This is a genomic window from Nocardia alni, assembly GCF_019038435.1.
GTDB lineage: Bacteria > Actinomycetota > Actinomycetes > Mycobacteriales > Mycobacteriaceae > Nocardia > Nocardia alni.
In genome coordinates this window covers 1-56,558 of sequence record NZ_JAGPOX010000014.1, presented here as the reverse complement: position 1 = coordinate 56,558, position 56,558 = coordinate 1, and the positions used below count along the sequence as shown (strand labels likewise).

Annotated in this window: 54 protein-coding genes and 1 pseudogene (1 of these 55 running past the window's edge); 35 read left to right on the top strand and 20 right to left on the bottom strand. The window is 67.8% G+C overall.

Going from position 1 to position 56,558, the window contains the following annotated elements:
- The 3 genes from JZ791_RS08250 to JZ791_RS08240 all read left to right on the top strand — a co-directional run.
- Positions 1–1,480, top strand: the 3' portion of a protein-coding gene (locus JZ791_RS08250) for an MFS transporter (protein ID WP_254205365.1). The gene continues 995 nt to the left of window position 1, outside the view; the window shows 1,480 of its 2,475 coding nt (coding positions 996–2,475); its start codon lies beyond the left edge, outside the window; its stop codon occupies positions 1,478–1,480.
- Positions 1,481–1,498: 18 nt separating this feature from the next.
- On the top strand, positions 1,499–2,380 hold the full coding sequence (locus tag JZ791_RS08245; protein ID WP_216893597.1) for an alpha/beta fold hydrolase: 882 nt from the start codon (positions 1,499–1,501) through the stop codon (positions 2,378–2,380).
- Between the two features lie 158 nt (positions 2,381–2,538).
- Positions 2,539–3,000 carry a VOC family protein gene (locus tag JZ791_RS08240; protein WP_216893596.1) on the top strand — a complete coding sequence of 154 codons (462 nt, stop codon included), beginning with the start codon at positions 2,539–2,541 and terminating at the stop codon, positions 2,998–3,000.
- 56 nt (positions 3,001–3,056) lie between these two features.
- Here JZ791_RS08240 and JZ791_RS08235 read toward each other — a convergent pair whose 3' ends face one another.
- Both JZ791_RS08235 and JZ791_RS08230 read right to left on the bottom strand, forming a co-directional pair.
- Positions 3,057–4,241, bottom strand: a complete 1,185-nt coding sequence (locus JZ791_RS08235) for a YbfB/YjiJ family MFS transporter (RefSeq protein WP_216893595.1) — start codon at positions 4,239–4,241, stop codon at positions 3,057–3,059.
- 29 nt (positions 4,242–4,270) lie between these two features.
- On the bottom strand, positions 4,271–4,576 hold the full coding sequence (locus JZ791_RS08230) for a muconolactone Delta-isomerase family protein (protein WP_216893594.1): 306 nt from the start codon (positions 4,574–4,576) through the stop codon (positions 4,271–4,273).
- Between the two features lie 124 nt (positions 4,577–4,700).
- Between JZ791_RS08230 and JZ791_RS08225 the strand changes: the two genes are divergently transcribed.
- From JZ791_RS08225 to JZ791_RS08215, 3 genes are all read left to right on the top strand, one after another.
- On the top strand, positions 4,701–5,615 hold the full coding sequence (locus JZ791_RS08225) for a LysR family transcriptional regulator (RefSeq protein WP_216893593.1): 915 nt from the start codon (positions 4,701–4,703) through the stop codon (positions 5,613–5,615).
- A 150-nt stretch (positions 5,616–5,765) separates the two neighbouring features.
- On the top strand, positions 5,766–5,936 hold the full coding sequence (locus tag JZ791_RS08220) for a hypothetical protein (RefSeq protein ID WP_216893592.1): 171 nt from the start codon (positions 5,766–5,768) through the stop codon (positions 5,934–5,936).
- A gap of 86 nt (positions 5,937–6,022) precedes the next feature.
- Entirely contained in the window at positions 6,023–6,733 is a 711-nt protein-coding gene (locus tag JZ791_RS08215; RefSeq protein WP_216893591.1) for a PIG-L deacetylase family protein, read from the top strand.
- 18 nt (positions 6,734–6,751) lie between these two features.
- On the opposite strand, the gene JZ791_RS08210 is transcribed toward JZ791_RS08215, so the two are convergent.
- From JZ791_RS08210 to JZ791_RS08200, 3 genes are read right to left on the bottom strand one after another with little or no spacing between them, the layout of a single operon-like run.
- Positions 6,752–7,315, bottom strand: a complete 564-nt coding sequence (locus tag JZ791_RS08210) for an HD domain-containing protein (RefSeq protein ID WP_216893590.1) — start codon at positions 7,313–7,315, stop codon at positions 6,752–6,754.
- Positions 7,312–7,797 (bottom strand): cupin domain-containing protein, encoded by a 486-nt coding sequence (locus JZ791_RS08205; RefSeq protein ID WP_216893589.1) that lies wholly within the window; start codon positions 7,795–7,797, stop codon positions 7,312–7,314. Before JZ791_RS08205 ends, JZ791_RS08210 begins: the two co-directional genes overlap by 4 nt.
- A gap of 21 nt (positions 7,798–7,818) precedes the next feature.
- Positions 7,819–8,115, bottom strand: coding sequence for a DUF6881 domain-containing protein (locus JZ791_RS08200; RefSeq protein WP_216893588.1), 297 nt, complete (start codon positions 8,113–8,115; stop codon positions 7,819–7,821).
- A 301-nt stretch (positions 8,116–8,416) separates the two neighbouring features.
- Here JZ791_RS08200 and JZ791_RS08195 point away from each other — a divergent pair, with 301 nt between their 5' ends.
- The 7 genes and pseudogenes from JZ791_RS08195 (at position 8,417) to JZ791_RS47155 (ending at position 15,207) form a co-directional block, all read left to right on the top strand.
- Positions 8,417–9,580 (top strand): glycosyltransferase, encoded by a 1,164-nt coding sequence (locus tag JZ791_RS08195; protein WP_216893587.1) that lies wholly within the window; start codon positions 8,417–8,419, stop codon positions 9,578–9,580.
- A 30-nt stretch (positions 9,581–9,610) separates the two neighbouring features.
- Positions 9,611–9,805, top strand: coding sequence for a DUF3046 domain-containing protein (locus tag JZ791_RS08190; protein ID WP_216893586.1), 195 nt, complete (start codon positions 9,611–9,613; stop codon positions 9,803–9,805).
- Between the two features lie 121 nt (positions 9,806–9,926).
- Positions 9,927–10,844 carry an SAM-dependent methyltransferase gene (locus tag JZ791_RS08185; RefSeq protein ID WP_216893585.1) on the top strand — a complete coding sequence of 306 codons (918 nt, stop codon included), beginning with the start codon at positions 9,927–9,929 and terminating at the stop codon, positions 10,842–10,844.
- 81 nt (positions 10,845–10,925) lie between these two features.
- Positions 10,926–11,954, top strand: coding sequence for an Lrp/AsnC family transcriptional regulator (locus tag JZ791_RS08180; protein ID WP_308162835.1), 1,029 nt, complete (start codon positions 10,926–10,928; stop codon positions 11,952–11,954).
- 177 nt (positions 11,955–12,131) lie between these two features.
- Complete coding sequence (gene recA / locus JZ791_RS08175) at positions 12,132–13,175, top strand: recombinase RecA (RefSeq protein WP_216893584.1); 1,044 nt, start codon at positions 12,132–12,134, stop codon at positions 13,173–13,175.
- An 832-nt stretch (positions 13,176–14,007) separates the two neighbouring features.
- Positions 14,008–14,574 (top strand): annotated as a pseudogene (gene recX / locus JZ791_RS44815) (recombination regulator RecX); the annotation flags it as partial.
- 234 nt (positions 14,575–14,808) lie between these two features.
- Complete coding sequence (locus JZ791_RS47155) at positions 14,809–15,207, top strand: hypothetical protein (RefSeq protein WP_438804491.1); 399 nt, start codon at positions 14,809–14,811, stop codon at positions 15,205–15,207.
- Positions 15,208–15,655: 448 nt separating this feature from the next.
- Here the strand turns inward: JZ791_RS47155 and JZ791_RS44810 are convergent, their stop codons facing one another.
- Positions 15,656–16,060 (bottom strand): hypothetical protein, encoded by a 405-nt coding sequence (locus JZ791_RS44810; protein ID WP_254205363.1) that lies wholly within the window; start codon positions 16,058–16,060, stop codon positions 15,656–15,658.
- Between the two features lie 31 nt (positions 16,061–16,091).
- Positions 16,092–16,979, bottom strand: coding sequence for an oxidoreductase (locus tag JZ791_RS08160; protein ID WP_216893583.1), 888 nt, complete (start codon positions 16,977–16,979; stop codon positions 16,092–16,094).
- Between the two features lie 63 nt (positions 16,980–17,042).
- On the opposite strand from JZ791_RS08160, the gene JZ791_RS08155 reads away from it, so the two are divergent.
- The 3 genes from JZ791_RS08155 to JZ791_RS08145 all read left to right on the top strand — a co-directional run bounded on the left by JZ791_RS08155 (position 17,043) and on the right by JZ791_RS08145 (position 18,947).
- Positions 17,043–17,624: a TetR/AcrR family transcriptional regulator gene (locus JZ791_RS08155; protein WP_216893582.1), complete on the top strand. Its 582-nt coding sequence runs from the start codon at positions 17,043–17,045 to the stop codon at positions 17,622–17,624.
- 76 nt (positions 17,625–17,700) lie between these two features.
- Positions 17,701–18,132: an Rrf2 family transcriptional regulator gene (locus tag JZ791_RS08150; RefSeq protein WP_216893581.1), complete on the top strand. Its 432-nt coding sequence runs from the start codon at positions 17,701–17,703 to the stop codon at positions 18,130–18,132.
- Between the two features lie 77 nt (positions 18,133–18,209).
- A complete protein-coding gene (locus JZ791_RS08145) occupies positions 18,210–18,947 on the top strand; it encodes an SDR family NAD(P)-dependent oxidoreductase (RefSeq protein ID WP_216893580.1) in 738 nt (245 codons plus the stop codon).
- A gap of 5 nt (positions 18,948–18,952) precedes the next feature.
- Here JZ791_RS08145 and JZ791_RS08140 read toward each other — a convergent pair whose 3' ends face one another.
- The gene (locus tag JZ791_RS08140) at positions 18,953–19,264 is read right to left on the bottom strand and encodes a hypothetical protein (RefSeq protein ID WP_216893579.1); all 312 of its coding nucleotides are present in this window, start codon (positions 19,262–19,264) and stop codon (positions 18,953–18,955) included.
- A gap of 122 nt (positions 19,265–19,386) precedes the next feature.
- Positions 19,387–20,331 (bottom strand): class A beta-lactamase, encoded by a 945-nt coding sequence (bla, locus tag JZ791_RS08135; protein ID WP_216893578.1) that lies wholly within the window; start codon positions 20,329–20,331, stop codon positions 19,387–19,389.
- A gap of 150 nt (positions 20,332–20,481) precedes the next feature.
- Between bla and JZ791_RS08130 the strand changes: the two genes are divergently transcribed.
- A complete protein-coding gene (locus JZ791_RS08130) occupies positions 20,482–21,390 on the top strand; it encodes a LysR family transcriptional regulator (RefSeq protein ID WP_216893577.1) in 909 nt (302 codons plus the stop codon).
- Between the two features lie 103 nt (positions 21,391–21,493).
- Entirely contained in the window at positions 21,494–22,393 is a 900-nt protein-coding gene (locus JZ791_RS08125; protein ID WP_216893576.1) for a serine hydrolase, read from the top strand.
- 2 nt (positions 22,394–22,395) lie between these two features.
- On the opposite strand, the gene JZ791_RS08120 is transcribed toward JZ791_RS08125, so the two are convergent.
- The 4 genes from JZ791_RS08120 to JZ791_RS08105 all read right to left on the bottom strand — a co-directional run bounded on the left by JZ791_RS08120 (position 22,396) and on the right by JZ791_RS08105 (position 26,069).
- Positions 22,396–23,631, bottom strand: coding sequence for a serine hydrolase (locus JZ791_RS08120; protein WP_216893575.1), 1,236 nt, complete (start codon positions 23,629–23,631; stop codon positions 22,396–22,398).
- A 70-nt stretch (positions 23,632–23,701) separates the two neighbouring features.
- Entirely contained in the window at positions 23,702–24,262 is a 561-nt protein-coding gene (locus tag JZ791_RS08115; RefSeq protein WP_216893574.1) for a GNAT family N-acetyltransferase, read from the bottom strand.
- 182 nt (positions 24,263–24,444) lie between these two features.
- Positions 24,445–25,281 carry a glutamate ABC transporter substrate-binding protein gene (locus tag JZ791_RS08110; protein ID WP_216893573.1) on the bottom strand — a complete coding sequence of 279 codons (837 nt, stop codon included), beginning with the start codon at positions 25,279–25,281 and terminating at the stop codon, positions 24,445–24,447.
- Positions 25,282–25,340: 59 nt separating this feature from the next.
- Positions 25,341–26,069, bottom strand: coding sequence for an amino acid ABC transporter ATP-binding protein (locus JZ791_RS08105; RefSeq protein WP_216893632.1), 729 nt, complete (start codon positions 26,067–26,069; stop codon positions 25,341–25,343).
- Between the two features lie 343 nt (positions 26,070–26,412).
- Here JZ791_RS08105 and miaB point away from each other — a divergent pair, with 343 nt between their 5' ends.
- The gene (gene miaB / locus JZ791_RS08100) at positions 26,413–27,939 is read left to right on the top strand and encodes a tRNA (N6-isopentenyl adenosine(37)-C2)-methylthiotransferase MiaB (RefSeq protein ID WP_216893631.1); all 1,527 of its coding nucleotides are present in this window, start codon (positions 26,413–26,415) and stop codon (positions 27,937–27,939) included.
- Positions 27,940–28,491: 552 nt separating this feature from the next.
- Entirely contained in the window at positions 28,492–29,076 is a 585-nt protein-coding gene (locus tag JZ791_RS08095) for an Rv2732c family membrane protein (RefSeq protein ID WP_216893630.1), read from the top strand.
- 18 nt (positions 29,077–29,094) lie between these two features.
- On the opposite strand, the gene JZ791_RS08090 is transcribed toward JZ791_RS08095, so the two are convergent.
- Both JZ791_RS08090 and JZ791_RS08085 read right to left on the bottom strand, forming a co-directional pair.
- Positions 29,095–29,718: a flavin reductase family protein gene (locus JZ791_RS08090; protein WP_216893572.1), complete on the bottom strand. Its 624-nt coding sequence runs from the start codon at positions 29,716–29,718 to the stop codon at positions 29,095–29,097.
- A 300-nt stretch (positions 29,719–30,018) separates the two neighbouring features.
- Positions 30,019–31,494: a DUF349 domain-containing protein gene (locus JZ791_RS08085; RefSeq protein WP_216893571.1), complete on the bottom strand. Its 1,476-nt coding sequence runs from the start codon at positions 31,492–31,494 to the stop codon at positions 30,019–30,021.
- A gap of 263 nt (positions 31,495–31,757) precedes the next feature.
- Here JZ791_RS08085 and JZ791_RS08080 point away from each other — a divergent pair, with 263 nt between their 5' ends.
- The 11 genes from JZ791_RS08080 to JZ791_RS08030 all read left to right on the top strand — a co-directional run bounded on the left by JZ791_RS08080 (position 31,758) and on the right by JZ791_RS08030 (position 45,539).
- Positions 31,758–32,801 carry a class III extradiol ring-cleavage dioxygenase family protein gene (locus tag JZ791_RS08080; RefSeq protein ID WP_216893570.1) on the top strand — a complete coding sequence of 348 codons (1,044 nt, stop codon included), beginning with the start codon at positions 31,758–31,760 and terminating at the stop codon, positions 32,799–32,801.
- Complete coding sequence (miaA, locus tag JZ791_RS08075; protein WP_216893569.1) at positions 32,798–33,781, top strand: tRNA (adenosine(37)-N6)-dimethylallyltransferase MiaA; 984 nt, start codon at positions 32,798–32,800, stop codon at positions 33,779–33,781. The genes JZ791_RS08080 and miaA overlap by 4 nt, the downstream gene beginning before the upstream one ends.
- A gap of 102 nt (positions 33,782–33,883) precedes the next feature.
- Positions 33,884–34,777 carry a diaminopimelate epimerase gene (dapF, locus tag JZ791_RS08070; RefSeq protein ID WP_216893629.1) on the top strand — a complete coding sequence of 298 codons (894 nt, stop codon included), beginning with the start codon at positions 33,884–33,886 and terminating at the stop codon, positions 34,775–34,777.
- Between the two features lie 173 nt (positions 34,778–34,950).
- Positions 34,951–36,441: a GTPase HflX gene (gene hflX / locus JZ791_RS08065; protein ID WP_216893568.1), complete on the top strand. Its 1,491-nt coding sequence runs from the start codon at positions 34,951–34,953 to the stop codon at positions 36,439–36,441.
- An 85-nt stretch (positions 36,442–36,526) separates the two neighbouring features.
- Positions 36,527–37,393: a lysophospholipid acyltransferase family protein gene (locus JZ791_RS08060; protein ID WP_308162834.1), complete on the top strand. Its 867-nt coding sequence runs from the start codon at positions 36,527–36,529 to the stop codon at positions 37,391–37,393.
- Between the two features lie 421 nt (positions 37,394–37,814).
- On the top strand, positions 37,815–38,960 hold the full coding sequence (locus JZ791_RS08055) for an acyl-CoA dehydrogenase family protein (RefSeq protein WP_216893567.1): 1,146 nt from the start codon (positions 37,815–37,817) through the stop codon (positions 38,958–38,960).
- A gap of 616 nt (positions 38,961–39,576) precedes the next feature.
- Complete coding sequence (locus JZ791_RS08050; protein WP_216893566.1) at positions 39,577–41,085, top strand: aromatic amino acid ammonia-lyase; 1,509 nt, start codon at positions 39,577–39,579, stop codon at positions 41,083–41,085.
- The gene (locus JZ791_RS08045; RefSeq protein WP_216893565.1) at positions 41,082–41,894 is read left to right on the top strand and encodes a 3-methyl-L-tyrosine peroxygenase-related protein; all 813 of its coding nucleotides are present in this window, start codon (positions 41,082–41,084) and stop codon (positions 41,892–41,894) included. Before JZ791_RS08050 ends, JZ791_RS08045 begins: the two co-directional genes overlap by 4 nt.
- Positions 41,881–42,564 (top strand): O-methyltransferase, encoded by a 684-nt coding sequence (locus tag JZ791_RS08040; RefSeq protein WP_254205362.1) that lies wholly within the window; start codon positions 41,881–41,883, stop codon positions 42,562–42,564. The genes JZ791_RS08045 and JZ791_RS08040 overlap by 14 nt, the downstream gene beginning before the upstream one ends.
- A 44-nt stretch (positions 42,565–42,608) precedes the next feature.
- Positions 42,609–43,157: a zinc-binding dehydrogenase gene (locus JZ791_RS08035; protein WP_216893564.1), complete on the top strand. Its 549-nt coding sequence runs from the start codon at positions 42,609–42,611 to the stop codon at positions 43,155–43,157.
- Between the two features lie 9 nt (positions 43,158–43,166).
- Positions 43,167–45,539, top strand: coding sequence for an SDR family NAD(P)-dependent oxidoreductase (locus tag JZ791_RS08030; protein WP_216893563.1), 2,373 nt, complete (start codon positions 43,167–43,169; stop codon positions 45,537–45,539).
- Between the two features lie 69 nt (positions 45,540–45,608).
- Here the strand turns inward: JZ791_RS08030 and JZ791_RS08025 are convergent, their stop codons facing one another.
- From JZ791_RS08025 to JZ791_RS08010, 4 genes are all read right to left on the bottom strand, one after another.
- Positions 45,609–47,582 carry a KedN5 family methylcobalamin-dependent radical SAM C-methyltransferase gene (locus tag JZ791_RS08025; RefSeq protein WP_216893562.1) on the bottom strand — a complete coding sequence of 658 codons (1,974 nt, stop codon included), beginning with the start codon at positions 47,580–47,582 and terminating at the stop codon, positions 45,609–45,611.
- Positions 47,579–48,595 (bottom strand): methyltransferase, encoded by a 1,017-nt coding sequence (locus JZ791_RS46450; RefSeq protein WP_216893561.1) that lies wholly within the window; start codon positions 48,593–48,595, stop codon positions 47,579–47,581. Before JZ791_RS46450 ends, JZ791_RS08025 begins: the two co-directional genes overlap by 4 nt.
- Positions 48,596–48,624: 29 nt before the next feature.
- Entirely contained in the window at positions 48,625–49,521 is an 897-nt protein-coding gene (locus JZ791_RS08015; protein ID WP_216893560.1) for a flavodoxin family protein, read from the bottom strand.
- A gap of 73 nt (positions 49,522–49,594) precedes the next feature.
- Positions 49,595–50,413, bottom strand: coding sequence for an SDR family NAD(P)-dependent oxidoreductase (locus JZ791_RS08010; protein WP_216893559.1), 819 nt, complete (start codon positions 50,411–50,413; stop codon positions 49,595–49,597).
- A gap of 253 nt (positions 50,414–50,666) precedes the next feature.
- Between JZ791_RS08010 and JZ791_RS08005 the strand changes: the two genes are divergently transcribed.
- Both JZ791_RS08005 and JZ791_RS08000 read left to right on the top strand, forming a co-directional pair.
- Positions 50,667–51,641 (top strand): aldo/keto reductase, encoded by a 975-nt coding sequence (locus JZ791_RS08005; RefSeq protein ID WP_216893558.1) that lies wholly within the window; start codon positions 50,667–50,669, stop codon positions 51,639–51,641.
- On the top strand, positions 51,641–52,882 hold the full coding sequence (locus JZ791_RS08000; RefSeq protein WP_216893557.1) for a cytochrome P450: 1,242 nt from the start codon (positions 51,641–51,643) through the stop codon (positions 52,880–52,882). The genes JZ791_RS08005 and JZ791_RS08000 overlap by 1 nt, the downstream gene beginning before the upstream one ends.
- 23 nt (positions 52,883–52,905) lie before the next feature.
- On the opposite strand, the gene JZ791_RS07995 is transcribed toward JZ791_RS08000, so the two are convergent.
- On the bottom strand, positions 52,906–53,595 hold the full coding sequence (locus JZ791_RS07995; RefSeq protein WP_216893556.1) for an SDR family NAD(P)-dependent oxidoreductase: 690 nt from the start codon (positions 53,593–53,595) through the stop codon (positions 52,906–52,908).
- 214 nt (positions 53,596–53,809) lie between these two features.
- Here JZ791_RS07995 and JZ791_RS46445 point away from each other — a divergent pair, with 214 nt between their 5' ends.
- Together JZ791_RS46445 and JZ791_RS07985 are read left to right on the top strand one after the other, a co-directional pair.
- Positions 53,810–55,003: a cytochrome P450 gene (locus tag JZ791_RS46445; protein ID WP_216893555.1), complete on the top strand. Its 1,194-nt coding sequence runs from the start codon at positions 53,810–53,812 to the stop codon at positions 55,001–55,003.
- A 524-nt stretch (positions 55,004–55,527) separates the two neighbouring features.
- A complete protein-coding gene (locus tag JZ791_RS07985; protein WP_216893554.1) occupies positions 55,528–55,899 on the top strand; it encodes a hypothetical protein in 372 nt (123 codons plus the stop codon).
- The last annotated feature ends 659 nt before the right edge of the window (positions 55,900–56,558 follow it).

Below are 56,558 nucleotides of genomic sequence, written 5' to 3'. Positions count from 1 at the left end.
GCTGGTGGTGGGCATCATGATCGGTGCGCAGCTGTCGGGAATGGTCACCAAATCCACCGGGCGGTACAAGATCCTGCCGGTGCTCGGCAGCTTCGTCATCGCGGTGGGCGGAGCACTGTTCGCGCTGGTGCACTACGACAGTCCGCTGTGGCAGCCGCTGTTGTATTGCGGCGTCATCGGATTCGGCCTGGGCGGATGCATGCAGACGCTGATCATCGCCGCGCAGAACGCCTCCCGCCCCGAGGACCGCGGGACCGCCACGGCGACGGCCACATTCGTACGGCAGATGGGCGGAACGCTCGGTGTCGCGGTATTCCTCACGGTCCTGTTCAACCTGCTGCCCGGTCGGATCACCGTGGCGTTCGGCGGCCGGCTCCCGGCCCAGCTCGCGGGCCGATTGGCCGGAATCCAGCGCGACACCAGCGGTATCGCCACCCTGCCTGCGCAGCTGAAGGCCCCGATCCTGATCGGATACACGGACGCGATGCGCGGCGTATTCGTCATCGCCGCCGGTGTGGCGGTGCTGGCGGCCGTGGTGCTGCTGTTCATGAAAGAGATTCCGCTCGAGGATGAATCGCCGACGGGCCAGCCCGAGGAAGCCGTCGCCGACGACACGTCGGAACTGGTGACCACCTCGGACCGCGCTCCGTTCGACGACGACCTGCACATCGAGGAACTGCTCGAACGCGCGGGCATCGAGACCGATCACTGTGTCGTCGGCCGCGTCCAGCACGAGGACGGCCAGCCGGTGCCCGGCGCCACCCTGACACTGATCGACCAGCGTGGACGGCAGATCACCCGCGCGGCAGGCGAATCGAACGGCGACTACCTCATCGCCGCGCCCGAACCCGGCAACTACGTCCTGATCGTCTCGGCGCAGGGCCACCAGCCCACGGCCACCGGCATCGTGATCGGCTGGACGCCACAGCAATTGGACGTGCCGCTGCACGGAGCCGGTGAGCTCTCCGGCGCGGTGCGCTCCGCCGCGAGCGGTGCGCCCGTGCAGGACACCGTCATCACCCTGACCGACGAACGCGGCGAGGTGGTCGGCTCGGCGATCAGCTCTCTCGACGGCGGCTACACCTGCCGGGGCATCGTCCCCGGCGTGTATACCCTGGTCGCCCTCGCCGAACACATGCGCCCGGGAGCCGCCACGCTCACCATCCCCGAGACCGGAATCCTGCGCCACGACATCGCCCTGGCCCCGAAGGCCGTCCTGGCCGGATCGGTCCGCACCGACGACGACCGACCCGTCCTGGACGCCCAGATCGCCGTCCTGGACGCCGCCGGCGACCTGACCGCCACCGCTCGCACCGATGACAGTGGCAATTACCTGGTGACCGACCTCGCCGACGGTCACTACACCGTCGTGGCCCGCGGCTACCCGCCCGTCACCAGCCGAATCACCGTCGCGGGCGGCGAGGCAACCCACCACGTCCGAGTCGGCTACATCACGGACGAGGTGGTCGCCCACCGCTGAATCCGGCACAGTGGCTCTATGCCACAAGTGAACGCCAACGGGATCAACCTCGAGTACGACATCTTCGGCGACCCCGCCGCAACGCCCCTGCTCACGGTGATGGGGCTGGGCGCGCAGATGACGGGATGGGATCCGGGATTCTGCGAGATGCTGGCCGATCGCGGCGGATTCCGGATAATCCGGTTCGACAACCGCGATGTCGGCCTGTCCGACGGTTTCGCCGGCAGCCCGGTCCCGGATCTCGCCGCGATCCGGGCCGGTGATTTCGCGACGGCCCCGTATCAGCTGGCGGATATGGCCGACGACGCGGCGGCCCTGCTGACCGCCCTCGACATCGACACCGCACACGTGGTCGGTGCGTCGATGGGGGGAATGATCGTGCAGGAGATGGCGATTCGTCATCCGCAGCGACTGCTGAGCGTCTGCTCGGTGATGTCGACGACGGGTGACCGCGCGGTGGGCGGGGCGACCCCGGAGGCGTCGGCGGCGCTGATGACCCCCGCCCCCGCGAACCGCGAAGAGGCCCTCGATCGTGCGGTGAAGGTGGCCCGGGTCATCGGTTCACCCGGATTTCCCTTCAACGAGACTCGCATCCGTGCGAAGGCGGGGGAGGCGTACGACCGGGCCGTGCGCCCGGACGGTTTTCCCCGGCAGTTCGCCGCGATCATGTCCTCGGGCGACCGTACGGAGGCCCTGCGAGGTGTCGATCTGCCGTTCCTGGTGATTCACGGCACCGCTGATCCCCTGGTCGGTCCGAGTGGCGGCGAGGCGACCGCGAAAGCCGTTCCGGGAGCGCGACTGTTGATGATCGAGGGCATGGGCCACGATCTCCCGCCGGGCGCCTGGTCGACGGTCACCGAGGCGATCGTGGACAACGCGGCCCGCTCGTCGAGGAACTGAGGGCTGCTATCCGCCTCGTCAGCGTGCCGCGCACAGAGGACCGATCCTGTCCGCTGTGGGTGTCAGGATAGCCGCATGAATACAGATCGAGACTGGAACCGGACGCTCCGCGAGCAGCGGGAGTTCCACCGCACGCGATCCTCGAACGGAGCACTTCGGTGAGCCGCGATTTCCAGGTCACCTTCGACGCCCACGATCCGGGAGCCCTGTCGAGCTTCTGGCGCGACGCACTCGGTTACATCCATCCCGGCCCACCGGGAGTCGACCTGCCCGCCGACGCCGACCCCCTGGCGGCCTGGAACGAATTCCTCGCCGGCCTCGGCGTTCCACCGGAACAGCGCAATTCGAAATCGGCCATCGAGGACCCGGACGGCCGCGGCGCCCGCGTGTTCTTCCAGCAGGTCCCGGAGGGCAAATCCGCCAAGAACCGTGTCCACCTCGACATACGCGCCGCCCCCGGCCTCCGCGGCGAGGACCGGATGAGCGCCCTGGAAACCGAATGCGCCCGTCTGGTCGCCCTCGGCGCCACCCGAATCCGCCGCCACGACCCCGAACCACCGCTGAGCGCCGGTTTCATCGTCATGACCGACCCCGAGGGCAACGAATTCTGCCTGGATTGACGGCTGTGGATCTCACCGCCCGCACGGCCCAATGACGCCGGCGGGCCGTTGAGCGGCTAGCTCCTCGCCGAGCGGGCCCCGGCAGCGGCTTCGAGACGTTCCGCGGTCGGATATCCGATGCGGAGCGCGGCGGCCGCGACGGCGGCGGCCAGGACGATCAGTGAGGCCAGGATGAGGGCCTGGTGGTAGCCGTGCCGCAACAGCGGTGTGACCACCAGCGGGCCGAGGATCTGGCCGACCGAATATCCAGCCGTCAGCAAGGCGACCGATCGGGGGTATCGCAGATGCGTTCCCGCGGCGAGGGCCAGCGTGGCGACGCCGAGGAATGTGGCGCCGAACAGGACCGCCGAGACGAGCGCGGCGGCGGTTCCCTCGACGATGGTCGGCAGTGCGATGCCCAGAGCCTGCAGGATCAGCGCCACGAACAGCAGGCTGGGGCGAGACCAACGGTGGGACAGCCATGCCCACGCGGCGGCCGACGGTACGGCGGACAGGCCGACGAGAACCCATGCGACGGTACCGAGACTGCCGTGCGTGCCATGGCTGATGGCCGCGACCAGGAACGTACCCGCGATGATGTATCCGATGCCCTCCAGGCTGTAACTGGTGAGCAAGGCGAGGAACCATCGATGCGTGCCGCCGCCCGAGGTCGCCGCGCGAGTGTCTGCCACGGGGTCCAGCCGCAGCTGCCAGGAACCTAGGGCCAGCACGGCGGCTAGCACGGCAGAGGCCCACCAGGCGACCCGCCAGTCGCCGACCGACCGCAGGACCAGCAGCAACAGGCCCGACAGGGCGATCCCGGCGCCGACCCCTCCCACACTCCAGCCCACCCTGTGCGCGTGGTGATCAGGCAGGTGATCCAGGAGTGCCGCGACGGCCGCGACGAAGATGACCGCGCTCACGACCCCGGCGAGCAACCGCAGTGCCGACCAGAGGATCGTGTTGTGCGTCAACGGCATCGCCGCCAGCGTGAGCACGAGCGTGATCAGCGATCCGCGGAATACGACGGGTGCGCGGACAGCGGCCGGCGCGCAGACACCCATCAGCGCGCCGATCAGATAGCCCACATAGTTCGCCGTGGCCAGGTTCGCGGCGCTGGTCGCGGATAGACCGGCCCCCGAAGTCATCAGCGGAAGGATCGGCGTGTACACGAACCGGCCGACGCCCATTCCGGCCGCCAGCGCGGCGCCGCCCCGAATGACCTGTGCCCACGCCGAATTCACGACGGGACGTGGCGACATCAATCCCACAGTCATCGAACAGCCCCCGATCAGCCCCGGTCGGCGTCCGGACGACCCGGATCGTTCGGATGGGACTGCACCGGTGTGACTTTCGCGCTCATCCACAGATGCAACGGCAGGGTGCCCAGCACATTCGCGGCGAGGTCGGCTTCGTCCCGCGCCCGCCACAGCCCGATGCTGCGCAGTTCACCGACCGGGCGCCACAGCCGGACCAGATTCCCGGACGCGGTGAGTTCCTTGGCGCGAACGGCCTCCGCGGCACGCCGGGCATCGACCTCGGACTGCTCCGTACCCTCGGGAATGGTGGTGGTGATCTCCACCAGATACTCCTGCACGACAGTCTCCTTCGGTAGTCGGTTCCTCGTCATCAATCGTCCGTCCGCACCCCGCCGGTAGACCATGACCGGTGTGCTCCCGGCCGATAGGCCCAACCTCCTACCGCAGGTAGCATCGACGATCGTGGAGTTGCGACAGCTCGGATATTTCGTCGCGGTGGCCGAGGAACTTCACTTCGGCCGGGCCGCTCGACGGCTTCTCATCGCGGGACCATCGCTGTCGCAGCAGATCAAGGCGCTGGAACGAGATCTCGGCGTGCGGCTGTTCGTCCGGGACCATCGCACGGTCGCCCTGACGGCCGCGGGGGCGGCGCTGCTGCCGCAGGTGCGAGCGGTGCTCGACGGGGCCGACGCGCTGCGACGGCGCGCCGAGCAACTGGCGGGCTCCGCGACGGTGCGGCTCGGCTACGTCAACTGGCTGCCCGCCGATCTGGCCGCGACGTTGTCCGGGATCGCGCAGCCGCACATGGATCCGTGGGTGGCGCCGTCGCACACGCAGGCGGCCCGGGTCTCCGACGGCAGCCTCGACATGGCCGTGTGCTGGGTGACCACCACCGACCTCGACCGGCTCGGTCTGCACGCCCGGCTGATCGGAGTGGACCGGCTCTATGCGGTCTCCACGGCCCGAGAGGGCTCGCCGATCCGGGCCCGGGATCTCGTGGTGCTGGTGGACGACGACGAGACCTCCTGGGCGTCGTGGAATCACTTCGCCCGCCAGCTGGTGTACGCCACCGGGGCTTCTCTGCTGCGCATCAGGGACGGCGGCATCACCGGTCCCGCTTTCTTCGATCATGTGCGCGCGATCAACCGGGCCGTCCTCAATTCGCCCAAGGGACAGGGCACACCCGTGCCGTCCGACCTTGTCCGATGCCCGGTCACCGCCCCTGAGGTGGTCTGGACCTGGTCGTTGGTCACCCGCCGCGGCGAAGACCGGCCGGCCGTGCTCGCCGCCGTGGACGCCATCGCGCACCAAGTGGGCGATCTCGGCATTCGCGCGGACGGCACTTGGCTGCCCACCGACGACCCGCATGTCCGATAAGCCCGGTTGCACTCCGGCCCATGTCCTCGGGAACAACCCTGAACTTTCCCTGATTTCGGTGATGACCTGGTGATTTTCCGCCGGGGAGTCGGCAGTATGGAGGAAGTCGGATCGCGGAATCCGGCGCAAGACCTTCGGGAGGAATAGAACATGTTCTGGAAGATTCTGGGCGTCGTCGCGCTCGTGTGGCTGGCGTTGATCGTCGTCGGTGCGCTGGTGAAGGCGCTGTTCCCGATCGTGATGATCAGCGCGGTCGTCTTCGGGCTGTACCTGCTGTACAAGGCACTGTCGGGCTCGAAGTCCACCGCCGACAAAATGTAGTGCGACACGCTGTCGCGCACACAGACTGTAGGCCGTCCGCTGGTTCCGGGCGGCCCATTCGGTTGTCCGGTGCTTGAATGAGTGTCATGAAGCAGGTACCCGAGGACTGGCAGCGTGGGCTCGTGATCGTCGCACATCCCGACGATGTCGAGTTCGGCATCGCGGCCGCGGTCGGCCGGTGGACCAGCCAGGGCAAACATATCCGCTATGTGCTGGCCAGCCGCGGTGAGGCGGGGATCGTGGGGTTGCCGCCGGGGCAGGCCGGGCCGCTGCGGGAGGCGGAGGAGAGCACCGCGGCCAAGGCCGTCGGCGTGCAGGAGGTGGAATTCCTCGGTTTTCCGGACGGGCGAATCGAGCAGGGTCTGCCGCTGCGGCGTGATCTGGCCCGGGCGATTCGCCGATATCGGCCGGAAATGGTGGTGCTGTTCAACTTCGGCGACATCTCGGCGTCCGGCCGTCCCAACAGCGCCGATCATCGTGCGGTAGGGCGGTGCGCGCTGGACGCGATCGACGACGCCGCCAACGAGTGGATATTCCCGGAGTTGGGCGGGCTGCCGATCTGGTCGGCGCGGTGGGCGGCGGTGGCCGGGCCCGTCGTCACGCATGCGGTCGACGTCACCGAGAGCGTCGATGCCGCACTGGAATCTCTTACGGCACACGGGCGTTATCTCGCGGCGCTGAGTTCGCAGTCGGTGGCCGCGCAGGCCAGGGCGATCGTCGAGCAGTCCACCGCCCCGGTGGAGGGATTCGGCGCCGCGCGGGCGGTCGGCTTCGAACTGTTCTCGTTCCGCGACTGAATCGCGCTGCCGGAGTCGCTACCTCCCCGATCGGGCGGCGACTCGCTCCACGACCGGTCGCCACGATTCCAGCGGACGCACCGGCAGGCCGACGACCTTGCCCGCGTCGTCGGCGCGCCGCAGCGTGAGCGCGGCGGCGAAATCGGGGTCATGCTCGAATTCCGCCACCTCCACGGCATTCATCGGCCCACCCTGGGCCGTCAGGGTGCGCCGGCTGGAGGCGGACAGGCTCACGGCGTGCTCCGAATCCGTCGCCACCAGATAGCGTTTCGCGACGACGTGCAGTTCGACCAGGCGAGCCACCCGCTCGCCCAGCAGCCCGCGCACCGCGGCCGCGCCGTGCCGCCCGTGACCGGCGTCGTCACCGGGGACCAGCGTGTGGCCGATATCGTGCACCAGGCCCGCGATCTGGAGTTCCTCGTCCTCGGGGTGGTCGCGGCGCAGCAGTTGCGCGCATTGGCGATCGTGGTCGAGGATGTCGACCGGATCACCGCCGCGGTCGGGCATATCCCAGACGTCCGCGCAGTCGGCGAGCAGGTTCATCAGCTCGTCCACGGTCGTGAACGGACTGCCCGTGCTCATGATTCGGCCGGATGGTGCGGATCCACCCACGGCACGGTCTCCGGGTCGCCCTCGAGGTCGTCGATATCCAGATTGACCACGACCGGTTCCTGATCGCTGCGGATGACCACGCAGCTCAATGTCGAATCCTCCAGCGCGTTGATCTCCTGATGCGGGACGAACGGCGGAACATAGATGAAATCGCCCGGCCCGGCCTCGGCCAGATATTCCAGCCGCTCACCCCACCGCATCCGGGCGCGTCCGGCGACGACGTAGATGACGCTCTCCAGCGGACCGTGATGGTGCGCCCCCGTGGCCGCACCGGGCTCGATCGCCACCGTGCCCGCCCAGATCTTGGCCGCGCCGGTCATCGCGCGGCTGACCGCGGCCTCCCGATGCATACCCGGGGTCTGCGCGGTGTTCGAGTCGAGCCGGTCGCCGGGGACGACCCGTACGCCGTGCTCGCGCCAGTCGGCGGGCGGGTGATCGGATGTTTCGGACATGGCATCCTCCTCGAGCGCATACTAACCAAGGTCGATATCGGCGCCATGTTCTCGCGCGGCCGACCACATCGTCTCGAACTCCGCGACTTCGATTCGGACGGCCGTGAATTCGGCGTCGGCGTCGATCTCCTCGGGCGCCGGCGTCGGCGCCTGCCCCAACTCGATGGTGGCGGTCTCGTGCGTGGCGTCGGCCCACTCCATATGGCCGTCCCGGTAGACGTCGACCTTGCGCACCTCGTAGTCGTCATCACCGATCTCACTGAACAGATCGACCGGCTCATCGTCGAAGTCGTGATGCCAGCGGACTTCAGATACCAACTCATCGACTCGTCTTTCCTTGCGCCCCATCCGGCCGCAGCCTGCGGTGTGTGACCGGTCAGATGGAGATCAGTCTATGTGTGACCGATCAGACATGGAGCGGTCGATGGGTGTGTGACCGGTCAGACAGAGAGCAATTCGCCCAGGGTGAAGGGCGCATCGGTGAGGCGTTTGCCGGTGGCGTCAAGGATTCACGCCGTCTCTGTGCGGAGGTGCTCATCGGCGTATCGAGCGGCGACCGTCCGGCGTCGGAGTGAACGGGCATCATGCCTTCGATGAGCGATGTGGCAGTCTGTTTCGCATGCGAGTGGCTGTGGTCGCGGGACCGGATCCCGGACATGCGTTTCCGGCAATCGCGCTGTGCACGCGGCTGCTCGCCGCGGGTGACGAGCCGGTGTTGTTCACCGGGCCACGCTGGTTCGACGCGGCGCGCGGCGCGGGGATCGGGGTGCGGCGGCTCAAGGGGCTGGCGCCGCGGCCCGAGGACGACGACGGCGACGCCGGGCAGCGCATCCACGAACGCGCCGCGCACATCTCCACGGAGATCCTGCCCGATCTCGGCGCCATGCTGCCGGAACTGGTGATCGCCGATGTGCTCACCGTGGGCGGCGGCATGGCCGCCGAACGCCTCGGTGTGCCGTGGGTGGAGCTGTCGCCGCATCCGCTGTATCTGCCGTCGAAGGCCTTGCCGCCCATCGGAAGTGGGCTCGCGCCGGGGCAGGGACTGCGTGGGCGGGCGCGAGATACTGTGCTGCGCGGCCTGACCGCGCGCGCGATCGCCCGTGGCGAGCAGCAGCGTGGGGCGGCGCGTGTCGGTGTCGGTCTGCCGCACGAGGATCCGGGCCCGGTCGCGCGGTTGATCGCGACCCTGCCCGCACTGGAGGTGCCGCGCCCGGACTGGCCGGAGCACGCGCATGTGATCGGCCCGCTGCTGTGGGAGCCGACCGATCACGTGCTGCCGTTGCCGCCGGGTGACGATCCGCTGGTCGTCGTCGCCCCGTCGACCGCGCACACCGGGGTCGAGGGGATGGCGCGGGCGGTGCTGGATGCCCTGGACGGAGCCGGTGTGCGCGTGGCGATTTCGATGCTCGACACCCCGCCGAGCGAGTTGCCGCCGTGGGCGACTGCGGGACTGGGGCGTCAGGACGAGCTGCTGCGGCACGCGGCGGTCGTCGTCGGCGGTGGCGGGCACGGTCTGCTGGCCAAGAGCCTGCTCGCCGGGGTGCCGATCGTCACCGTGCCGGGCGGTGGCGATCAGTGGGAGCTGGCGAATCGCGCTGTGCGCCAGGGGAGTTCGATTCTGGTGCGACCGTTCACCGGCGAGGCCGTGCGGGCGGCGGTGCGTAAAGTGGTGGCCGAGCCCGCGTTCCGGGATGCCGCGGAGGCGGCGGCGCGGACTGTGGCGCAGGTGGCGGACCCGGTCGAGATCTGTCACCGCGTGGTGGACGGTGTCCCGTCCCGGTGATCCCGCGCGGTCGCCTGTAGCCTCGGAACAGTGCGATTGACGGAATTCCAGGAAATGTTGCATACCGAATTCGGGGTGTCCCGAGGCGATGTCCTGCTGACCGATCACGTACTGCCGTCGATGGGCGGTCGTACCGGCGCGCAGGCCATCGAGGAGGGCGCCGATCCTCGCGACGTCTGGCGTGCGCTGTGCGCCGATTTCGACGTCCCGCGGGGACGCTGGTAATTCGGCGCGTGCGGGGTGATCATGGCGGAAGTGCCCCGGAGATCACTCCGTCGTGGAGGAAAATCGTAGATCGATCGCGGGTGACTGTCGTGTCCTCGGGTGCGCCGATAGCGTGATCTTCATGCGTAGCGACACAGACAACTGGGATATCACCACCAGCGTCGGATCCACCGCGTTGTTCGTCGCGGCCGCCCGGGCGCTGGCCGGGCGGCAGCAGGACCCCCTCGCGGTCGATCGGCTGGCCGACGGATTCCTGCGGGCCGCGGGCGGGGAGTGGGCGCAACTGATCGATGAGCCCGATCGCGTCCGTGATCACCCGCTGCTGTCACCGGATTTCGGATTGCCCTTCCAAGACCATATCGCCGCCCGGACCCGGTATTTCGACGCCTATATGCGGGATGCGCGCGAGCACGGGATCCGGCAGGTGGTGATCCTCGCGGCCGGACTGGATACCCGCGCCTACCGGCTGTCCTGCCTGGAGGGCGCCACGGTCTACGAACTCGATCGCGCTCCGGTGCTCGAATTCAAGCGGGACACGCTGGGCGCCGCCGGGATCACGCCGCTCGCCGACCGGCACGAGGTCGCGGTGGATCTGCGTGAGGAATGGCTGGAAGCATTGCGGGACAGCGGTTTCGATGCGAGTCTCGCCACCGCGTGGCTGCTCGAGGGGTTGCTGATCTACGTGACGCCCGAGGCGCAGGATCGGCTGTTCGCCACGATCGCGTCGGCCGGCGTGCGGCACAGTCGTGTCGCCGTGGAGCAGATGATGCCGCTGCCCCGGGAGGTCTATCAGGAGCTCACGACGCCGGAGGAGGTCGACGGCGAGGTTGCCGAAACGCAGGGCGACTGGGCGCGAATGATCTACAATGATCCGAGATCAGATGCGGCACAGTGGTTTTCCGATAACGGATGGTATGCCGAGCGGGTCGAGCTGCTGGACTATCTGCGCGCGCAGGGCCGGGCGGCGCCCGATCCCGTCGTCGTCAGCGGTGGTCACGTTCCGGGTCTGATCAATCTGGTCACCGCTGTGCGCGAATGAGTTCGCCGGCCGGTCCCGTCGCCGGTCGTGCGGCATACTGGATATTCACCAGGTCAACCGGCGGCAGGGGGGATCGTTTCCGTGGCTGTCGACGAGGCGGACGCGCTGGATCTGCTGGACAAACGGATCGTGCACGGGCTGGTCGTCGATCCGCGTATTCCGTTCGCGACGCTCGGCGCGATCCTGGAGGTGTCCGAGCAGACCGTCGCGCGCCGGTACCGGTCGCTGCGCGAACGCGGCATCCTGCATGTCAGCGGGCTGGTGAACGTCGTCCCGCTGGGCAGTACGCGCTGGATGCTGCGGCTGTGCTCGGCTCCGGACAAGGCGCTGCGGCTGGCCGAATCGCTGACCAGGCTGCCCGATGTCAGCTGGGTGACGCTGCTGTCGACCGGCGCGGAGGTGACGTGCGTGAGTCGTCCGCGCACGAATGAGCAGCGAGACGCCTTGTTGCTCAACACTATTCCCCGGGCGCCGCAGGTCATCGGCGTCAACGCGTACGAGATCATGTATCGGTTCTCGCTGGCACAGGAGTGGCCCAAATTCGGCGGACTGCTCACGGCGGACCAGCTCGAGCGGCTGGGTCCGCGGCGTGGGGGCACGAGCGATCTGCCGGGCACGGCCTCGATCGAGCTCTCGGCGCCGGACGAGGCGATGCTCGCGGTGCTGGCCCGCGACGGCCGTGCGCCCTACTCCCGGATCGCCGCCGCCACCGGCTGGAGTCCCGCCCGGGCCGCACGGCGCGTGAGCGAGCTGACGGAGGCGGGCGTGCTGTATTTCGATCTGGATTTCGCGCTGGAGAAGATGGGGTATTCGGTACTGGCGTCGCTGTGGCTGCGCGTGCGGCCCGCCGAACTGGACGCGGTGGGGCGGGCGCTGGCCACGCATCCGGAGGTGGCGTTCGTGGCCGCCTCCACCGGGGCGACGAATCTGCTGGCCTCGATCGTGTGCCGGGATATCGCGCATCTGTACCGGTACGTCACCGAGCGGCTGGGTTCGCTCGAAGGCGTCACCGATGTGGAGGTGACCCCGGCGCTGCGGGTGTTCAAGCAGGCGCAGGCACTGATGGGAGTCGATCGGATCGCGGCGGTACAGTCGCCGCCGGCACGGTAGAGGGCCGCTGCTTCCGGTCGTTTCCGAGGGGGCTCGGGGCGTTTCCGCGTGTTTTGCGGGCGCGTCGCTTGCGTCGAACAGGTGTTCGTTTATGCTTGCCGTCAGAACTTGTCGGTGCCGCCCTCTAGTGTGGGCGCCAACCACATAAGGACACCCACAAAAAAGGGGAATCGGACGATGGCACCACAGGCCTACGATCGCGATAAGGCGCTCGAGCTCGCGCTGGCGCAAGTCGAGAAGAGCTTCGGCAAGGGCGCGGTCATGCGCCTGGGAGAAGAGGCGCGCCAGCCTATTTCGGTCATCCCGAGCGGGTCGATCGCGCTGGACGTGGCCTTGGGCCTGGGTGGTTATCCGCGCGGCCGCATCGTCGAGATCTACGGTCCGGAGTCCTCCGGTAAGACCACGGTCGCCCTGCACGCGATCGCCAATGCCCAGGCCGCCGGCGGCGTCGCGGCCATCATCGACGCCGAGCACGCCCTTGACCCCGAGTACGCCCGTAAGCTCGGCGTCGACACCGACGCCCTGCTGGTCTCCCAGCCGGACACCGGTGAGCAGGCCCTCGAGATCGCCGATATGCTGATCCGCTCCGGCGCCCTGGCCATCATCGTCATCGACTCGGTGGCCGCCCTTGTCCCCCGCGCCGAGATCGAGGGCGAGATGGGCGACAGCCACGTCGGTTTGCAGGCCCGGCTGATGAGCCAGGCTCTGCGCAAGATCACCAGCGCCCTCAACAACTCCGGCACCACCGCGGTCTTCATCAACCAGCTCCGCGAGAAGATCGGCGTCATGTTCGGCTCGCCCGAGACCACCACCGGTGGTAAGGCGCTGAAGTTCTACGCCTCCGTGCGTCTGGACATCCGGCGCATCGAGACGCTCAAGGACGGCACCGACGCGGTGGGCAACCGCACCCGGGTGAAGGTCGTGAAGAACAAGGTCGCGCCGCCGTTCAAGCAGGCCGAGTTCGACATTCTCTACGGTGTGGGCATCTCCAAGGAGGGCTCGATCATCGATATGGGTGTCGAGCACGGATTCGTCCGCAAGTCCGGCTCCTGGTACACCTACGAGGGCGATCAGCTCGGCCAGGGCAAGGAGAACGCCCGCAAGTTCCTGTTGGAAAACCCCGACGTCCGCGACGAGATCGAGAAGAAGATCGCGGAAAAGCTCGGCATCGGTGCAGATGTCACCGCAGACACGGGCGCCGAAGCGCCCGTTGACTTCTGAACCGATGCCGGACCGGGGAACGCCGGGGTCCGGGTCATCCCGTGACCCTGGCGCGACTCGGCTCGATGAAGTAGAGCTGCTGCGGCGGCAGATAGAGCAGCTGGAGTCCGGGGGGCGGTCGGACGAGGATGCTGACCGGCCCGGATCTCCTCGGCCGCAACGTCGTTCGGGGCGGAAGAAGCGGGCGGGCGCGGGGGAGGGGGCTGCGGTCGGTGGTGTGTTTCGCTCGGACGGTGGGGCTGTCGAGTCGGACGCTGGTGTCGACCAGGGGTGCCGTCGCGTCATCGGTACAAGTGACGCCAGTGCAGAGTCGTCGCCGACCGAGGAACCTTCACTCGAAGAATTGATGAAGCGGCCTGTCAGCGCCGGTCCCGGGGAAAGGATCCGGGAGGTCGTTGATCCCTGGTCCGGAAGTCGTTCTCGCCGAAAGGATTCGGAGAGCATTTCTCCGCGAGATGCCAGGACGTGTCGGCCGTCGGACGACCGGGCGTTCGGGAATGCGGATCTCAGTAGCGAATCGTTCGGTTCCGGTCGCCGTGCTGGATTCGGATCCAGGCAGGGTGCCGAACGATCCGAGCGCGAGCCGGAGCGTGGTGTGCCAAGGGGCACTATGCCCGGCGATGACCTTCCGGAGTCTCATGACCTTCCGGAGTCCGGAGCGGGGCATCGTGCCCATCGAGGATCCGCGCGTGGCAAGAATGCCGGAAACTCACTGCGGCAAGATGATTCGACGAGCCGGTCGGCGCTTGGTGGGCGGGCTGAGGATACTGCGGCCGACCGAGAACCCGAGGCACGTCAGCGTGTCCATCGGCAAGCGGGTGCATTCGGCGATGTGGCATCCGAGTCCACCGCCTTACGCGATGAATCGTCCGAGCCAGAGGCCGGTCGCCGCACCCGCAGGGGAGGGCGGCGTGGTGCGGAGTCCGGCCACGAACCGCAGGGCGGGACGGAGGCGCAGGCCAAGGAGACCTGCCTGCGGTTGCTCACCGATCGTGCTCGTAGCCGGGCTGAACTGGCGGATAAGTTGGCGGCCAAGGGGTTTACGCCCGAGATCACCGAGCGAACGCTGGACAGGCTCGCTACGGTCGGGCTGATCAACGATGCGGCATTCGCCGAACAGTGGGTGCATTCTCGGCACGCCTACTCCGGCAAGGGTAAGAAGGTGCTTGCCCAGGAGCTGCGCCGCAAGGGGATTACCCCCGAGGACGCCGCACCTGCTCTGGAGTCCATCAGCGCCGACGACGAACGGTCCCGCGCCGGCGAGCTGGTCCGCCAGAAACTTCGCACGCTTCCCGCGAATCTGGAGCGCGACAAGGCGATCCGCCGTTTGGTGGGTCTGCTCGCTCGTCGTGGCTACGATCCCTCCACCGCCTACTCGGTGGTCACCGCGGAACTGGCGACGGTCGAATTCCCCGACCCGCCCCGCCACGACGAGCAGTACTCGGATCAGCACTCTGCGAATAGCCTGTCCGGCTCCGAACGGTTGCGACGGCGACACCCCAAACCCGCACCGCAATGGCGAACAGAGTCGGACGATCGCGCCGCCGCCCATGCCGCAGCGCGCGCACAGGAATCCGTGGGCAAACCGTACGACGATTTCGCTCTCGCCTGGATTCGCCGGAAGCTGCGTGAGATGCCCGAATACGCACGCAATCCGCTCGAGTTCCGCCGCCTCATAGATGAACTGGTCGCTCGTGGATACAGCTTCAACGCTGCCAGTACTGCGCTGATCGAGGCGACGGGAATCGAATCCCCAGGCCCGCCCGAGCAGGAGTGCTCGGATTCGGGAGAAGAGGGCGCCGATGTAGCAGCGCCGGTCTTGCGCGCCGTACCGGCCGACACGTCGACAGATACCGACACCGACGATGCCGCTATCGCCCTACTGCGTCGCAAGCTGCACGCCATGTCCCCAGACCTGGACCGCGACAAGAAGATTCGCCGCCTGGTAGGTCTACTGGCCCGTCGCGGCTACAGCCCCTCTCAGGCCTACGCGACCGTCAAGGCCGAACTGGCGGCCGCCGACGAGCGGTAGGCGTCGGCTGTGCCGGGTGAGCGCAACCGACGCCTTGGTCCGGTGCTTCCAGGCAGGCCCTTGTCGGGCGACACCGAGTGTCACGGAGTCCCGCGCGTGAGAGGAAGATTCGCCGCGTGGTGGGTCTGCTTGCCGTGGCTCAACTCCTCTCATGCCTACATGACCGTCCAGGCCGAGTTGGCGGCCCATGCCGACCGGTAGGCATCTGCTGCGCTGAGGTGAGTGCGGGTGATGCGTTTGCCTCGGGGCGGGCACGGTGTCGGCGACGCCGACTGTCACGGAGTCCACGCTCGCGAGAAGATCCGTCGTCTGGTCGGCTTTGTTGGCTCACAGTGGCTCAGCCCCTCCCATGCCTACCTCACGGTCAAGGTCGAACCGGCAACGACCGGTAGGCATCCGCCTCGCCCGGGCGCGGTCGACGGGCCTGTCCACTCGCGTGTACCTCGGGTTACTCCGGAACGAGCAGGTCCTCGATGGCGCCGACCGGCACGGAGTCCTGCGCTGCGGCGGACAGGTTCGGGTCCACCGTCACCAGCGCATCGGCCTGTAAACGGGTGATCGCGAGGTATTCGGCGGTCCTGATCCTGTCCCAGCCCTTGCTCCGGGCCAGCTGCGGCGCGGCGCGGCGTGACGCGCGATCGCCGAGCAGCCGGATCTTCGTCTCGGTGATTCGCTCATGTGCTGCGAGAGCGTCCTTTTCGGTGCGCCTGCCCGCATGGACGTCCTGAAGCAGCAGTTCCAGTGCCTCCGACCGGATCGAGTTGGGGGCGACCAGCCGGTGGCTCGGATCGACACGGAGTCCGGCATCCACGAGATGGAGCAGGGTCGGGGCGTCGATCACGTAGCGAGCCATAGGTGTTCAGCGTAGTGACCCGACGTGCGGCTCAGGCTGCCAGCGGTGAGGGGATCCCGGTGAGCCGTTCGGATTCGGTCCACAGACGCCGGGCCAGTTCCGGATCCCGTGCGGTGTCCGAGCGCTCGAGCGATTGCGCGCCGCCGCGCATATGCATGAGGTGACGCGGGCCGGTGAAGCTGTCGCCGGGCAGGTCAGCGACGGCCGCGTACAGGACGGGCAGCGCGCCGTGATCGGAATCCTGGGCCAGGAGCCGGATCGCGATCGCCCACAGCACGGAGTGCGCGGTGCGCGGGCCCGAATTGTTGTAGATGTTCGTCGCGACCATGCCTGGGTGTGCGGCCATGGCCAGTACCGGTGATCCCGAGGCGGTGAGCCGGCGTTGGAGTTCCGTTGTGAACAGTAGGTTCGCCATTTTCGAATCGGCGTAGGCGCGGGACTGTTCGTAGGGGCGGCGCTCCCAGTTCGGGTCGTCGAGGTCGAGGTGGGCCATGCGCTCGGCCAGTGAGGCCAGGGTGACCACCCGGCCGGTGAGGTGCTCGAGCAGCAGGGTGGTCAGTGCGAAGTGACCCAGGTGGTTGATGCCGAATTTCGACTCGAATCCGTCTGCGGTGCGGGTCAGTGTGGGCCCCGAGACACCCGCGTTGTTGATCAGCAGGTCGATCGGCCCATCCCAGTGCGCGGCGAAATCGCGCACCGAGCTCAGGTCGGCGAGATCGAGCTCTCGGACCTCGGTCGCGCCGAGCATGGCGGCCGCGGCCGTCTGCCCCTTGACGAGATCGCGCACGGCCAGCACGACGTGGGCGCCGGCCGCGGCGAGCGCCTGAGCGGTCGAGCGTCCGATACCACTGTTGGCGCCGGTCACGATCGCGGTCTTGCCGGTCAAATTGGGGATCTGCGGGATATCGAATGTAGTCATAGACAACAATGTATCTCCTGACAACATTGTAGTCAACGGCTACATTGACTGTTAGGGTGTGGTATGACCGATCGCGCCTATCACCACGGTGACCTGCGGGCGGCGTTGCTCGCCGAGGCGGAGCGCACGCTGCGGGAGCAGGGCATCGACCATCTGTCGCTACGCGATCTCGCCCGGCAGGTAGGCGTCAGCCACGCCGCACCGCGCCGCCACTTCGCCGACCGCAAGGCACTGCTGGACGCCTTGGCCGAGGCCGGATTCGCCCGGCTGGGCGACAGTGTGCGCGCGGCGATCGACGGCTCGGAGGACTATCGCGAACAACTACTCGGCGCGGGGCGAGCCTTCGTGGAGTTCGCGGCGAACGACGCGAACCTGTTCGAGTTGATGTTCGCCGCTAAACTGGACGAGCCTTCCCCGGCCCTGGAGAAGGCCTCGACCCGGCTGTTCGCGGCGTACGGCGCGCTGATCGAGGAGGGGCAGCGGGCCGATGTACTGCCGCCGGGCGATCCGTGGCGGCTGCAACTGCTACTGGCCGCGACCATGCAGGGCATCGCCGTGCTGGTGACCTCGGGTCGTGCACCGGGCGAGATGATCGATCCGCTCGTCACCGACGCGGTCGCACTGTTCACCCGCGCCGGTTCGTGATGGGTATGAGTGCACGAAAGGTCTTGCCGCAAAGGTGTCGTAACTATTATGGTTACAACATGATCGGAGGTGCGAGATGAGTGCCAACAGCAGGCTGACCATCGCCGCGCATGCTCTGACCTGGATCGGGCTGTACCAGCGCCGCGGTAACGAGGTCGCCACCTCCGAGCAGATCGCCACGAGTGTCAACACCAACCCGGTGGTGATTCGTCGCCTGCTGTCCGAACTGCGCTCGGCAGGCTTGGTCGAGTCCCGGCGCGGCGCCGGGGCCGGATGGATGCTGTCGCGTGAGTTGGCGGCGATCAGTCTGCGCGATGTGTACGACGCGATCGAACCGGGGCCGGTTTTCGCGCTGCATTCCTCGACGCCCGACCCTGAATGTGTTGTGGGGCATGGCATCGGCCCTGTCATGGCTGCCGTCTACGCCGGCGCCGAGGCTGCTCTCCGCGAGGAGTTGGCGAAGACCACGCTCGAAGACGTACTGCGGGATATATTGCGGGCCGCCTGACTTCGGCAATCCTGGGGTTTCGAACTCCTACCCGCGGCTTTGAATGTAACAAAAATGGTTACCACTAGGAGGTTCTCATGACACAGCTGAACGGCAAGACTGCCCTGGTCACCGGTGCGTCTACCGGCATCGGCCTGGCCATAGCCCGCCGGTTCGCGCAGGAGGGAGCGACGGTCTACCTGACCGGCCGCCGTAAGGTCGAGCTGGACGCCGCGGTCGAGCAGATCGGTGACCGCGCCATCGGAATCCGAAGCGACGTATCGAAACTCGATGATCTCGATCGGGTTTTCACCGAAATCGCCGAGCGCAGCGGACATCTCGACATCGTCGTCGCCAATGCCGGTGTCGGGGACTTCGGCCCGCTCGGCGAGATCACCGAGGAGGGCTTCGACCGTGTCACCGCGATCAACCTCAAGGGCACGGTCTTCACGATCCAGAAGGCGCTACCGCTGCTGTCGGCCGGTGCATCGGTAATCCTGCTGTCCTCCAGCGCGGCCCTGCGGGGCGTCCCGGGCCTGGGCATCTACGCGGCCACCAAGGCCGCCATCCGCAGCCTCGCCCGCACCTGGGCCGCCGAACTGGCCGTTCGCGGCATTCGAGTCAACGCCCTCACCCCCGGCCCCGTCGCCACCCCCGGCGCCGACGAACTACGAGCCGAGATTCCGCAGGGGGATCCGGCAGCCGCACCCACCCCACTCGGCCGAATCGGCCGTCCCGAGGAAGTCGCCGCCACTGCCGTCTACCTCGCTGGAGACCTGAGCTCCTTCACCACCGGTGCGGAGCTCTATGTCGATGGCGGCGTCACCCAGCTGTAGAGCGGCTACCGGCCCGGAGGGGAGGTGCCCACAGCGCGATCCATGCGTTGCGCGATGGCGAGGAACGCCACGCCCCAGCCGCTGCTGATCGCGATTTCCTGGAGCGCACCGGTCGGTGCGAATAGCAGCGAGATCTGGTGCAACACAGACTGATCCGGATCCGGTTGCCGCACCTGCCAGATCAGATCCCGGAGCTCGGCGATCGCCTGCTCAGGTTCGTCGAATCCCGACCAGGAGACATCGGTCCCCGGCAGAGCGACCACCTCGAGCACCGATTCCAAGGTGCGCGCGACTTCCTCATGATCGGCACGACACAAGAATCCGCAACCTCCGTGGTCTGGTCGACGCCGCTCCGGCAGTGCGTTGACCAGACCAGCATATCGACTCGTTCGACGGTGCCGCCTGAGTCGTCTCTCATCGCGGCCGTCATTCCCCCGGCTCAGCCGAGAGCCTGGAGGGTTGTGCTGGTGGCCTTGGCTACAAGCGCGTTGTCGTACGTGTCGTCGGGGAGGGGGCGGGTGGACATCACCGCCAGGACGATCGGGGCGCGGTTGGGGGGCCGCAGGACGGCGATGTCGGGGCGGGCGCCGTAGTAGCCGCAGTTGCCGGTCTTGTCGCCGACCACCCAGCCTGCGGGGACTCCGGCGCGGATGAGGCCGTCGCCTGTGGTGTTGGTGCGCAGCAGGGTGTTCAGGAGGGTGCGGTTGTCGGTGGGCAGGGTCGTGCCCAGGGCGTAGGTGCGCAGGTCGGTGGCCCAGGCTCGGGGGGTGGTGGTGTCGCGGGTGTCGCCGGGGACGGCCGTGTTCAGCTCGGGCTCGACGCGGTTGACGCTGGTGACCTGATCGCCCAGCTTGCGTAGATTCTGCTGGAGGCCCTGCGGTCCGCCGATGAGGCGGAACAGCAGGTCGGCTGCGGTGTTGTCGCTGTAACGTACGGCGGCGTCGAGCAGATCGCGTACCGTCATCCCTTCTGCCACATGCTGTTTCGTGATCGGAGCGTAGGCCAGGATGTCGGCGGGGGTGTAGGTGATGCGGCGATTCAGTTCGGCCGGATCCGCGGTGGTGAGGATCGCGCCTGCCTGCATCGCCTTGAAGGTCGAGCAGAACGGGAATCGTTCGTCGGCACGGTATTCCACGGTGTGCCCGGATCCGGTGTCGAGGGCGAAAACACCCAGGCGCGCATCGAATTCGGTTTCCAGCCCGGCCAATCGGTCGTGCAGTGCGGTGCCGCCGACCGACGTTGTCGCCGGTGCGGGAGAGGGGCCCGGGGCGTGCGGTGACGCGGCCGGATGCGAGCTCGAGCAGGCGGCCAGGGGCGCGAGCGTGGCGACAGCGGCGATCACGGCCGCACTGCGAGCCTTGGACAGCAGGGAGTTGAACGTCATGGTCGCCTTTCGATGGTCGATCGGCCGCCCGGGGAGCGGCGGCTGTGGCGAGCCTCCCACTCGGAAGCGATGCTGTCCAAGACGATAATCGGCTGAACAATGCCGATTCGGCATGGATGTCTCGACCTGAATTCGGCATAATGCGGTGTTGTGGATGTGGTTGCTGCCTGTCGGGCCTTCGTATCGGTCAGCAGCCACGGCAGTTTCACCGCGGGCGCCGCGGCGGCCCGGATTCCGCAGTCGGTGGCGAGCCGTCGCGTGGCGGCGCTCGAAGAACACCTCGGTGGGCGCTTACTCGACCGGACCTCGCGGACCGCGACGTTGACGCCGTTCGGGCGCGATCTGCTGCCCTCGGCGCGGCGATTGGTCGAACTCGCCGAGGCGATGCGGTTCGAGGCCGAACGCGCCCGTCGACGACCCCTGCGGATGGCGGTGCCCGCCGTCTGCGGGCCGTTGCCCCTGGCCCGTCTCGTCGCGGACGGGCAGCGGCTCGGGGTGAACCTCGACCTGCACCCGGCGCAGCCGCGCGAGCGGGCCGAACTGGCCCGCACCCAGGAGGTTCGCGCCGCGCTCGTCGCGGTGCCCGCCGATCGCGGAATCTGGCGAATTCCCCTGGGGCTGGCCGATATCGGTGGGCCCTATGTATCGCCGATCTTCCTCGAGACATTGCGCGCGGGCCGCGCGGACCGCGACAACATCCGTCGCCGGATCTGGATACAGCCCGAGGACGACGTGCCTCATATCCGGGATCGCATTGTCCGGCTGGGTGATTCGCTCGGCCTGCAACCCGTGCAGGTGGTCGTGGCCGGCGCGTTGGTCACCGCCGTCGCGGCCGTGCTGGATTCGGCTGATCTGCTGCTGTGCTCGGCGACCCAGGCCGCCGAATTCGGGCTCGCCTGGCGGCAGATCGGCGAGCTGGACGCCGCGCGTGGATACGACATCGCGGCCGCTCACCGTGAGGATGCCGATCGCATCGGATCCCTGTCGTCCGAGGCTATAGGGCGTTGCCTGGGTGTGTTGTACACCGATACGCGAGAGCAGGAGACCGGTGCTGTATGACGGCGGAACTGTCAGTGCGACAACGAAATCGGGTGGCCGAGCGCGCCCTGGGCCGTTCTGCTGAGCGGGGAAATACGATGAGCGGCGCGGGATCCCGATGGGCATGACCACGGCGCTGCGGAGAGCGCGCCAGGAGTTGGACGACGCGGGACTGCGCGGAGCGATCCTGGTGCGCGACCTGGACAGCGGCGACGAACTCGGGATCGATGCCGAATTGGAGTGGCCGATCGCCTCATTGGTCAAGGTGCCGCTCGCGATCGCCACGCTGGAACGCGCGGTTCGCGGGGAGATCGACCTCACCGCACCGATCACCGTTTCGCCGGGGCGGATCACCACGCCGGGCCCGACCGGGCTGACGAGATTCCGGAATCCGGCGCAGATCTCGGTCGACGATCTGCTGTACCTGAGCATCGCCATCAGCGACAGCGGGGCGTCGGACGCGCTGTTCGCCCTCACCCCGCCCGCCGCGGTGACCGCCGAACTGCGCCGTCTCGGCTACGCGGGCATCACGATCCGGCACCTCATGGACGATCTGACCCGCACCCCGGCCGAGGCATTCGATCCGGCCGACGCGCACCTGGCGCACGCCCTCGCCATCGGCGCGGCCACGGCCGGAAACGGCCACGCGGTCGCCCAGATCGACGTCGGGCAGGCGAACATCGGGTCGGCCAGGGCCTTCGTGGATCTGCTGCACGGAGTGTGGCGGCCGACGACGATCACGCCGGAGGTGGCAGCCAGGACTCAGGAATTGCTGGGGGACAATGTAATCCGTCACCGCTTGGCCCCCGATTTCAGCTCCGACGCCTCCCGCTGGTCGTCCAAGACCGGTACGGTGCTGAATTTCCGCCACGAGATCGGCGTCGTCGAACACGCGGACGGGCAGGTTCTGGCGGTCGCGGCGCTCACCCAATCCCGCGTTCCAGCGGTAATTCAGCCCGGTGCGGAGGCGATCATGGCCAAGGCGGCCCGAATCATCCACAACGAGTTGCGAGTTCGGTCGTAGCTCTACAGTCTGAACGCGGCCGACTCCGACGGGCCGATCAGGCGGGCGATCTGGGCGCACAGCTGCACCGGGCGTTTGATGTCGGTGGAGGCCTTGCCGCTGGTGAGGATCGCACCGGACAGGCCGCGTGCCGGGTCGGACCAGCCATACTGCGTCGTCAAACCGCTACGGCCGAAATGGGATTCGGTGTCGCGGCCGAATTTCGAGCGCCGACCGCCCAATTCGAATCCGGCCCGGCTGACCCGCCCGGCGATGCCGGGGATGCGCGGAGCGGGTGCGGCGGCCGCGCGGATCGTCTCCGGCTTCATGATCTGCACGCCGTCCAATTCTCCTCCACGCGTAAGTATCTCGTAGAATCGAGACAGCTCGTAAGCGGTGGTGACGAGATTTCCGGACGGCAGTTCCGCGGTGAGGAAGTCCCGATTCTTCCGGTCGGAAATCCGGCCGCTCATCGCGCCGCCGAGCGCCTTGTGCGCCAGGAATTTCATGACCGGGGAGGGTTTCGGACCGGTCGGCACGCTGGGCACGACCTTGTCGATGTCCTCGGGTCGCACGCCGAAGTTGTTCCAGCGGAAGCCCAATGGTTCGAGGATCTGTTCGGCCAGATGCTCGCGCATTCGTTTGCCCGTCGCTCGCTGCACCAGCAGGCGTTGGATCAGCCCGCCGCTCATCGCGTGGTAGACCCGGAACCGGCCCGGCGGCCAGCTCGGCTTCAGGTCGGCCAATGCCCGCGCGGCCAGCTCATCGTCGATCACCAGCTCGAATCCCGAGTACGGGCCGTTCAGGAACGGTACGCCGGCCGAATGGGACATCACATCACCGATGGTGATCGACTCCTTGCCGTTCGCCGCGAACTCGGGGATATGGCGGCACACCGGGTCCTCGGGTGCGAACGCACCCTGCTCGATCAGCAGATACATCACCGCCGCGGCCACGCCCTTCGCGGTCGAGAATCCGCAGAACGGTGTATCGGGGGTGAGCAGGACCTTCTCCACGTCGGGACCGTCGCCGGGCGCGTTACCCCACCCGTGCCCGATCGCGCGGTTCAGCACGATCCGCCCGTTGCGCCGCAGACAGACCTGTATCGCGGGCGTCGTACCCAGCCGATACCACTGCCGCACCGAACTCCACAGCGCCTCGACCTGCGCCCGGCCCAGCCCGGCCGCGGCCGGATCGTCCTCGTTCCCGATCGTGGTCACCGCGTCCACATCCGCCGCAACCGTTACCAACGAATTCATCCGGCCAGCGTACGGGTACGGGCGCAGTGCCCGCTCGGGGCGACTCATACGCCGGTGAGATGGCTCACGATCATGCGGGGTCGGTCGGGAGCAGGCTGAAAACGACCGAATCGCGACGCCCGCCTTTGAACGGCATGTGCGATCGCAGCACCCCTTCGCGCTGGAACCCGCAGCGTTCGGCCACCCGCTGTGAGCCGAGATTGTCCGGGCCGCAGGTCAATTCGATCCGCGCGACGCCGAGGTCGTCGAAGATCCAGCGGGTGAGCAGCCGCACCGCCCGGGTGGCGACGCCCCGCCTTCGTGCATGGGCGGCCAGCCAGTACCCGACCGAGGCGCGACCCTCGGACAGCCGGACGTCGTATACCGAACAGGCGCCCAGTATTTCGATCGAATCGGCGACGTCGACGATCGCCAGGTCGATTCCGGCGCCGCTCAGGCGAGCCCATTCCTCCTCCTCGAAGCCGCGGCGTGCGTGGTCCTCGGTGCACGGCTCGGTCAGCGCCCAGCCGAATCGCTGGCAGAGCGGATCGGAGAATCCGGCGAACCGCTGCGCCAGATCGTCGTAGTGCCACTGACGCAGGGCGATGACACCGTCGGCTAGCGGAGGATCGGGAAACAGCAGCTCGGGCATGCTCGGACGCTACGGCACGAATCGTTCTGTGTCACACGGTTACCGAGTGATGTTCGAGCAACTGGACGACCGCCCCGGTCCGCCGCGAGTGGCGTGGCTCGGTGGACCGGGGCGGTGTGTATTCAGCATGGCTGTTCGCGCGAACTCCGGCGATCGTTGTGCTCAGCGCGAATTCAAGCGGTTCAGTACCGGTCGATCTGTGGGACGGTCGGGACGGGGAAGGCGGGGCCGAAGTTCTTCTGCAGGGCCGCACGCCAGCCGGTGGGGCCGTTGTCATCGAGCATCGCCTGGACCGCGTCGTTCACCTTGTCGCGGGATTCCTTGTCGCCCCTGCGCAATCCGATTCCGTACCGTTCGGTGGTGAAGGGCGTGCCCACCAGTTTCAGCTGGCCCGGGTTCTGAGCGACGTACCCGGCCAGGATGATGTTGTCGGTGGTGACCGCGTCCACCATGTTGTTCTTCAGCGCCTCCACGCACAGTGAATAGGTGTCGTACTCCTGCAGGTTCACATCGTGGGCGAAGTCCTGCTGAATGTCCTGCGCGGACGTGGAACCCTTCACCGTGCACAACTTCTTGCCGCCCAGCGATTGCGGTCCGGTGACGGAGTTGTTGTCGGCGCGCACCAGAAGGCTCTGTCCCGCAATGTAATACGGCCCGGCGAAGTCGACCTTCTTCTTGCGCTGATCGGTGATCGAATAGGAGGCGACGACCATGTCGACCGCGCCGTTCTGGATCAGCGTCTCGCGCTCTGCCGAGGGGGCTTCGCGGAAAGTGATATTCGACGGCTTCACGCCCAGCTTGCCCGCCACATACGTGGCCACGTCGACGTCGAATCCCGAGAACGTCCCGTTCTTCATCTCCAGCCCCAGGCCCGGCTGGTCGAATTTGATTCCGATGGTGAGCTTTCCGCCTGCCGCATTCTGCGTCGCGGTCCCGGAACTTCCGCTGGTACAGCCGCTCGCCACGGCCGCCAGGGCCAGGAAGCCGATACCGAGGCGCAGTGCACGGGTAATCCTCATCGAATGCCTTCTCCCAACGAACGATCGGTGGTGAACCACATCAGTGTGAGGTATTCCCGTCAGTGGCTGAGGATCTTGCCCAGAAAGTCCCGTGCCCGCTCGGTGGTGGGCGCGGTGAAGAAGGCCTCGGGTTCGGCGTCCTCGATGATCTGCCCGTCGGCCATGAACAGCACCCGATCCCCGGCCCGGCGCGCGAACCCCATCTCGTGGGTGATCACGAGCATCGTCATGCCCTCCTTGGCCAGTGCGGTCATGACGTCGAGCACCTCGGTGACCATTTCCGGATCCAGCGCCGAGGTCGGCTCGTCGAAGAGCATGACCTTCGGGTTCATCGCCAGCGCGCGGGCGATCGCCACGCGCTGCTGCTGGCCGCCGGACAGCTGCGCCGGATACTTGTCGGCCTGATCGGCGATGCCCACGCGCTCGAGCAGTTCCATCGCCCGCGTGCGTGCCGACTGCTTGTCCAGCTTGCGCACCTTGATCGGCGCCAGCATCACGTTCTCGATGATGGTCTTGTGCGCGAACAGGTTGAAGGATTGGAACACCATGCCGACGTCCGCCCGCAGCCTGGTCAGCGCGCGCCCCTCCGCGGGCAGTTCGACGCCGTCGATCGCGATGGTGCCCGAGTCGATGGACTCCAGCCGGTTGATCGTGCGGCACAGCGTCGACTTCCCCGATCCGGACGGGCCGAGCACGATCACCACCTGTCCCCGGTCCACCTCGAGCGTGACATTCCGTAGCACGTGCAGGTCCCCGAAATGCTTGTCCACCCCGCGCATCGCGATCATCGGTGGCTGGGCGGAGGCAGCGGCGGATGCCTCGGCGACGTCGTTCATGCCGCCGAGTCTATTTGCCTGCACCGCGCTCCGGCGGGTTCGCGCGTAAGACTCGCTCCCGGCGAGACCGGATGAGCGTGGTGCGCCGCTCGCGCCCGGATGAGCTGGTGCGTCGCCTGCGCCCGGCCCGACCCGATCGGCGGTGGGTGGCATCGCACGAGCCGACTCGGGGTCATCCGTGCCACCCGGCGGGGCATGAACGGGAAATGGGGGTCGATTCACAGTTGCGGGCTACCTATACCCTGGATGCGTGAATTCGTCCACGCAGGTGACAGCATCCTTGGAAATGCCAGGAATGCCGGGGCCGTCCTCGGAGGCACTCCCGCGTACCTACGAGGTGCGCACGTTCGGGTGCCAGATGAACGTGCACGACTCCGAACGGCTGTCGGGCCTGCTGGAGGACGCCGGATACCACCGCGCCGCACCCGGCGCGACAGCGGATCTGGTGGTCTTCAACACCTGCGCGGTACGCGAGAACGCCGACAACAAGCTGTACGGCACGCTCGGACATCTGGCCCCCATCAAGGCCGGCCGGCCGGGTATGCAGATCGCGGTCGGCGGCTGCCTGGCCCAGAAGGACCGCGAGACGGTCGTGCGCCGCGCGCCCTGGGTGGATGTGGTGTTCGGCACCCACAACATCGGATCGCTGCCGGTGCTGCTCGAACGCGCCCGCCACAACGAGCAGGCGCAGGTCGAGATCCTGGAATCGCTCGAGGCGTTCCCGTCCACGCTCCCGGCGAAGCGGGAGTCGGCCTACGCGGGCTGGGTGTCGATCTCGGTGGGTTGTAACAACACGTGCACCTTCTGCATCGTGCCGTCGCTACGCGGCAAGGAGGTGGACCGTCGCCCGGGCGATGTGCTCGCCGAGGTCCAGGCGCTGGTCGATCAGGGTGTGCTGGAGGTGACGCTGCTGGGGCAGAACGTCAACTCCTACGGCGTCAATTTCGCCGATCCGGAGCAACCCCGCGACCGCGGCGCCTTCGCCCAGCTGCTGCGCGCGTGTGGATCGATCGATGGCCTGGAGCGGGTGCGGTTCACCTCTCCGCATCCGGCCGAATTCACCGACGACGTCATCGAGGCCATGGCGCAGACCCCGAATGTGTGCCCGCAGTTGCACATGCCGCTGCAATCGGGGTCGGATCGGGTGCTCAAGGCGATGCGCCGGTCCTACCGCAAGGACCGCTACCTGGGCATCATCGAGAAGGTGCGCGCCGCGATGCCGCACGCCGCGATCACCACCGACATCATCGTCGGCTTCCCGGGCGAGACCGAGGAGGACTTCCTCGAGACCCTGGGCGTCGTGCGCCGGGCGCGCTTCACCAGCGCGTACACCTTCCAGTACTCGATCCGTCCCGGCACCCCCGCGGCCACGATGGCCGATCAGGTGCCCAAGGCCGTGGTGCAGGAGCGCTACGACCGGCTGATCGCGCTGCAGGAGGAGATCTCCCTGGATGCCAACCGGGCGCTGATCGGCGCCGAGGTGGAGTTGCTGGTCGCCGAGGGCGCGGGGAAGAAGAACGCCGCCACCGCCCGGATGAGCGGCCGCGCCCGTGACGGTCGCCTGGTGCACTTCCGCCCGCCCGTGGACGGTTCGGTCCGTCCTGGCGACGTCATCACCGTCGATATCACCGGCGCGGCGCCGCACCATCTGATCGCCGACAGTGAGATCCACACCCACCGCCGTACTCGCGCCGGGGATGCGCACGAGCGAGGCATCATGCCCAAGACCGCACCGATCGGCGTCGGCCTGGGCTTGCCGCGAATCGGCGCGCCGGAACCGGTCCCCGCCGTCGCGGGCTGCGAGTCCGGGTGCAGTGCCTGAGGTTTCGATCCATACCGCTCGGCCCTGATCCGACTCGAGTTTCGATGCCGCGACCGATATTCGGCCGGCCTCCAGGCCTTGGAGACTTGTCGCGGCGCGGCTCGTGCTCGATTGGCGGTGTGACCGAACATCCGGGCCGCGACTCGGTGTTTCAGCCGGACGAATCGGGCGCGAACAGGTTGATTACGACGCCGGGTCGTAGTGTTGTCGCGCCGAGTCGTAGGCTTGGACAGTGACACGGTGGCGATGGTGGACCACCACGCCCCGATTTCGCGATGATGTGGTGGAGAACTGATGTCCGAAGAGCACGCACGGTCGACCTCGGGGGATGCGGCGCAGGCCGCTCACGCGAGCGATCCGGCGCTCGCCGAGCCCGTTTCCGGCGACGCCGTGACCGACGGTGCTGCGACGGAGGCATCCGACTCGACCATTCCGGATGTGGAAAACGCTGCGCCGCAGAGTGACTCGGTACTCTCGGGCGAGCATTCCACCTCGAGCGGCACCCGGTCCGACGATGCCCGAGCGAACGATTCCCGGTCGAACGAGGAGCGTATGAACCCCGAACAGGCGCAGGTCTTCGAGTCCTATCACGACGACCTCGCGGCCGTCGAGCGCAAGGTCGCCAGCGAGATCGATCCAGGCTACCGAGCCATGGTCGTCGCCGCGGCGGTCTTCGTGCTGCTGCTCACGCTGATCCTGCCGCACGCCGGGCACACCCGCGGCCTGGACATCCTGATCTCCGACCCCACCGCCGTCCGCGACCACATCGGGCTGCCGTCGCGGGTGTTCCAGTGGTTCGTGACGGTTTTCGGCATCGGCTTCTCCTCGCTCGCCCTGCTGACCAGGCGCTGGGCCTTCGCCTGGATCGCGGTGGCCGGGTCGGCGGTGGGCAGCGTGTTCGGCGTGCTGTCGATCTGGCACCGCCAGACCCCGGGCATCGGCGGCTACCGGGGCGCTGGTCCGTCGATCGGCCTGATTCTGGGTCTGCTGGCGATGATCTTCCTGACCTTCCACTGGCTCAAGGTGGTGTGGAGCCGCACCGCGGTTCAGTTGGAGGCCGAGGAACAGCGCCGCATCGCCGCCGCCGAGGAGGAGGAACGCAGCCGTCGTTGGCTGCACGGCGAGGACGAGAAGTAGGGTCCCCCGCACAGGCGCTCAGTGGTCGAGGACGGGTTGCGGGATCTCCCACGCCACGGCCAGCCGAGAGGGATGTAGCCGACTACTCTCGCCGAAGAACTCGCAGAACTTCATGATCAGCGGGTCCCACGCGTCCGGGTCGACGTGCGCGGTACCGGGGACGACCAGCGCGTCGTCGACGTGAGACCGCAGCACCCGCACGGTGTGCGCGGTGGCCCGTCCACCGAACAGTTCGGACGAGAGCACTTCGCACTCCAGCTGAATCGGGCATTCGGCCACGCGCGGGGCGGCGACGAGATCGGCCGCCAGCGGGGTCAGCCCGGCGACGCCGAACTTGTCCGGTTCGTACCGGTAGCCCTTCTCGATCTTGTGTGGCGTCAGCTCCCGCGCACCGGTCAGCAACGCCAGCCGGTCCACTGCCTCGACCATGTCCGAGGTGGGCAGGTTCAGCACGCATTCGCGTTCGCGCAGCATATTGACGGTGGTCTGAGATCCGGTGTTCATGCCGAGCATGCACTGATCGCCCAGCCACCACGCTGAGGACATCGGCGCGAGATTCGGTGTCCCGTCGGCGTTTCGGGTGCCGATCAGGACAACGGGAGTGCCGAAGTAGAGGACTTTGAGATCAACGACTCGATGCATGTGCCCAGACTGCCGGGCCGATATGGGCGACGCTGGCGGCAATCGGACCCGGCATTGTGGGCGAGAACGGCCGTCTCGGTGCTCGTAACCTCGTGGTGCGGTCGAGGACGTCCTGCAGCCCGGCCTCCTGCTACATTTTGCCGTCCCGAAACGCCGGTTTCCGCTGATTCATCCCAGAAAATGTAGCCGGAGGCCGGTTCTCCCGAACCGATTCGTCCATTCTGGAAACAGTTATGGGGCCGACACGGACCAGCGCTGAGCCCGCTTGTCGCGCAGCGTGACTCAGCGCTCTCCGGTCTGTCAGCGCCGGGTGACCGCGCCCTCCGCGGCATCGGCCCACTCGCGCCACTGTTTGGCCTGTTCGAGCGCCTTTTCCGCGTCGCGTGCGCGCCCGGCGGCCTGCGCCTTGGCGGCCTGCTCCTCGAACTGGCTCACGCGCTCGCGGAACTGGGCCGCGCGGGCCATGGCCTCGGGATCGGTGCGTCGCCACTGTGCGTCCACCGCGTCGCGGACCTGCTTCTCCAGTGCCCGCAGGCGGCCTTCCAGCTCCTGCATGCGTTCGCGCGGGACCTTGCCGATGGCGTCCCACTTCTCCTGCAGATCACGCAGTGCGCCGCGCGCGGCATCCAGATCGGACTCCAGGTGCGTGGCGACCCGCTCCTCGACGCCGGCCAGCAGCTCCAGTTTGGCGGTCGCGTTGTGCTCGAACTCCGCGTCCCGTTCCGAGGCCGCGGCGTTGCGGGCGCCGAAGAACACGTCCTGGGCGGACTTGAACCGGCGCCACAGGTGATCGTCGGCCTCCCGCGGGGCCCGGCCCGCGGCCTTCCACTCGGCAAGCAGATCGCGGAAGGTGGCGGCGGTGGTGGCCCAGTCGGTCGAGGAGGCCAGCTCCTCGGCCTGAGCGCACAGCTCCTCCTTGTGGGACTTGGCCGCGGCGCGGTCGCGGTCGAGTTCGGCGAAGTGGGCGCCGCGCCGGCGGTTGAACGCCTCGCGGGCCTTGGAGAACCGTCGCCACAGCGCGTCGTCGACCTTGCGGTCCACTCCGCGGATGGTCTTCCACTCCTCGAAGATCTCACGCAGCCTGTCACCGGCGGACTTCCACTGGGTGGAGTCGGCGGCGATCTGTTCGGCCTCGGCGCACAGCGCCTCTTTGCGCTCGGTCTGTTCGTGGCGCGAGCGCTCCTTCTCCTCCTTGGCCTGCGCGGCGGCCTCGTCGGAATGTTCGACGATGGCCCGCAGTCGCTGCTCCAGCGAGTCGAGATCGCCGATGACCGCCGCCGTGGGCAACGATTCGGCAAGCGCGGTGGCGGATGTCTTGGTCTTGCGGGCGTCGGTTCCGGCGGCCAGGCGAGCCTCCAGGAGGCCGACCTCGGTGGCCAGATCGTCGAAGCGGCGGCCGAAATGTGCCAGGCCCTCGGCGGCGTCACCGGCCTGCCAGGAGCCGATCATTCGCTCGGTGTCGCCGGTCTTGACCCAGGCGGTGCCGTCGTCGTCCACGCGGCCCCACTGGCTGGGGTCGCTGACCGTGGGCGCCATTACCGGGTGGGGATGCTCCTGCGGCGCGCTCGGCCTCGGCGCCTCCTGCGGCGTGGGAACCGAGGATTTATGCGCGCCCGGCCTGGGTACCCCAGGCTTGGGCACGCCGGGTTTGGGCCCGTGAGCACCTGGTTTGGGAGCGGCATCGGCGGGTGTGGGTCGCTGCGCGGGAGTGCTGGACTGCTGCGCCGTGCCGGTCTCCGCGGGGGAAACCTTCTCGATTCCGTTGTTCTCGGTCATCGCTCCTCGTCCCTGCCGCGCGTCACGGCTGCCTGGTTACGCCCTAGCTTCATCCCCATTCAACCAGGCAGATGCCGGATACGCCGCCTCTTACCTTCGGTGGCGCAGTCGCAGCGGTAGCCAGGGCCGCAAATGCGTGGTACGGCGTGTTGCCGGACGGATGTATTTCCAGGCCCCTACCACCCGGAACCGATGCGATTCGGCCGGCTCGAACGACGGCGGGCCGCACGGGTTCGCTCCTGCGGGCCGCTACGGTTGACGACGTGTTCAGTATCGCCGCGTTGATTCCGTCGCCGCCCGCGTTGGTCCCCGAACTGTGCGGTGGACACCCCACGGCCGATCCGGAGCATCCCGCGGCCCAGGTCCCCGCGCTCCGCGAGGCGGTGCTGACCGCTGCGCGCGCCCTGGCCCGCGACACCCGTCACTGGACGGTCGTCGGTGTGAGCTCTCTTGCCGATCGAGTGGCCGGGGACGCTGAATCGCGGGCGGCGCAGGGACCGGGCGCTCCGGCTCCCGAGCCGCTGAGTGGTCGGCGTGCGATAGCGGTGCACGGCCCGGCGGAAATGGTGGGTACGTTCCAGGGCGGCGGCGATCCGGATACCGGCCGGGGCTCGAGCACCCTGCGACTGCGCGAAACAACCGACAGCCGGTGGGCATTCGGTGCTGCCGTCTCCTCACACGTGGTGTCGGCATTCGGTGTGGACTCGGTCGGGACGTTCCGCGGATTCGGAGTGGATGTGCGTGTGGCGCTGTCGGATTCGGCGTTGCGAAGCGGTAGTGTCGCCGATCCGGAACTGCCGTTGTCGGTGCTGGTGGGTGGATGGGTGCGGGGACAGGTGGCCGCGGCGGTGAGTGCGCGGGCGTGGCTGGTCGACGACGGCGCCTCGATGCGGCAGTGCACCGAGGTGGGGGCGATGCTGCGCCGTGAGCTGGATGCCGATCCGGAGCCGGGCGGCGTGCTGGTGATCGCCGACGGGGCGAATACGCTGTCGCGAACCGCGCCTGGGTATCTGGACCCCCGGGCCGAGGGGGTGCAGGATCGGATCGATACGGCGCTCGACGACGGGGACTGTGCGGTGCTCGCTGGGCTCGACGTGGATCTGTGCGCGGGGCTCGGTGTGTCCGGGCGGGCGGCGTATCAGGTGCTGGCCGGGCTCTTCGGCGCGCAGGCTGATCTGCGCGCCACCGGAGCCAGCGACGGCGGTCTGCCGGTATTCGGCACGCACAGCGTCGAAACGCTCTATCGGGCAGCGCCTTTCGGGGTCGGGTACCACGTGAGTGTGTGGCGCCCGGGTGCGCGGAGATGATCACCCCGATCGCGGTGGTGGGCCCCACGGCCACCGGGAAGTCCGATCTCGCATTGGATCTGGCGCAGCGCCTGGACGGTGAGATCGTCAATATCGATGCCATGCAGCTGTACCGCGGAATGGATATCGGCACCGCGAAGCTGCCGGTGGCCGAGCGCCGCGGTATCGCGCATCACCAGCTCGACGTGCTCGAGGTTACCGAAACCGCCACTGTCGCCGCATATCAGAGCGAGGCGAGCGCCGACGTCGAGGCGATCATGGCGCGCGGGCGCACGCCGGTCGTCGTCGGCGGCTCGATGATGTATGTGCAGGCGCTGCTGGACCGCTGGGAGTTCCCGGCCACCGATCCGCAGGTACGGGCGAAATGGGAGGCCGTACTCGCCGACGGTGGCGTCCAGGCCCTGCACGACGCGCTGCGCGCCGCGGATCCCGTCGCGGCGAAGACGATCCTGCCGACGGACGGCAGGCGGATGGTGCGCGCGCTGGAGGTGGTCGAGCTGACCGGCCGGCCGTTCGCGGCCTCACAGCCGCAGGTCGGGGAACCTCATTGGGGCACAATCATTCTCGGCGTCGATCGGGAGACCGCGCAGCTCGATGCCCGAATCGAACCGCGCACCACGAGGATGTTCGACCAGGGCCTGGTCGACGAGGTGCGCGAACTGATCGGCCGCGGCCTCCGCGAGGGGCAGACCGCCCGCCGTGCCATCGGATACGCCCAGGTCCTGGCATATCTGGACGGTGAATACGAGCTGGACGAAGCGCGGGAACGCACCTTCATCGGAACGCGGCGTTACGTGCGCCGCCAGCGTTCGTGGTTCCGCCGGGATCCGCGTGTGCACTGGCTGGACGGTGCGGATGCGGCGCTGGCGGATAGCGCGTTCGAACACATCCGGAGCCGGACGGCCGAGAGTCGGGCGACCTGCGATCCCGCGGTCGACAACGGTGAGAGTCGCGTGTCGATGAACCGAAGCCGACCGTAACCAGACGAGCCGCTCGTGTGATGCCGAGCCGCTCGCCCGTGGCGGGTGGTGCCGTCGCCGGGTTCGACCTCGGCGGGTCGATACACTGACCGCGTGTCCGATATCGAATTCACCAAGGGTCACGGCACGCAGAACGACTTCGTGATCCTGTTCGACCCCGAGGCCGCCCTGGAGCTGACCGAATCCCGGGTGGCGGCGCTGTGCGATCGCCAGCGCGGCCTGGGCGCGGACGGTGTGCTGCGGGTGGCGTGGACCGAACCGCTGGTGGAATCCGGCGTGCTGGACGCGCTGCCCGAGGGCATCGGCCCGGACGACTGGTTCATGGACTACCGCAACGCCGACGGTTCGATCGCGGAGATGTGCGGTAACGGGACGCGGGTGTTCGCCCATTTCCTGGCCGTGATCGGCGCCGAGACGAGCGGTGAGTTCGTGGTGGGTACCCGGGCCGGCGCGCGGCCGGTGACAGTGCACGCCGCCGACCCGGTGCACGGCGAGGTCACCGTGCAGATGGGAACGGTCCGCGAGCTCGGCGCCTCCGCCGCGATCCTCGAGGGTTCGACGTACCCGGGCATCGGTATCGACGTCGGCAATCCGCATCTGGCCTGCGTGGACCCGAACCTGTCCGCCGAGGCGCTGGCGAAACTGGATCTGCGGGCGGCTCCCGGCTACGACCCCGGGATGTTCCCGCAGGGGGTGAACGTGGAGATCCTCACCGCGCTCGGGGATCCGGTCGACGGCGTGCGCGCGGTGGATATGCGCGTGTATGAGCGTGGGGTCGGCGAAACCCGTTCGTGCGGAACGGGAACCGTCGCCGCGGCCGCCGCGGCACTGGTACGCGAGGGATTCGTGCTCGCCGAGGACGCGGGTGAGGTTCGGGTGCGCGTGCCCGGTGGCACGGTCACCGTGGGCATCGATCACGGCCAGGCCTTGCTGCGGGGGCCGTCTGTGCTGGTCGCGTCCGGGCGGATCGCAGCTCGTTGGTGGGACGAGTACTGACGCGTCGCGATATCCGGCCCGAATCCGAGGTCGCGATCGGCGGACTTCCCGTGCAGGGAATGAGTACCCAGCCCCGGCGCTCGCGTCGCAGCTCGAGCGGCATCGGCCGCGGTGGCGCGCCTGGAAATAACTCGGATGCGGTCCGGCGTTGACTCGTGGGATCATGGAGGCATATGAGGAAGTCTGAAACGTTCGAGTTCACACCGGTCGACGCGCTCGACCCGCAGGATCGCGCCGGGTGGGAGGCCGAGCCGACTGTCGGTGAGTTGCAGCTGGAGGAGCGCAGCTCGCTACGACGCGTCGCGGGGTTGTCCACCGAACTCACCGACGTCACCGAGGTCGAATACCGCCAGCTGCGGCTGGAGCAGGTGGTGCTGGTCGGGGTGTGGACCGAGGGCACCGCGGCCGCGGCCGACGCCAGCATGGCCGAACTGGCCGCCCTGGCCGAGACCGCCGGATCGCAGGTACTCGACGCGCTGATCCAGCGCCGCGACAAGCCGGATCCGTCCACCTACATCGGCTCGGGCAAGGCCGACGAACTGCGCGGGGTCGTGCTGGAGACCGGCGCCGACACGGTGATCTGCGACGGTGAGCTGACCCCCGCGCAGCTGAACGCCCTGGAGAAGGTCGTCAAGGTCAAGGTGATCGACCGGACCGCGCTGATCCTGGACATCTTCGCCCAGCACGCCACCTCCCGCGAGGGCAAGGCGCAGGTTTCGCTCGCGCAGATGGAGTACATGCTGCCGCGACTGCGCGGCTGGGGTGAATCGATGTCCCGGCAGGCCGGTGGTCGTGCCGGTGGCGCCGGCGGCGGCGTGGGTACCCGTGGTCCCGGTGAGACCAAGATCGAGACCGACCGTCGCCGGATCCGTGAGCGCACGTCCAAACTGCGCCGCGAGATCAAGGAGATGAAGACCGCGCGCGACACCAAGCGCTCGCGGCGTACCGAGAGCGGCATCCCGGCGGTGGCGATCGTCGGCTATACGAACGCGGGCAAATCGAGCCTGATGAACGCGCTCACCGGCGCGGGCATCCTGGTACAGGACGCACTGTTCGCGACCCTGGATCCGACCACCCGCCGCGCCGCGCTGGACGACGGCCGCGAGGTCGTGTTCACCGATACCGTCGGCTTCGTGCGGCACCTGCCCACCCAGCTGATCGAGGCGTTCCGCTCGACGCTGGAGGAGGTCACCGGCGCGGATCTGCTGCTGCACGTGGTGGACGCCTCGGACGCGATGCCCGATCAGCAGATCAAGGCGGTGCGCGAGGTCATCACCGATGTGCTGCGCGAACAGCGGGGCGCGCGACCCGACGGGCAGCGCTTCGGTCCGCCGGAACTGCTGGTGCTCAACAAGGTCGACGCGGTCGATCCGGCGGAGCTGGCGCATCTGCGCGCCCAGCTGCCCGGGGCGGTGTTCGTCTCCGCGCACACCGGTGCGGGGCTGACCGATCTGCGCGATCGGCTGGCCGAGATCCTCGGCGGCCTGGACGTCGAGGTGAACGTGCTATTGCCGTACACCCGCGGCGATCTGCTGGCCCGCATCCACGCCGACGGACGCATCATCGACTCCTCGCACGAGGAGGGCGGTACGCGAGTGCGCGCCCGGGTGCCGAAGCCGCTGGCGCCGGTGCTGGCCCAGTATGCCGGGAGTTCGCCGGCCTGAGCCCTGCGCTAGCGGCAGGTTCGGTGACCTTGTGCGGTTTTCGTTACGATGACGTGGTTGAGAACGACCTGCAGGAAGGGCTTTCGTGACCGCGCATGAGGCGCCGACTGTTGCCGCACCGGCGTTGTCGGATGGTGCTCCGCTGCACATGTCGTTGAGTGAGAACGATATTCGCAGGCTCGAGGCGCTGCTCGCACCGATTCGAGCGTGGACCAGTCCGGTATTCCACGGACTGGACAACATTCCCGCCGACGGCCCGGTGCTGCTGGTGGGTAACCACAACTTCCTGGGCATCGACACCCCCTTGCTGTGGCCCGAACTCGCGCGCCGCCGCGGCCGTGTGCTGCGCGGGCTGGCCGAGAACGTGCTGATCACCGTGCCCGGTGTGCGGCATTTCCTGCACAGCATCGGCTGCGTGCGCGGCAACCGCGCCAACTGCCGTGCGCTGCTGGAGCAGGGGGAGATGGTGCTGGTGTTCCCCGGCGGCGGCCGTGAAGCGGTGCGTCGCAAGGGCGAGAAGTACGTCCTGAAATGGGACGGCCGCACCGGTTTCGCGCGGATGGCGATCGAGACCGGCGTGCCGATCGTGCCGTTGGCGATGGTCGGCGCCGACGACGCCTTCGACATCATCGCCGACGGCGACGACCTGCTCATGCGCCCGGTGCGGATGCTGGTCGAGGCGCTCGGCCTGCACGGTAGCCTCACCCCGCCGCTGGTGCGCGGCATCGGACCGACCTGGCTGCCCAAGCCGGAACGCTTCTACTACTCTGCCGGCACGCCCATCGAGACCACACCCTGGGCCGACGCGACCGATCTGGACGCGGCGGCCGAGGAATTGCAGGACCTGGTGCGCAAGGAGTTGGAGGAGGAATTGACGTTCCTGCTCGCCGAGCGTGACCGGGACCGTGGGCGCACGCTGGCGGGCCGGGTGCGCGGGTTCATCGGGCTGTAGGTTCGGCGCGACCGATTGCAGGTGGCGCTGTTTGCGCGCAGTCAGGGCACCGGGAATACATCGCGGACGCGGTTCCCCACCTCGCGAGTGGCCTGTCCGCATGCGTGACAGTACGGACGTCCTGATCGTTGGAGGGCGTCCCCCCTTGTTTGTGGATCGTGGAGCCGGGCTTCGATCATGTGGGTATGTTCGCGGTGAAATTCGCGGCCGTGGTAAGTCCGTCAATCGTTTGCCGGGGACGCCACAGCAGAGTCATACGAGCGGCAGGTTTACCCGGGTTCAGCTGTTCTATGCCTCTGCACCACCCCAGTGCTAGGCAGTTGATGCCTATTTTTGGCGGTTCGAAGTGAACGGGGATTCGACTACTTGGTACCGTGGGGGCAGAGGCGATGTCGCCGTTGTGGTCACCTAGGAGGTTGGCGTGGAACGTACCCTTTTCGAGCCCGAGCACGATCTGTTCCGCGAGTCGTTCCGGAAGTTTCTGGATCAGCATGTGGCCGCGCAGCACGAGCAGTGGGAGCACGACGGCATCGTCGATCGCGCGGTCTGGCTGGAGGCGGGTAAGCAGGGGTTCCTGGGTATGGCGGTGCCCGAGGAGTACGGCGGCGGGGGAGTGAAGGACTTCCGCTACAACGCCATCCTCACAGAGGAGACCGTGCGGGGGCAGTACTCGGGTCTGGGCTTCACGCTGCACAACGATGTGATCGCCCCGTATCTGCTGGATCTGGCCAACGAGGAGCAGAAGCAGCGCTGGCTGCCCGGCTTCTGTTCCGGTGAGATGATCACCGCCATCGCCATGACCGAGCCCGGCACCGGATCGGATCTGCAGGGCATCAAGACCCGCGCGGTGCAGGACGGCGACGACTGGATCCTCAACGGCTCCAAGACATTCATCACCAACGGCATCAACTCCGATATCGTGATCGTGGTCGCCCAGACCGATCCCGACAAGGGCGCGATGGGCTTCTCGCTGCTGGTCGTCGAGCGCGGCATGCCCGGTTTCGAGCGCGGCCGCAACCTCGACAAGATCGGCCTCAAGGCCCAGGACACCGCCGAACTGAGCTTCACCGACGTCCGGGTACCCGGCAAGAACCTGCTCGGCACCCGGGGCATGGGCTTCGTCCACCTGATGCAGAACCTCCCGCAGGAGCGCCTCTCCATCGCCGTCATGGCCGCCGCCGCCATGGAGGCGTGCCTCGACATGACCGTCCAGTACGTCCGCGACCGCAAGGCCTTCGGCAAACCCATTGGCGCGCAGCAGAACACCCGCTTCGTCCTCGCGGAACTGGCCACCAAGACCACCGCCGTCCGAGTATTCACCGACCGCTGCATCGAACTGCTCAACCAGGAGAAGCTCACCGTAGAAGAGGCCGCCATGGCCAAATGGTGGAGCACCGAGGAAGAACTCGACCTCATCACCAAATGCCTTCAGCTGCACGGTGGTTACGGCTACATGCGCGAATTCCCCATCGCCAAGGCGTATATGGACGCGCGGGTGCAGACGATCTACGGCGGTACCACGGAAATCATGAAGGAGATCATCGGGCGTAGTCTGAAACTGGCCTGATAGGGGCCGGGTTTCGTGGTCAGGAGGCGGCCTTCATCCCGTCTCCACCCGATCCTTCCAGCAGGGGTGCTGCGACGAATCTTGAACCCACGGCCCGCGCGGTGGTCATTTTTTACGCCGTTGACCGTTTGCTGAACGCTGGTCGAAGGTCCGTGGCCGGAATGTGAAGGTTCGTCGCCGGTGCTGGGGGTTTGTGACCGGGGGATTGTGCGGGGTGCGGGTGCGTGCCACAGTCCCGGTCATGTCGCTCTACCGTCCGGCGGATCCCGATCCGCTGACGCATACTTTTCTCGCGATGGAGCGGGTTGCTCCGGATCCGAGTGATGTGTATTTCGGGGTGTTGCCGCGTTGCGGTGGGGCCGCTCCATCGTTGGGGGAGCTGTGGGGGCGCGTCGAAGACACTGCCGGACCGGCGATGTCGCCGTAGATCGGGCGCGAGTTGCGTTGCGCGTCGCACAACGGACGCATCGTGGCAACTGGGTCGTTACCGCGGCGAAGTATGTTGCGTTGGGCATCATAGGAGATGCGAAAGGTGCAGCGCGCCAGTTTATTTCGACATTCTTTCTCGCCCGGTCAGCTCTGCCCGGGGATATTTCGGGTACGAGACGAGGGAACGATGAATTCATCCGCCGAACCCATCCGGATAGTGCTGGGGTCGCCTCTGCGACTGCGAGACCTGGAGTCGGCCGCGGGGCTGCTCGATGTCGAGATCTCGGCCGACGTGGCCGCCGCGGTGAAGCGCGGACAGGACTTCGTGCGGAGCGAAATCGGTACCGGCCGTGCGGTGTACGGTTCGACTACCGGTTTCGGTCCGCTGGTGGTCTTCGAGGGCAGGGAGATCGCGGCCGACCAGTGTGACAACGTGCTCCAGCATCTGACCGTCGGGCAGGGGCCGGATCTGCCGCCCGCGGTCGCCCGCGCGGCGATGCTGGCCCGGCTGACGTCGTTGTCACGCGGGCTGTCCGGGGTCGGCGACAGCGTGGTGACCGGCCTGCGCGCGATGCTCGCCACCGATTTCGCCCCGGCCATCCCGGTGCTGGGCTCGGTCGGCGCGAGCGGTGACCTGGTTCCGCTCGCGCATGCGGTACAGGCGTTGCGCGGCACCGGATTCGCGTATGTGGGCGGCGAGCGGATGCCCTCGGATGTCGCCCTGCGCCGGGCCGGACTCGAACCGCTGGCGCTGGACGGGCGCGATGCGCTGGGCCTGGTCAACGGCACCTCGGTGACCACGGCGCTGTGCGGGCTGGCGGTGGTGTCGGCGGCGCGGTCGCTGCGGGTGGCCGCAGCGCTGGTGGCGCTGCTCGCCGATGTGCTCGGTTGTACGCCGGCGTTCCTGGAGCCCGCCCTGCTCGCGGCGTACGGGCATCCGGAGGTGGCAGCGGTCGGCGCGGATCTGGCCGCACGTCTGGCCGGGATGGTCCCCGTGGCCGATCGGCCGTTGCAAGAGCCCTACAGCATTCGCTGCACGCCGCAGCTGCTCGGCGCGGCGACCGCGGCGATGGACTGGGCGGCCGGCACGGTGACGCGGGATCTCCATGGCGTCAGCGACAATCCGCTGTTCTTCCCCGACGAGGACCTCATCGCGCACGGCGGGAACTTCTTCGGGCAGCCCGCGGCGTTCGCGGGTGATCTGCTCTCGATCGTGCTCACGCAGGTCGGCAACCTGGCCGAGCGGCAGGTGGATCTGCTGGTGGATCCGCATCGCAACGGTGGCCGCACGCCGATGCTGTCGCCCGAGCCGGGGCGCCAGCACGCCGTGCAGGGGTTGCAGGTGCTGTCCACGGCGACGGTGGTCGCGATGCGGCGGGCGTGTGTGCCCGCCGCCATGCAGTCGGTGCCGACGAATATGCACAATCAGGACGTCGTGCCGTTCGGGACGCAGGCGGCGCTGACCGCGTACGAGCAGAGCCACAAGCTGCGGCTGCTGCACGGTGCGCTGGCGGTGGCGTTGCGGCAGGCGATCCATGTGGGACAACGGGTTCCGACCGCGCCCCGGTGCGTCGCGCTGGCCGAGGCGCTGAGCGACGTGATTCCGCCGATCGAGGTGGATCGTGCGCTGGACGCCGAAATCCGCACGGCGGCGGACATTCTCGATACGGTCATCGAGCAGGAGAGCGCGGTATGACCGCGCCCACCGGGTTACCGTCCGCGGTACACGATATCGAGCTGGGACATCTGCGATTGCCTCATCCCACCGACGATTTCGACTCGTGTGCGGGGTGCCGTCCGGCGCCCGACCGGCCGGGCATCACGCACAACGACGCGAACACGGTGGCGTGGTATCGCTGGCTGCTGGGACATCATGTGGTGTTCGGCGTCTGGCGGCTGATGCTCGCGGCGCTCGCGGCCGACGACGAGCGGACCCAGCCGATCCTGGCCGCGCTGTACGACACCTATTCGGCGTTGCTGTTGTATTCGGGCAGCTGCACGCCCGAGGTGTACACCGGGGTGCTGCGGCCGCGGATGTATGCCGCCGATCCGGGGATGAGCGGCACCTGGGCGCGCGATTTCAACCGGGTACGGGAATTGCAGTCGCGCTTGACGGTCGAGCCGGACTCGGTGTTGTCGAGTGCGGTACGGCGAAATCGCAAGGTGCACATCAAGGTCGCGGCGCGGCTGGTTCCCGAGGGACGCTCGCTGCTCCAGGAATCCGGGCGCGATCCGCGGGAGCGGGTGACCTCGGGCGACAGCGACACGATGGACGCCTTCTTCCGCACCGAACGCGGGCCGATCTGCCGCCACAAGTTCGCCACACAGTCGCGCGCGCGTGTCGAGGCGGTGCTGGCGGATCTGTCGGCGAATCCGATTCAGATCGTCTACGGCCACGCCGCCACCGACGAGTTCGGGCTCGAACTCACCGACCATATCGCCACGCCGCTGCGGCTCGGCGAACAACTGCTCTTCGACGGGAGTGCCGAGAATGACCATATCTGAAGCGCCACAGCCCTATACGGACAAGATGTTCGCCGCGACGCCCGAACTGGCGGCCTACGTGCGGGCGCAGGCGGGACCGCTGACCGCGGTTCAGCACCGGCTGATCGAGGAGACGACAGCGCTGGGCGGCCCGGCCGAGATGCAGATTCCGCCGGAACAGGGTGTGCTGCTGACCCTGCTCGCGCGGTTGCTCGCCGCGCGCACCGCGATCGAGGTCGGCACCTTCACCGGATATTCGACCCTCGCCCTGGCCGAAGGCGTCGGGGCCGAGGGTGAGGTCATCACCTGCGATATCAGCGAGCAGTGGTCCGAGATCGCCGATCGCGCCTGGCAGGGTGCGGGTGTCGAGCAGCGGATCCGCCGGTTGATCGGTCCCGCCGCCGAGACGCTCGCCGGGCTGCCGGACGAGCCGTTCGCGGACCTGGTGTTCATCGACGCGGACAAGGTCGGTTACATCGGTTACTGGGAGCTGCTGGTCCCGCGCGTGCGTCCGGGCGGGCTGCTGATCGCCGACAACGTGCTGTACGCGGGCGAGGCGGTCTCCCCCGACGCGACCGGAAACGCCGCCGCCATCCGGGAATTCAACGATCACGTCCTGGCCGACCCGCGCGTCGATTCGGTGCTGCTTCCGGTCGCAGACGGAATTACCTTGGCCCGCAAGCATTCCTGATCGGCGGAACGGTGCTGGATACAACCGGTGAGATCGGATGGTCGATGAGAGCGGTACTGCGGAATACGCTCGGTGAGGTCGTCGTCGGGGAGATCGACGATGCGGCGGTCCGGGATTCGACCGATGCCGTCGCCCGGATGATCGTGGCGGGGATCTGCGGGACGGATGTCCGGGCGTTCGCCGTGGTCGGTGACGGCGCGGTCGGGTTGTGTGGGGTGCTCACCGCGCGTGGCACCGAGGCGGCGGCGCAGGTTCTCGCCGCGACTGGCGGTGCGGGTGCGGATCTGGTCGTGGACGCGGTCGGTGAGCAGGACGCGCTGGACACCGCGGTCGCGCTCTGCGCCGACGGTGGGGCGCTGAGCGTGGTCGGCGGGCCGCACGGTGGTATCGACCTGACGACGTGCTTCCTGCGGAACATCACGGTCAGCGGCGGTCTGACCCCGGTCGGCGCTACCTTCCCGAACTTCTCGTCGAGGTGCTCGCGGCTCGACCCGTCCCCGATCTTCGAGGCGACCGTTCCCCTGGCCGTCTCTGCCCGGGGCTGCCAGCTGATGGCTACTCGTCACACCACCAAAGTTTCTCTCCGGCTTTAGGAGCCACTGATGTATACATTCACCGACCCGGGGGCGGTTGCGCTCGGGGAATACGTTCTCGGGTCGGTGGCCGATCCGGACGCCGTCGCGGTCGTGGATTACACGAGAGGATCCAGACGCGAGCTGACCTATGGCGAACTTCGCTCGGCGGTAAGGGGATTGGGAGTTCGGCTGGGGACGATCGGTGTTGTCGATCGGACCGTGGGGGTGCTGACCGAGAACAGTATCGAATTCGTCATCGCGTACTTCGGGGTATTGGCCGCAGGCGGGGTGGTGTTGCCACTGGATCCGCGGGATCCGCAGCGGTGGCCGACATTGCTCGGAGGGGCTGCGGCGCTGGTGGGGGAATCAGTGTTGGGTATGTCGGAGTGTGGTGTGGGGCAGGAACATACGGTTGTCATCTCTGCCGATGCCGATGCCGATCTGACTGCGGTTGCTGATGCTTCTGGTGCTGCCGATGCCCGGGCCGATGCGGGCGCAGATGGCGGCAGGGATGCGGGTGCCGATACACAGGGCGGGATTCCCTGGGAAGACGCGCTGCGCACGGAGGGGGAGTTGCCGGCGTTCCCCGGCGGGGAGCGAGCCGCGGTCGTGTTGTCCTCCAGCGGGAGCGTCGGAAAACCGAAGCGGGTCACCGTGACTCACCACAATCTGGTGGCGAATCTGGCGCAGATTCACGCGGTGCATCGGGTCGGCGCGGGCGAGGCCGTCGCGGTCGTCCCGCCGCTGCGGCATATCTACGGGATGCAGATGGCGCTGAATCCGGTGCTCCGGGCAGGGGGCACGCTGGTGCTTCCGGCGACGCCGCTGTCGATCCCGGATCTGCTCGATACGCTGCGTGATCATCGGGTGACGCTGGCCTACCTGGTGCCGAGTGTGCTGGCCGAGATCGGGCGCGAACCCGCGACGGGCGAGTATCCGGCGCCGCGGCGCGTGGTCTCCGGTGGTGCGCCGCTGCCGGATTCGGTGGCGCGCGAGGCCGCGGAGCGGTTGGGTGTCCCGGTGGTGCAAGGGTTCGGGATGACCGAGGCCGGCTGTTTGTTCTTCAGTCCCGACGATCGGGACGTGCCCGCCGGTTCGGTGGGAATTCCCGTGCCCGGCACTGATATTCGTATCGCAGACGCCGAGACGGGGCAGGCGGTCGGTGCCGGGGAGCCCGGTGAACTGTGGGTCCGGGGCCCGCAGGTGGTGCCCGCCGGTGACGACCCGTCGATGGTGCGCACCGAGGACGGATTCCTGCGCACCGGCGATCTGATCACCCAGGACGCGGACGGTTTCGTCCGGATCGTGGGGCGGCTCAAAGCGATGATCAAGTACAAGGGGCATCAGGTCTCTCCGGCCGTGCTCGAAGAGGTGCTGCTCACCCATCCCGCCGTCCGGGAGGCCAAGGTCAGCGGCGTACCCGATCCGGTCGCCGGTGAACTGCCCCGCGCGCATGTCGTACTCGACGACGACGTTCCGCTGGCCGATCTCGTACGTCACGTGAGCGAACGCGTCGCCCCGGCCCACCGCATCCGGATGATCGAACGAGTCGGCGCGATCCCGCGCTCGGCGACCGGTAAACCGCAGGTGCCGCAGCCGATCCGGGCTCTGATCAGCGGCGGAAGCCGCGGCCTTGGCCGGGCTTTCGCGACCGCGCTCGCCGCGGCCGGTGCGGCGGTGACGGTTCTGGGCCGAGACGAAGCCGGACTCCTGGACACCACGAAACGCATTCTGGACGCGGGCGGTACGGCCGGCTACGCGGTCGCCGACATTCTCGATCGCGCCGCGCTCATCACCGCCGTGGACGCCCTCGACGGTATCGACGTCCTGGTCAACAATGCCGGAATCCCCGGTCCCACAGGCAAACTGTGGGAGGTCGACGAATCGGACTGGTGGCACACGATGGAGGTCAACCTGCGCGGCACACTGGCCGCGACCCGGGCCGTACTACCTCGCATGTCGGGCCGCGCGCGGGTGATCAACATCGTCAGCGAGGCGGGCCGCTCCCGCTGGCCGCACGCCGCCGCCTATTCGGTCTCCAAGGCCGCGATCATCTCCCTGACCAGCAACCTCGCCGCCGAACTGCGCGGCACCGACATCACAACGGTCGCTTTCGATCCCGGCCTCGTGGACATCGGCATCACCCGGGCCCACTTCGGTCGCGGCCGCACCGGTGACCCGTGGGCGGACCGAATCCTGGACTGGGCCGAGGATATTCGCGACTCCGGCGGCCTCACCCCGCTCGACCGCTCGACCCGCGCCCTGGTCGACATCGCCCTGGGTTCGGCCGACCATGTCAGCGGGGGTTACGTGACCGTGGAAGAGGGTCGCATCGACCCGGGCGGCACTGAAGACGGCGGCGCGACTGTCAGCAGCACCTGCGGGGTCCGTTCCAAATAACGCAGCTCACCCGGATCGGTCCAGCGCGTCCGGTGGCCGGGCCGGACAGCCGCGGCCACCGGCGCCCGCCTACCCTCCGACCGGAGTTCCCGCCGTCCCGACCGCGGCGAGGGCCTTGACCGTCTCCTCGGGCGTTCCCATGAAATGCATGATCGTCTCGTGGTTGGTGGTGGTGACCGCGTTCTCCGCGCCCGTGCGGTAGTACAGGTGCAGGGTCACCGGATTCGGTTCGAGCGAAGGCGTCTTGCCCTCCTTGAGTTCGGTGAGCACGGCAGGTACGTCGTAGGACCACGCCACGTCGGCACGCAGGAAGTACTCCTCGCCGCGAATGGTGACCACGGGCAGTCGCGTACCGGGTTCGGCGGCGGCGACCATCGGCTGGGTCAGCATGTCGTAGCGGAAGACCTCCTCGACCAGGGGCGCGGCCTGCTCGGGCAGGGTCGGGGCGATCTCCTCGGCCCACCAGCGCCGCAGCAGTTGCTTGGCCTGCGGGTTGCTGTACAGGTAGGTGATGGCCGCGCCGATCGACGCCAGATCGCCCGCCTTGCTGCCGGTGCGCAGCAGCGCGGCGGCGGGCTCGTCGGTGCGGTCGACCCACGCGTCCAGGGAGGCCAGCACCCGGGACTGCGGCCACGGCGCGAATTCCCGCAGCACCGGCCAGATGTGGCGCAACACCGCGTTCTCGGCGATCACCCGGGCCCAGAAGACGAACCGGCGCAGCCGGAGCATATCGGCGAAACCCACGGAACCCGTGGCCAGCACGTATTCGAAATCGTCGGTATCACCGCGCACGGACACGATTCCCAGCTCGGCCTTGCGGGCCATGTAATCGGTATTGGGGAGCATCAGCATCGGATAGACCGCGATGCGCGAAACCTTCTGGGCCAGTTTGTCGTAACCCCGCAGGAACGAGTCGTAGGTCTCGCCCGGACTGCCGTAGATCAGCTCGGCGTAACAGTCCAATCCCTCGGCCTGTAACCACTCGACCAGGCCCTCCCACTGGTTCACCTTCATATTGCGCCGGTTCATCAGATCCAGCGTCGTCTCGTCGAGGGTTTGCAGGGCGAGGGTGAACGAGGAGCGGATTCCGGCCCGCTTCATGGTGCGGACGATATCGTAGAACGTATTCGATTTGTTCTTGGCCCACGATGTCTCGAGCGACCGCGGAAAGCCGTGGCGGTCACGCACTTCGATGAAATCTTCGATGAATTGTTTGTCCTGCGGCAGCAGGCCGAAATTGGCGTCGCAGGCGACGATGGTGTGCACGCCGAGTCTGCCGAAGAATTCCAGTTCGGCGTGCAGGCGTTCCCGCGAGAACGCTCGCACCTTCTGGCCCACCGCGCCGCCCCAGTAGCAGAACGCGCACTTGTAGGGGCAGCCCCGGTTGGTTTCCATCAGGGCGACGTCGTACCGGAATCGGCCGTTCTCGTCGAGCATGTCGATAGCGCCGGTCAGGAAGGGGGAGGGGATCAGGTCGAGTTCCATGCACGGCGGCCGTGCCTCGGTGGTGCGTATGCCGCCGTCGCCGATCCGGTAGGAGATTCCCTGGATGGCGTCGAGATCCGCAGGGGCACAGGCATTCTGGAGGCGAGTCAGCAGCAGTTCGCGGAACGTGAACTCGCCCTCGCCGTTGACGACCACGTCGACGTGCGGGAACAGCCGGAAGACCCGGTCGGCCTGATGCGATACGTGCGTACCCCCGAAGACGACCCACCCCTCGGGGTTCAGCTGTTTGAAGGTCTCGGCCAGGGCGCCGGCCGCCTGGAAGTTCCAGCCGAACACCGAGAACGCCAGCACATCCGGTATATCTCCGGCGAACAGCGCGACGGCCATCTCGTATGGCGACAGCCCGCCGCGGAAGTTGTGAATGGTGATCTGCGAGCCGTCCCGGAGACGCTCATCGGCCAGGGCGGTCGCCTTCAGATAACCGCAGGCCAGCGGCATGGACTCCAGTGGAGTGTCCCATACGCCCTGCTGGACGAGAAATACTCGCATCCGGTCGGTAGCCGACGCCTGGGCGCTGGGCTCGTGTGACGAGGTCACAGTCTTCTCCCCGTGATCAGATGGGAACAGTCCGGCTGGTCCGGCAGCGGCTCGACGGTCACCTCGCCGAATCCGGACTCGTGCAACAGGTTTCGGAAGTCGCCGACATCGGTCGCGCCGCCCTGGCCGCCCGTGGTCACGATGCCGAGGGCGGTGAGCGCCGGTTCCACCCGGTGCTCGGGTCCGAAGCCGTCCAGCATGTGCTCGCGGATGTGGATCGTGCCGCCGGGCCGCAGGGCAGCCGCGCACGAGGCCAGCGCCTTCGCGTAACGGCTGGGATCCCAGGCGTGCAGGACGTTGTTGAGAAACACCGTGTCGTAACCGGAGGGGAGATCGCCCTCGAGCACGTCGCCCGCCACGACCTCTACCCGGTCCGACAGGCCGGCCGCGTCGACATGGGCTTGCAGGGCCTCGACCTGGTAGGGAAGGTCGATGGCGGTCGCCGTGGCCTCCGGCACGGCGGACAGGGCCGCGATGGTGAACGCGCCGTTGCCCGCGCCGAGATCCAGGATGCGCCGCGCACCCGACAGATCGGTCCGCCGGACGAACGCGTCGGCCGCCGCGGTCCCGATCGGGCCCCACGCCGACATCATGAACCTCAGGATGTCGGTGTTCTCGTCGTAGTTGCTCTGCGGGGCCGGAGCCGATCCTGCGGTGAGGTATTCGCCCAGCTTGCCGAAACTGAATTCGCGTCCGGCGTACAGGAAGTTCAGCCAGCCGCCGCAGTAGGCGGGTTTCGACGGATCGAGATGGCGCGCGGCCACTTCCGTGGCCCGGAACCTGTCGCCGTGCGCCTCGACGAGTTCCAGATGACCCAGAACGTGCAGGACGAGTGCGGTGAGCCGGGGTTCGAAGGACCGCTCGCGCGCCAGTTCCTCGATCGTGAGTCCTTCGGGGTGCGCCGCGAGGAAGGGGATGAGCCCGCTCTGGTCGGCTGCGATCAAGACATATCCGGAGAGGCTGCGAGTGAAGATGTTCAGGATTCGGGCGATGCCCGCGTTATCTGTGGACACGGTTCCTCGAATGGGTTCGAACTGATCTGTCAGGGATGCACTACGGGGTCGTAGGCATCCAGGTCCGCGGCGAGTTCCTCGATCCGCGCGCGCTGGGCGACATGCGCTCCGCCGGTTTCGAGCATTTCGGTGAAGTGCGCGCGTTTCTCGGCCATCGAGCCGAGGCAGGCGTCCAGATCCGTCCAGCGCACGGCGCCCTGTTCGCCGAGTTCACCGGCGGCGCCGCAGGTCGCGCACTCGACCGCGACGCCGTGCAGGACGATGACGGACAGGTGGCACATCGGGCACAGGCCGGGCTCGCCCAGGTACTGCGCCTCGTGCGGCGGTCGGCCCAGTTGCGTCGCGACGCGCTGTCCGAGCAGTGCCGCGCGTTCGATTGCCTTGTCGTCCAACACGATCGAGCGCGGCGAGCCGCCGCCGGTGAACTCGGCCTGATCGATCACCGACATCCGCATGGGGAACGCCAGCACATGCATCAGCGGCAGGGTGAGCGTGCGCCACCGCGGGGCCTTCGAGCCGCCGACCGCGAGGAATCCGGTGACCCGGGGCGCGAGTACGCGCTCGTCGGCCCGCAGCGGAATCGGCGCGGGGGTTCCCGCGCGCTCGGCGGCCAGGATCTCCTCGGTCGCGACCGCGTCGGCGTTCGGGCCGAGCAGCAGGTCGCCGAGCATTTTCAGCCGCGGGCTGATCGAACGCGAGATGACGGGCGTGCTCAGGATCACGCCGTCGGATTCGGCCAGCCTCTCCCACAGCCACAGCATGTCCCGATCCGAGTCGCCGGGCTCGATGGGTAGCCGAATGTCTTGCAGCCGAACCAGTTCCACCGAGGCGCCGGTGTCCTGGGCGCTGCGTAGCGCGGACTTCAACAAGATCTCGGCACTGCCGCGGGAGTCCCCGCAGCCGAGGCCGAGCAGTCGCTGATTCATGAAGATCTCCTGCGAGGATCCGTGAGGGAGGGGCGTCGGTCGGTGTGGGACGGGTGCGGGGTGCGTGTGGCCGTCAACATGCCGGTGGGTCCTGGATCTCCGCCGCGGTCACGTGGCGGCCCGAGCGATGATCCGCCGCACCCCCGACGACTCGGACCAGGGAATCGACCGCGGTCTCCAGCGGGGTGAAACGGCCCGCGCTGCGCATCTTCTCCGCCCAGGAACCCGCGGCTTGCCCCCAGGCCGTGGTCTGCGGGCCGGATTTCTGGAAGGCCAGGGTCATGCCTGCCTCGACCAGGCCGGGGTCGTACGCCACCACGATGACGCCGGTTCCTTTCAGTTCGCCCTCGAGGTTGGCGGTGAGCGCATCGACCGCCGCCTTGGACACCGCGTAGGCGCTCAGGGTCGGCCAGCGCGTGCGTCCGGCGTTGCTCGTGACGTTCACGATCCGGCCGAAACCGCGCTCGATCATCTGCGGCACAACGGTTCTGGTGACCAGTTCGGTGCCGCGCAGGTTCACCTCGATGGTGCGCCACCAGCGCGACGGATCGGTCTGCCAGGTCGGTCCGGCGGGACCCGCCGTGCCCGCGTTGTTGATCACCACATCGATGCCGCCGTACCGTTCACCGGCCGCGTCGACCGCAGCGCGCACCGCCCGCGGATCGGTGACGTCGGCGATCATCGTCGCGATCTCGCCCGGTGCGTTCGCCAGTTGTGTTGCCGCGGCGTCGAGGTGGTGTTCCTTGCGCCCGCAGATCATGACTCGCGCGCCGCTCTCGACCAGACCGGTCGTGAACGCCAGCCCGAGTCCGTGCCCGCCGCCGGTCACCAGCACTCGCGGCGTGGGCGGGGCCACCGTGCCCTCGGCCCGGTCGTCGAGATCGCCGCTCATGGCGATCACTATGCACGCCGCATGCCGTCCGGATCGTTATCGCAGTCTGTCGGTCCAGGCTACTTCTGCCGTCGGGAAGGTAAACGTCTGCGCACCACTCGGGATTGCCGCGTTCACAGCATCGGCATGCCTAGAACACGTGTGGCACACTCACTTTCGTGGCGGCCCTAGGCGGGGCGCTCGCGCTGTGCGATCTCCCGGATCGCGCCGCCCTGTCTTGTCGAAGCCTTGTGCGCAACCTTGTGAGGCACTCATGCTGACCCGCACACTGGGCCGCTCGGATACCGAGGTCTCGCGCCTCGGTCTCGGAACGGCCACCTGGGGTCTGACCACCGACGCGGCCGATGCGGCCGCACAGGTGAAACTCTTCGCCGATGCCGGCGGAACCCTGCTCGGCACGGCCGACGTCTACGGCGTCGACGGTCGCGCCGAGGAGATCATCGGCGGCATTCTCGGCACCACCATCGCACGCTCCGAAGTGGTCATCGCCACCAAGGCGGGTGGAGTCGGCGGCCCGCGCTCGATAGGTTTCGACGCGTCCGCGAAACATCTGCTGGCGGCCCTGGACGGCTCGCTGCGGCGACTGGGCACCGATCACGTCGACATCTGGCAGGTGCACGCCTGGGATTCGGAGACCGCGCTGGCGGAGACTCTCGCAGCCCTGGACACGGCCGTCACCAGCGGCAGGGTCGGGAACATCGGCGTGAGCAACTACAGCGGATGGCAACTCGGCGCCGCGGCCGAACATCAGATCGCCTGCGGCGGGGCGCCGTTGGCATCCGTGGAGGCCGAGTATTCGCTGCTGAGCAGAGGGATCGAGCGCGAAATAATTCCCGCCGCAGCGCATTTCGAGATCGGCGTACTGGCCTGGGCTCCGCTGGGCAGAGGGGTGCTGACGGGAAAGTACCGTGACGAACCTCGTGGCACCCGGACGTCCGGATTCTTCCGGCGATATGTCGAACCACTGCTGCTGACGCCGAACAGCGATGCCGTCGTCGACGCCGTGCGTTCCACGGCCGCCGCGCTCGGCGTGCCGCCGCCGGCCGTGGCCTTGGCCTGGGTGCGGGACCGGCCCGGGGTGGCGAGTTGCATCGTCGGAGCGCGCACCAGCGATCAGCTGCGGCAGATACTCCTCGCGGACGGGCTGAGCCTGCCCCCGGAGGCGGCCGAGCAGCTCGATCTGCTGTCCGTGCCGCCCATCGGGTATCCCGAACGGAGCTTCGCGTGATGGACGACACCGAACTGACACAGCGAGTCGCGGCCGCGACCCACGAGAATCCGATGAAGCTGATCACGCGGGAATTCATGCGCGATCCGTATCCGACCCTGCGTCTCATCCAGCGGCTCTCGCCCGCGGTTCCCGTGATCAACAACGGTTTTCGCATGTGGGTGGTGACCCGGTACGACGACGTGCACACGATCCTCGCCGATCCCGAGCTGGGCAAGGATCTGGTCGGACGCCGCAGGCAGGTGGTGCCGCAGTCCATGATCCGGCCCGAGCGCAAGGCCCGTTTCGCGCCCGAGTCCCGCCGCAGCGTCCTGGACCGTGACGGTGCGGATCACCATCGGCTGCGGACGGTCCTCGGGCCGATGTTCAGTCCGGGGCGGCTCACGGACTACCGGCTCCGGCTCGAACGCGTCGCCGACCGGCTCGCGGACGGATTCTGCGCCGGTGCGCGGATCGACGCGGTCGACCAGTTCGCCCGGCCGTTCTCCGCGACGTTCGCGAGCGAGCTGCTGGGGATTCCGGAGGGCGAGCGGGACGGGTTCCCGGTGTGGGAGACCGAGATGCTCACCGCGCCGACGATCGAGCGGATCGAGGCGGGCGGGCGGCTGCTGTACGAATTCGCCTTGCGGATGGTCGAATTCAAACGGGCCGAGCCCGGTGACGACCTGTTCACCTGGCTGCTGAGCCTGCACGACGACGAGGGCCGCATCGACGCCGACGAGCTGGCCTCGACGATCATCATGCTCACCGTCGCCGCCTCGGAACCGACCGTCGCGATCGGCAACGGTCTGCTGCTCCTGCTGAGCCGGCCCGAGGAACTGGCCAAGGCGCGCGCCCTGGACTACCAGGGTTGTGTGGACGAGATCCTGCGTTTCGAGTCGCCGTTCCGGATGCTGCCGCCGCGCTTCTTCGATCGGCCGCTGGAACTGGGGGAGGTGACGCTCGCGCCGGGCGAGCTGATCCTGCTGTCCGTCGCGTCGGCCAACCGCGACCCGCGCCGTTTCCCCGATCCGGATCGTTTCGACGTCGCGCGCACGGGCCGAGGGCATCTCGGCTTCGGCTTCGGCACCCATCGGTGCATGGGTGCGCAACTGGGACGCATGGCGACCGAGATCGGACTGCGGGCGCTACTGGATCGTTTTCCCGGCAGCACGTTACGCATTCCCGCGCAAGACGCCGAATGGCGGCTCGGCACGTTCCTGCGCCGCCTGGACAATCTGCCGATCACCCTGGCGCGATGAGGCGAGCCGAGCCGCGTCGCGGGTCACCAGGGCAGCGGGCCGTCCGCGGCGGCGAAGATCCCGGTCGGGCCCGCCTCGGCTACCGCGGCGGCCACCACCGCCGAGACCGCCGACTCGACCGGGCCACCCCGGAATCCGGTGAGATCGGTGGCCGCCAACTCCGGACTTATGGCGGCGAAACGGATTTCGGGAAAGGATTTGGCGTATTGCACGGTCAGCATGTTCAGCGCCGCCTTGGACGAGCAGTAGGCCACGGGCGAATACGCGGCCTCCGGCCGGGCCGGATCGGAGACCAGCGCGAGCGAGCCCAAGCCACTGCTCACGTTGATCACCACGGGAAGGCGGCCGTCCTGCAACAGCGGAAGGCATGCCTGCGTCACCCGCACGACCCCGAAAAGGTTGACCTCGAACAGGTTTCGGAAGGTGTCGGCGTCGGTCTGCCCCGCGCCGTCGGGGAACGCGGCGATGCCCGCATTGTTGATCAGCACGTCCAGGCCGCCCGACTCCTGCCGGATCTCCTCGGCGGCCGCGGCCACCGAGGCGTCGTCGGTGACGTCGAGTGGGACGAACCTCGCCGCGGCCGCCTGTGCGGCCTGTTCCCCTCGCTGCTTGTCGCGACTGCCCAGCCACACCCGGTGTCCCAGGGCGGTGAGCTGACGAGTCGCCTCGAATCCCAACCCCTTGTTGGCGCCGGTGATCAAAATTCGTTTCATCTCGACCTGACTTCGTTCGGCTCGTGAAACCGTGGAAGCGGCTTGCCTCCAGCGCGCACGATACGGGAGTAGATCACTCCGCGCCGCGTCCGCCACCCCGTTTACTCGACGACGAGAAATGTTGGCCGACAAGGTGTTTGCGCTTTCCCATCCGGTCGATTCCCCGACAACTCGGCAATCTCCAGAGAGGCACGCCTTCATGCACGCTCCGACAGTGACCGACGACCTTTTCGGTTCGACGGCGTTGGAAGACCCCTACCCCATCTACGAACGGCTGCGGTCCGTCGCGCCGATCCACTGGCTGCCGGAACAGCAGATGTACGTGGTGCTCAGTTACCGCGGCGTCAGCCAGGTCATGGAGGAATCGGAGACGTTCTCCAACAACGTCGCCGACCTGCTGCCCGTCGGCCCCGACGCGCCCACGCCCGTCGACGTGCTGATCAGCGCCGATCCGCCGGTGCACACCCTGCACCTGAATATCGTGCACCGCCCGTTCACCCGCACCACTGTCGACACCATGGCGGGGCAGATGGACGACATCCTGCGGCCGCGGATCGCCGAGCTGGTGCGGGCCGGCGGCGGGGACTGGATGGAGCAGGTGGCGTGTGAGCTGCCGGTCCGGGTGATGTGCGGGATGATCGGTCTGCCCCTCGACGACATCGAACGGCTGACAGTCTGGTCCGCGGCGAGTACCGAATTGTTCACCGGCCTGGTCCGGCCGGACAAGATGGCCGAGCGGGTGGGGCCGATCGCGGGCGCGGTCGCGGAATTCATCGTCTATCTTGGCGAACAGCTCGGCAAGGCACTGGCCGGCCCCGTCGGCGGACTGCTGGACGACATCGCCGCGGCGTTGCGGGCGGGACAGCTCACCGAGCAGGAGGCGGTGACGATCCTGATCCAGATGGTGTCCGCGGGCATGGAGTCCACGTCCGGGCTCATCGGCACGGCCGCGCACCACCTGGCCGCCGATCCGGAACTGCAACAGCGTATTCGGCAGGATCCTGATCTGATCGGCGTCTTCGTGGAGGAGTGCGTGCGCCTGGAGGATCCGTTCCGGTGCCAGTTCCGGGTCACCACCCGCGACACCGAACTCCTGGGGGTGCCGCTGAGCAAGGGCGACCGGCTGATGATCGTGGGCGGTGCGGCCAACCGGGATCCCGAGGCGTTCCCCGATCCGGACGCGCTGCTGCTGGATCGTCCGCGTGCCAAGTCCCACATCGCATTCGGTCGCGGCATCCACTTCTGCCTGGGCACCCACCTGGCCAGGCTGGAGACCGCCCGCGCGGTGCACGGGCTGCTGGCCGCGACGAGTTCGGTGCGTCTGGCCGACGACGCGACCAACACCCAGATGCCGAGCCTGTTCATCCGGCGTCTGGCGCACCTGCCACTGGTGCTCGAGGCTGGGTGAGATGTAGCGCTGTGCGAGACGTGGGACGTCGCGTGCGGCACGTGATCGGCCCGAGGGTGCTGCTATGTGCACGTAAGTGGTTGGCCTGCAACATATTCGACTTGCGTCGCCCGGCTGTCGAGCGGTGTGCGCCTTCGGGCTGTCCCTCCGCCTACTTCGCGGCCGCGTCGTCGGCGGGCTTCACCCGGTCGACGATGACCATGATCGCGAGGTAGCCGAAAGTGATCGCGGGTCCGATGGCCGCGCCCGGCCCGGCGTAGGTGTGGCCCATCACCGGGGCCGAGCAGTTGCCCGAGTGTCGGACGAGTCCGGACCGTGTAGCTGGATGCCATTTCGGCTTCGGTTCCTTCCAGCGGGAGGTCTGGTACGTACCGGTAGGTGATGGTTCGCTTAATATCGGCATGGTGGAGCTACGGACACCGTGGACGGGCCTTTCCGAGGGGCGGGTGCCCGATGCTGTGCCGGGTGCGGCCGACCCTGTTGCTGCACAAGAGTATTCGGTGGGTCGCCGTCGTATGAGTGTCATGCGCCCGGTGGTCGGGGGGCTCGTCCTGGTGATCGCGTTGCTGGTGGTGTTCGGCGCCGTGAGTCGCCACGGTCATGCGGCTGTGGCTGTTTCGTCCCCGCGGACCGGTGCGCCGCTCGCGACGGTGCAGGGAACGCCGGTCGGGCATGGCTTTACGCTGGGCAGGGTTGTTTCGAACGATGGCGTCACCTTGAAGATCCATGCTCTGTTGTCCGGAGTGGTGACGGTCCATGCCGATCGCTCGACAAAGGTCCTGGTACCGATGCATACGAGCGTGTCTCAGTTGGCGGTCGCGACGAATATCGCGGTCTACGGGACGCGATACGGCGATGGGTCCTTGACTGCCTCGTGGATCATCGGCGGATTCTGAGGGTCCAGAAGCGTTTCCGGGACACTGGTACCCGTCGCCGATGGGGTATGTGTCGAAAGTAACGGGATGCGCTGGACGCTGTCCGGCACGGGGTTTGTGAAGTCCTCACCTGGGGTTTCGTGATCTGAATGTCGGCTCGTTACCCATTGGACCGTTGCATAACGGCAAATCTTAACCGTAGGGGATTCGACAGACGTGGTGGTCGCGCGTGATGATGGGAGCGCGGGCATGAGACGGCCTTCGGGACGATCTGCGAGCCGCACACCGCATCGACGCGGGTGCCCGCCTCGGCGATGACGCCGCATAGGGAACCACAAAATCGTTTCACATTCTCGAGCTCTGCCGTGTGGCCGAGCTACCGAAAACCGATAGGAGTGAAGGGGAACAAACATGAAAATCCCCATGCTCGCAGGTGTTGTCGCCGTGATGGCGACGACTGCGACACTGTTCATCGCCCACAGTTCGACCCCGAATTCGGGCGGGCTCTCCACTTCCAGCCCGGGGCCGGGATGTGTGCATGTCGAGGTCCCGTCCGGATGGGTTTGCGGACATCGCTGACCCGGCCGGTGCGTTAGGCGGTTTCGCGTCGGGGGTCGATCGGCGCCCAGGATGTCCGGCTGTCACTTATACACATCTGACGCTGCCGACGACGGAGAGAG

What these genes read in the sequence shown, in the direction of transcription:
- JZ791_RS08115 (WP_216893574.1), bottom strand. Translation starts at nt 24,262, where the DNA reads ATGCCCGAGCTGCTGTTTCCCGATCCTCCGCTAGCCGACGGTGTCATC.
- JZ791_RS08035 (WP_216893564.1), top strand. Translation starts at nt 42,609, where the DNA reads ATGAGAGCGGTACTGCGGAATACGCTCGGTGAGGTCGTCGTCGGGGAG.
- JZ791_RS08095 (WP_216893630.1), top strand. Translation starts at nt 28,492, where the DNA reads ATGAACCCCGAACAGGCGCAGGTCTTCGAGTCCTATCACGACGACCTC.
- JZ791_RS08245 (WP_216893597.1), top strand. Translation starts at nt 1,499, where the DNA reads ATGCCACAAGTGAACGCCAACGGGATCAACCTCGAGTACGACATCTTC.
- JZ791_RS08045 (WP_216893565.1), top strand. Translation starts at nt 41,082, where the DNA reads ATGACCGCGCCCACCGGGTTACCGTCCGCGGTACACGATATCGAGCTG.
- bla (WP_216893578.1), bottom strand. Translation starts at nt 20,331, where the DNA reads ATGACGTTCAACTCCCTGCTGTCCAAGGCTCGCAGTGCGGCCGTGATC.
- JZ791_RS07995 (WP_216893556.1), bottom strand. Translation starts at nt 53,595, where the DNA reads ATGAAACGAATTTTGATCACCGGCGCCAACAAGGGGTTGGGATTCGAG.
- JZ791_RS08015 (WP_216893560.1), bottom strand. Translation starts at nt 49,521, where the DNA reads ATGAATCAGCGACTGCTCGGCCTCGGCTGCGGGGACTCCCGCGGCAGT.
- JZ791_RS08220 (WP_216893592.1), top strand. Translation starts at nt 5,766, where the DNA reads ATGTTCTGGAAGATTCTGGGCGTCGTCGCGCTCGTGTGGCTGGCGTTG.
- JZ791_RS08110 (WP_216893573.1), bottom strand. Translation starts at nt 25,281, where the DNA reads ATGAGGATTACCCGTGCACTGCGCCTCGGTATCGGCTTCCTGGCCCTG.
- JZ791_RS08120 (WP_216893575.1), bottom strand. Translation starts at nt 23,631, where the DNA reads ATGAATTCGTTGGTAACGGTTGCGGCGGATGTGGACGCGGTGACCACG.
- JZ791_RS08105 (WP_216893632.1), bottom strand. Translation starts at nt 26,069, where the DNA reads ATGATCGCGATGCGCGGGGTGGACAAGCATTTCGGGGACCTGCACGTG.
- JZ791_RS08145 (WP_216893580.1), top strand. Translation starts at nt 18,210, where the DNA reads ATGACACAGCTGAACGGCAAGACTGCCCTGGTCACCGGTGCGTCTACC.
- JZ791_RS08085 (WP_216893571.1), bottom strand. Translation starts at nt 31,494, where the DNA reads ATGACCGAGAACAACGGAATCGAGAAGGTTTCCCCCGCGGAGACCGGC.
- JZ791_RS08210 (WP_216893590.1), bottom strand. Translation starts at nt 7,315, where the DNA reads ATGAGCACGGGCAGTCCGTTCACGACCGTGGACGAGCTGATGAACCTG.
- JZ791_RS08235 (WP_216893595.1), bottom strand. Translation starts at nt 4,241, where the DNA reads ATGTCGCCACGTCCCGTCGTGAATTCGGCGTGGGCACAGGTCATTCGG.
- JZ791_RS08000 (WP_216893557.1), top strand. Translation starts at nt 51,641, where the DNA reads ATGGACGACACCGAACTGACACAGCGAGTCGCGGCCGCGACCCACGAG.
- JZ791_RS08185 (WP_216893585.1), top strand. Translation starts at nt 9,927, where the DNA reads ATGCGTAGCGACACAGACAACTGGGATATCACCACCAGCGTCGGATCC.
- JZ791_RS08005 (WP_216893558.1), top strand. Translation starts at nt 50,667, where the DNA reads ATGCTGACCCGCACACTGGGCCGCTCGGATACCGAGGTCTCGCGCCTC.
- JZ791_RS08050 (WP_216893566.1), top strand. Translation starts at nt 39,577, where the DNA reads ATGAATTCATCCGCCGAACCCATCCGGATAGTGCTGGGGTCGCCTCTG.
- JZ791_RS08155 (WP_216893582.1), top strand. Translation starts at nt 17,043, where the DNA reads ATGACCGATCGCGCCTATCACCACGGTGACCTGCGGGCGGCGTTGCTC.
- JZ791_RS08090 (WP_216893572.1), bottom strand. Translation starts at nt 29,718, where the DNA reads ATGCATCGAGTCGTTGATCTCAAAGTCCTCTACTTCGGCACTCCCGTT.
- JZ791_RS47155 (WP_438804491.1), top strand. Translation starts at nt 14,809, where the DNA reads ATGCCCGAATACGCACGCAATCCGCTCGAGTTCCGCCGCCTCATAGAT.
- JZ791_RS08125 (WP_216893576.1), top strand. Translation starts at nt 21,494, where the DNA reads ATGACCACGGCGCTGCGGAGAGCGCGCCAGGAGTTGGACGACGCGGGA.
- JZ791_RS07985 (WP_216893554.1), top strand. Translation starts at nt 55,528, where the DNA reads ATGCGCCCGGTGGTCGGGGGGCTCGTCCTGGTGATCGCGTTGCTGGTG.
- JZ791_RS08010 (WP_216893559.1), bottom strand. Translation starts at nt 50,413, where the DNA reads ATGAGCGGCGATCTCGACGACCGGGCCGAGGGCACGGTGGCCCCGCCC.
- JZ791_RS08205 (WP_216893589.1), bottom strand. Translation starts at nt 7,797, where the DNA reads ATGTCCGAAACATCCGATCACCCGCCCGCCGACTGGCGCGAGCACGGC.
- JZ791_RS08195 (WP_216893587.1), top strand. Translation starts at nt 8,417, where the DNA reads ATGCGAGTGGCTGTGGTCGCGGGACCGGATCCCGGACATGCGTTTCCG.
- recA (WP_216893584.1), top strand. Translation starts at nt 12,132, where the DNA reads ATGGCACCACAGGCCTACGATCGCGATAAGGCGCTCGAGCTCGCGCTG.
- JZ791_RS08215 (WP_216893591.1), top strand. Translation starts at nt 6,023, where the DNA reads ATGAAGCAGGTACCCGAGGACTGGCAGCGTGGGCTCGTGATCGTCGCA.
- JZ791_RS44810 (WP_254205363.1), bottom strand. Translation starts at nt 16,060, where the DNA reads ATGGCTCGCTACGTGATCGACGCCCCGACCCTGCTCCATCTCGTGGAT.
- miaA (WP_216893569.1), top strand. Translation starts at nt 32,798, where the DNA reads ATGATCACCCCGATCGCGGTGGTGGGCCCCACGGCCACCGGGAAGTCC.
- miaB (WP_216893631.1), top strand. Translation starts at nt 26,413, where the DNA reads ATGCCGGGGCCGTCCTCGGAGGCACTCCCGCGTACCTACGAGGTGCGC.
- hflX (WP_216893568.1), top strand. Translation starts at nt 34,951, where the DNA reads ATGAGGAAGTCTGAAACGTTCGAGTTCACACCGGTCGACGCGCTCGAC.
- JZ791_RS08040 (WP_254205362.1), top strand. Translation starts at nt 41,881, where the DNA reads ATGACCATATCTGAAGCGCCACAGCCCTATACGGACAAGATGTTCGCC.
- JZ791_RS08160 (WP_216893583.1), bottom strand. Translation starts at nt 16,979, where the DNA reads ATGACTACATTCGATATCCCGCAGATCCCCAATTTGACCGGCAAGACC.
- JZ791_RS08030 (WP_216893563.1), top strand. Translation starts at nt 43,167, where the DNA reads ATGTATACATTCACCGACCCGGGGGCGGTTGCGCTCGGGGAATACGTT.
- JZ791_RS08150 (WP_216893581.1), top strand. Translation starts at nt 17,701, where the DNA reads ATGAGTGCCAACAGCAGGCTGACCATCGCCGCGCATGCTCTGACCTGG.